Genomic DNA, 57,056 nt, shown 5'->3' with positions numbered 1-57,056 from the left:
AGTGCGGACGTCGTGATCACCCAGTCGTGGTAGACGTGATGCACCTCGATCCCCTTTAGCAACAGTTGGAGTCCGACGCTCTGAAAACGGTGGCAGTCGCCCGGGGCGTCCTCCATGCACATGAGGATCAGGCGGCGGTCGTCCTTGGCGAGGCGTTCGATGCCCGCGGGGGTCGCGCCCTGGCCCATGCCGCCGAGGTCCTTGCCGTGCCACTCGTACCGGTCGCCGAGGAGTGCGGTGAGGTCGGCCTTGGAGAAGCCGCGCTTGACGCGGCCGGAGGGCCGGGAGCGGACGTCGACGAGGGTGGCCCGGAGGCGGGTCACGAGTTCCTTGAGCGAGTCGGGAGAGTGCTGGGCGTAGCCAACGGAGTAGATGCGTTGCATGCGGTCCTCGGGTTGAGTGGCTTCGGTCGGTTCAACCGGAGCAGGATGGTGGCCGATGGCGTTCACGTCTCGCGTGGCGGGAGCGAGACGTTTGGTGGCGGGTTTGCTGTCGGGGCGTCATTGCCCTGAAAGATGTTACGCCCGTCAGCGGGCCCCCATCCGCTGTGCCGCGCATCTCGTTCCACCCCTGGGTGTCAGAGGGAGCGAGACGAGATGCTGAGGGTGGAATGTGGCTCTCGCTCTCTCGTCTCGCTCCCCTGACACCCAGGGGTGGAGCCAGAGTGCGAGTGGGAAGACGGTCGGCCCAGGCGATCGCCTGGGCCGTGAGGGACGGGCTCCGGGAGGTGGTTCAGGGCGGGTGGGGGAATGGATCGGGGTGGGTCAGGCAGCGTCCGCGAATTCCGGGGGCGGTTCCGGCAGGTCGAATCGCTCCAGCATGTGTTCGAGCACGTCCAGGCTCGTGCTGATCCGGAAGGCGATCTCCTGGCCCTCGTCCTCGGTGAACGCGCTGGCGAACGGCGTGGACTTGTCGTGGACGTTGCGGCTCAGCCATTGCATCTCGCCGATGGCCCGCCGCAGCCAGGCGTTCAGCTTCTCGCGGGTCGCGTCCGTCGTGGCCTCAGTGGCATTCTGGAGCTTGGTGGCGGCCATCTCACGTCCTCGTGTGTGGCGGGCGGGTGTGCCTCGCTGCACATATCCTAACGCCAGCGGTATGATATGCAAGTCGATCGGAGTGGAATTCTGGAAATTTCCTCCCGCGTGCGGTATGATATGCTCATGGAGAATCACATGACGACGGCACAGGCCGCGCAGCTAATCGGTTGCAACGACAGTCGCGTTCGTCAACTACTGAAGTCTGGGAAGATCATCGGCCGGAGGGTCGGGCGGGACTGGCTGGTGGATCGAACGAGCGCTGAGGCCTGGAGAGACTCGGATCGGAAGCCAGGTCGTAAACCGGCGACGGTGGAGACGCCCGAGGTGAAACCGAAGTCGAAGAAGTGACCGGCCCCGAAAAAAGCCGATGGTGAGAAGTAACCGACGGGGCAACCGGAACCTCGTGGTCACGTCTGGAACTCGACTGAGAACGCCCCCCGCCCGCAGCGATCCGGGTGTCGCGAACGGCTCCTGATGAGGGGGCGATCGCCCCCCTCGTCAGGAGCCGCGATCGGCATCATGCGGCTTTACAGCCCGCATGGCGACCGCGCCCGGGTCCGACCAGTTGAGGTGGTGACTGCAGGTCGGCGAGCATGTGCCTGGCCAGGAACGCCCTGAGCGACTTCACCGGGATCACCCGCTTGCCGAAGAGTTTGAACGACTCCACCTCGCCGGCCGCGATCCGCTCGTACACCCACCGCCTTGAGTGGGCACAGAACTTCCCCGCCGCGGCCACCCCCAGCACGCCCTCCGCCACGACGTCCAGGGCGACCGCCTCGGGCGTCGGCCCGGTGTCAACCGGGGTGTACACCGTCCTCGGGCGTCCCATGCTCTGCTCCTTCTGGTCAGGGTGCGTCGACTCTACTTCGAGACGATCACGAACATACCCCGGCGGTCGAGTGGCCGGGCTCTACGTTGTGGGGCTCTGCATCGGCCGGAACGTGCATCGCCCGGGTTGACCCGCGGGAGTGGATCGACCCGCGCATTCGGTGCGATCCGGCGGTGCGACTGTGGATCTGCATCCGGGGGTCGGTGGCGGCGTCAACGCTTAACTATGGGCTTGGCGGCCGGACCGGCACGGCGGGTGCATTCGGTTGGTGCGCGGCGGCCGACCGAGGCCCGCACCCAGAACCCGCACCCAAGAGCGTCCCGTGACCCGAACCACCGAACCAACCCTCACGAACATCTTCAGCCCCTCCATCCTGGCCTGGCGCGAGCGGTACGCGGCCGAGCGGGCCGCCGCACCCGCGGCCTCCGGCACCGCGCGACCGCGGGCCACCCCACGGAAGCGCGCCACCAGGCCGCAGCCCGCACAAGCCGGCTTGCCCACCGCCCGCTGAATCAGCCCCTCGCCCGCTCCGCTCATGAACCCCAGGGACAATGCCCGAGTCTACCTGCAACGTGGTGGCCACCCTGGAGTCCAAGCTCCGGAGGCTCCGCCGCGTGCGGGCCGAGTTGATCGACCAGGGCGACCCGGTCCCGGCCGAACTCGACGACGAGATCCGCGGGGTCGCCACCGTCTTGCGGCAGATCACGGACGACCAGGCGTGAGTGCGGCCGTGGTGTGCCCGGGGCCGACGGTGTTCCTACTTGCTGGTGTGTCCATCAGCACGGGCAGACCGCCGAGCCAATTCGGGTCGGCCCGTGCGGCCTCGGCAACCTTCTTCGCCTTCTCGGAAGTGCTGCCGCTCCAGCCGACAGCTTTGGCCACCCTCTCGCGCGACCGGGGGTCCCACTTCTGCCGCTCCTTGGCCGACTTCTGCTCCAAGGCGACCGTCCGACTCAGGCCGAGCGCCGGAGCCACGGCCGACTTCACGGTCGAGAAGGGCGGGGTCATGATCCATGTCGCGAGGATCGCCCCCTTCATCAGCTTCGTCGTGATTTCCGCGGTCGCACACCATCCACTTCGGGCTGACCTGACCCCGGACACCGCCCCGCTCATCGAAGCAGCCCGCACCGTCGGGGACGTGATCCCGAAGGGGAGCGTGCGCTGGCGGCTCGGTATCGCTCAGGCCCCGAGCGGCGAGCGGACACTAGGGGTGGAGTTGATGAACACCTGGTCGGAGCCGATCCCCGACGTGTCCCTCAAGACGGTCTGGGAGGCCCACACGCCCCGACCGGCGGTCGGGATGCCCGGGAATGTCGGTGGACTGGAGACGGGCGGGTACGAGTCGTTCTTCCTCCGCATGACCCCGGCCGGCGGCGAAAGCCTGCCCCCGAACTTCCCCGTGCGGTTCGCTTACGAATGCACCCAGTTCGCAATCCTTCAGGGCCGGGCGGCGATGATGTCGCCAGAGCACCACTGGATCGCGCTCTGCACCAACGGGCACGAGTTCGATCGCATCCCGGGCGGGGAGATCGCGGCACACCTCGACGCGGCCGACACGAAGTGAGTCGTGGCCACCAGGGGATGAAGGGCGGTGGCGCTTCAGACCGCGTCACCTTCGCCCGTCTCGGGAGGGGGCATACGCGCCTGTTTGTGGCGATACGGGGGCGCCAGCGATAGGGGTACCTGGGATCAGCATTATTCTCGTCATCGAACCTGGTTCGGTCTGCTGAGCATGTCGCGGCCCGAGCGCGACCGGTATTTCTCTTAGTTTCTCACTTGCCAGAAGAGATGATACGTGCGACCTTTAGCGGAGTACTGCACGATCAACACCGCCGAACCACCGCGTCGCCCAGGGTCCGCCGATGAAGATGTACGTTGCTGGGTTCGATTGGAAGGTTCCGCCCGCAGTTGGACCTGTTGCGTTCTGTAATGCGTTTCTCAAATGGCACTCCCGGCAGTTCAAGTTCCGACAGCACCAACGGCTAATAGCTTGCGCCAAGCATGAGGGCTTCATCGTTGGTGCCGTCCTATCCAAAAAAACAAACAAGAAGTTCACCACGCTAGAACTGGATAACTTGAAGGTTCATGTCACCTCGTTCAAGAAGAATCGACCGGGGGTGGATTTTAATCTGTTCGTTATCAATACGTTGCCGAGCCAGGGGCTTTTGCATGGCCTGTATCTGTACTATCATCACACGCTAAGGCCGAAGGGATTCAATCAATTCATGGCGGCGCGATACGACGCGCTTCGGGCGAGGCGCATCGACCGGGGTACTGAGAGGGCAAAGGGGGACGCCCGCGAGGTAGGTCGTGTGAAGAAGAGATATAAGGACCGCCTCGCTGTAGCCATCAAGATCAAGGCGGGCGACCTTGATACCTGGATCGACAGCCTGAGCCGTGTGAGTTCCTTGGAATATACCGTCACATCGGCAATGCCGAATACTTCAGCGTTCCATGACGCAGGCGATGCGATCAAGTATCAACAAACCAAGGTCAAGTTTCGAGCGAATGCAATTCCTGCGGACCTCAAGGCGCGGGTTAAAGGTTGGTTACGAACGCTCAAGCCCAAGCAGGGAAGGGTCACCGGGATGGACCCAACCCGTGGGGAGGTGTCGTACCCGCTCACCAACGCACCAGGTGTGTATGATGTGCTGGACTACGATACCAAGGTTTCGGCAGGCTTCCTCAACGTAGATCGCGTGATCGAGTGCGATCTGGTACAATACATGGTTGAGTTGATGAAAAAGAACACGGCGGAATTTGGAGATTCGCCATGCTGACACCGGTTTGTGATCCAGCCACTGCGGTTGTAGACCCAGTGTGGGCTTACTATGCTGCAAATCTGAGAGCCGGCATGTTCACCGGTTTTCTAACCATGTCGTCGTTTTTGCTGACCATGACTACATTCATCATAATGAATTTGAAGGCACAATATTATGATCAGACCCGATACGCCGATCGGGTTAAGAAGCGGCGTCAGGTTGGGTGCAAAAGAAGCTACTACCGGCCGCTCCAGAATCTTGGAATTGCTCTCATTGCTTCCATCGCGCTCTCTTTATTAACATCGATCGCACAGTTCACGGTAGGTCTCTACCCGTCGTTCTGGTCGGTTGTGGTTTGTGGGACTCTTGCTCTCCTCGCGGTCGGAGCGCTTGTCGTCAGCTTGATTCAGATTGGATTCAACATGTCCGCCCTGTTCCAGGCCTGGAACGAAGAAAAAGACACATCGCCGTCTCCTGCCGCAGCGTAACCGGGTAGTCAGGGCGGGACGCACCTCAACGCGGTCTGCTGGCCGACCCCAATGGCCACCCTGTGACGTGAGTTACAACCGGGTCAGGCCGCGTCACCCTCTCGCTGCTCGGGCCGTCCCGGTGCGGGCACCCGAGCGGCCCACACGGCCCCGCACGCCTGGCACCGGTACTTAGTCTCCACTTCCGGCCCGTTCGGGCCGGGCACCGTCTTGCGTGCCCGGAACAGGTACTGGGTGCTCTCGCACTTCGGACACTTGCGGTCGGGGCATTCGAACGGCGTCACGCAGCGCGCTCCTGGGGGGTGGTAGGGGGCACGAGCGGTATCGGCACCAGCGTCGGGAGGCTTGAGGACCGGGGCACGCGGGGCGGCCGCCCCGGTCCGGGTTCGGGCGAACAGGGCGAGCGACCGGCGCAACGGCTACAGGCCCGACGGTCTGCACTTCGTGCCCCCCGACGCCGTCACTGGCCCGTCACGCGGGCCACCACTTCCGCGCCTCGCCCCAGTGCGGGTGCCGGTCGGCCGCGGCCGGCCCGTAGCACACGTCGCCGTGCCCGGTGAACCGCCCGGCGATGTGGTTCACGTGGACGCTGGGCATCACCCCGAGGCCGGGCGACGCCCCGACGCGGACCCAGTCGGGCCGGTCCCCTTGCGGCTCCAGCAGGCACCACCCGTCACGCTCGCAGTCCGCCGCGGCGCGGTCGAGGTTGGCCGCGAGGACGGGCGCGCGGAACGAGAGTTGGTGCAGCGGCTCGTGCCGCTCCTTGACCGGCTGCCAACCCTGGGCGGACAGCCCGATGTAATCGAGGTTGGATACGACGTTCGCCGCGGGGAACCGGCCGAACGTGTCGGCGACGGTGGTGAAGTAGTCGGGCGGGTAGAGCACGTCGTGTTCGAGGCAGCAGACGACGTCAACGGCCATGTCGCTCTCGGAGTCCGCGGTGCGGACCGCTTGCCGGATCGCCCCGACGATCGCGGCGTGGGACCGCCTCTGCTCCCCGCGGAAGACGTCCTGTCGCACGGCGGTGCCGCCCACCTCGGACCACGGGACCGCGATCACCTTCGCGGCGTGCTGCCCCGATCGGTTGGCCCAATCCTGAGCCGACCGCGCCGTCTCCAGGGACTTCCGCAGCAGTCCCTCCGGGGCGGTATTGTCGCTGTACCACACCCCGAGCACGTTCAGCCGCGGGAGCAGGGGCGGCCCGCCGAACGGGAGCGCCTCGCCCTCGGCCCGGATGCGGTCCCAGGCGGCCGGCTGGAGCCGCCGGCCGAAGTCCCGGTGGATGGCGTCGGTGGCCTCGATCCCCAACTCGCGGTGCTGGAGGACGAGGTTGCGGGCGTGGTCGTCCACCTTGGCCGAGTACGGGACCGGCTCCGACGGGTCGCGGAACAGGTGCCGCCACCGCAGCGCCGGCACGCACACCGCCCGGCCCCCGGCCCGCCGGACCTTCTCGTGCAGGTACCCCTCCTCCCCGCCGAACCCGCGGGCCAGCGGGTGGAACCCGACCCACGCCCCGCGCCGCATGGCGAAGGCGCCCAGGCCCTGCATGGGGATCTCGAACGGCTCCCCGGCCGGGTCGTCGGCCCGCCGGTCGTGGTCCCACACCCCCCAGAGGCCCGGCGGCGTGGTCGGCCGCCAGTGCGTCGACAGGCCCCGGCCGTCGTCGCTCACCATCGGCCCGGACACGAGGTCGTGGGGGTGCCGGTTGGCCCGGCCGTCGCGGAAGAACTCGAGCGACCCCGGCTCGAACAGGACGTGCGCGTCGCAGCACAGCACCCACTCGGTGTCGGCGAGGCGGAACACGGCGTCGCGGGGCCGGCTCGTGCCGGTCAGGTCGGGCCGGTGGACGTACCGCCCCCCGGCGGCGTGGGTCGCGGCCTCGGTCGCGCGGGACCGCTCGGGGGCGTTGTCCACCACGAGCAGGTCGAACCAGTCGCCGTGGTAGGCCCGCAGCGCCTGGAGGGTGAACCAGAGTTGCGGGAACTCCTTGTACACGGCCATGCCGACGGTTAATTCTTTCGCGGGCAACTTGCACGCACCTTTCCGTTGGTTGTCGGGTGGACGCCCGCCCCCGGGGGTCAGCCCCCGCGGAGGGCGTTGTAGTACGCCGCGCCGCCGGCCGCGATCCGCGGCACCCCGGCCCGGGCGCGGACCTGGTAAAAGAAGTCCCCGTCGGCGTCGTACCGGTTCAACTCCCACCGCACGCCGCCGATGGCCGATCGGTCCCACACGAACTGGGCCGTGTCGATCTCTCCGACGCCGGCGTCCGGCCGGGCCGGCAGCCGCTCGCTGCCGTCCCGGTTGAGGAGCCGGACCACGAACCCGGGAGCGGTCGAATCGTCCGCCGCCCGGTACAGCGCCGGCACCAGGGTCGGGTGGACCGTGTTGTCGTCGTCGAGGAAGTACACCCACCCCGCGTCGATGTCGTCGATCGCCCGGTTGCGGGCCGCGTTCCCGAATGCGTTGTTGCCGGAAGCCGAACCCGTGCGCCACGCCCCCAGGACCGGCCGGGGGGCGACGGCCGGGTCGAACACGACGTACCACCGGACGGGCCACCGGCTCGCGGCCCGCATCGCCGCGACCGTCTCCTCCAGGGCGGGCAAGTTGAGCAGCCGGCTCAGCGGCGTGACGACGGTTATCATTTCAGTCCCCGCGCCGCGAAGCAGCACTTTGCCGGCGTACCGGCCGCGGTGGTGGCGCGCGTCGTACACGGCCGCGTTTCGCCGGTCAAAGGAGTGCTCACGAGAACCTCGGAACGGTGACGAGCGGGGCGGCCGGCGGGGCCGGCTCCTGGCGGTCGCGGCACACGGCGCAGTCGGTGACGGCGTTCCCGTTCGGGAGCTTGCCGAGCTTGCCGGCGTGGGTGCAGACCCCGTGGTACGAACATGCCAGGAGCGGTAGTTGCACGGTGCCGCCGCCGCACACCTGGCACGGGGCGGTGTGCCCGGTGGCCGCGCCGCGGAACCGGCACGGCAGGTTCGGCAGCGTCGCGGTCAGGCGCGGCGGGGCCGTGTGTGGCGACGCCACCGGCCCCGGCATTACGGGGATCCGGGCAGCATCGACGTAGACGCTCGGGTCGAACATGAATCCTTCCCCCTTGGCGGCGTCAGCAGTAGCCGCTGTAGAACACGAACTGGATCGTCTGGGCACCGCTCATGCTTTCCGAGATGAACAGGTAGGCGTACGTCTCGCCGCCCCCGGACGTAAACTCGTTGCACGACGGGCCGCTGATGAACACCTTGAAGGACAGGGCGTCGCAGTTCGACCCGGTGTAGACCGAGATGCCGTTCGCGTTCGCCCAAGGGGCGATGACCTCGACGTAGTAGTCCGAACCTGGGGAGACTGGGACGCGGACGAACCGGGTGCCCGACCCGGACGGGATCGACACCGTGTACGTCGTGGCCAGAGCGCCGGTCGGGGCCGCCGCACACGTCGTGCTTGGAATGAACCCGGGCTCGGGCGTTGTTGTGGTGGTCGTGGTCGGGGCAGCCGTCGTGGTCGTCGTGGTGCTCGTTGTCGTGGTGGTGCTGGTGGTCGTCCCGGTGCAGGTCCCCGGCTCCAGGTGGATGTCGACCGACCCGGCCCCGCACGTCCCGACCCCGGCCGGGAACGACAGGTGAATGGTGACAGCGAACGACGGCGAGCACTGACCGACGACGGTCCCCTGGGAGACCGTCGGGACGAGCGACGGGTTGTACCCGATCCCGTACTGGCCGGCCGGGTCGACCGGACCCGATCCGCACCGGAACACGAGCGCGCCGGCCGCCAGGCCGCAGAACCCGGCCGGCGACGACCACGTGACGCAGGTTGCCCCGCCGCCGCACGAGTAGGACGAGCGGACCCACGTCCCGCCGGACCCGAGGCCGGTGAGGCCGACCGCGTTGGAGTACGTCGCGCACAGGTCACCGGTCGGCCCCGGGTCGCAGCAGAAGAACGGCGGCGGCGTCGTGGTGGTCGTGGTCGTGCTCGTCGTGGTGGTCGTGGTCGTGGTCGTCGGGGCGGCGCACCCGGCCGCGACGCAGGCGGCCAGGGTGGCGAACGGCGCGGTTTCGCCGGACGTCGGGGTGCACGTGCCGTCGACGCAGTCGTACCCGATCGGGCCGCTACAGGAGACGCACCGCAGGCGGACGTAGAACGAGTTGGCCGAGCAGTTGCCTATGGGCGGAACCAGGTCGCGGCACAGGACCGCCCCGCCGAACGCGAACTCGACGTACGTGTCGTCGCTGAGGGCGCCGGAGTCGCGGCAGTCGTTGACGACCCCGGGGACGCCGGCGATCGTCAGCTTGAGGGCGCCGTCGTCGGTGATCTTGAAGACCACCAGCCCGCTCATGCCGGCGCCGCAGATGCCGTAGGCGAAGTACGTCGTGCCGACCCACGAGTCGGTGCCGGGGTCGTACGCCAGGCGGATCACCTGGGTGGCGCAGTTGATCCCGGCGCACGACCCCTGCGGCGTGCCGACGACTCGCATTTCCAGGCACGCCAGCGGCTCGCCGAACACCGACCCCTTCGCGACGCCCCGGATCCAGCCGCACCCGAGGGCCGTCCGGGTGGGCGGCGGGACGCTGATGGTCACGTTGGTGCGGGCGTTGCCCGGGTCGTCCACGGCGGTGACGCTCGCGCCGATGAAGTTGATCGCGGCCCGGGGCGTGAGGGGGGTGCCCTCGTCCTGTACGGTCACGCCGCCGGTGCTGGGGAACACCTTCGCCCAGGTGGTCGCGGTGGCCCCCAGCGTGATCGGGGCCGGGGTCTGGCACGCCCACGCAGTGTTCCCGTTCGCGGTGCCCTCGCTGACGTACACGACCGCGCCGACGAGCAGCGGGCCGCCGTTGGACCCCAGAGCCCTCACCGGGGTCTCCCCGGTCGCCGCGGGGGCCACGTAGATGCCGTTCTCCGCCCCGCTCGCCTGGTCCTTCACGAGGACCAGATCCCCGGCCGCGAGCGTCCCCCCGTCGACCACCTGGCCGGCGCAGAACGACGAGGTCAGGGTGCCGGCCGCGGTCGTCGCGAACCGCACCACGTTCTTCCACGAACTCGTCCAGTCCTGCCACCGGACCGCGTTCACCACCCCGGAGCCGGCCCCGCCGTCGATCAGGAACCCGGCCTTGTTCTTCCGGGCCGTCCACTGCCCCGCCGCCGCGCCCCAGGTCTCCCCGGTCGCGGGCTCCCCGTCCTGGGCGTCGTAGGCGATCAGCACCCGGGGGTTGTACGTCCCCTGCCCGTTCGCCGTCGCGGTGCCGTAGGTCGACGGGGGGATCGGGACCGGCCCGTTGACGAGGCACACCTGACCGTCGGCGTCCGGCCGCCCCACGGTCAGGACGCTGTCTTCGTTCACCGAGATCCGCCGCATCAGCCCGAACGCCGGGACGACGCTGGTCTCGGTGTTCAGGACGGGAATCGCGTCGGGCATCGACGGCATGTGATCACCTCGGGTGCGTTTCAGGTCTTGCCGCACTCGAAAAGCCCTCACGCTCCCGAATCTCGCTCCCGTGACACCCAGGGGTGGAGTCAGCGGGTGAGAGACGAACCTGGGGGCCGCGGGGCGAACAAGTCCAGCTTTGGCAAGGCATTGCGGCGGCGAGATCACTGGCCCAGGCCGCGGACCTCGCGGGTGACGCAGCGGACCGTGAGTTCGCTGTTCGCGAGCGGCGCGTCGCCCCGGATCATGGCGATGCCGCCGAGTTCCACGCGGTTCCGGACGCTCTCGGTGACGCCGCTCAGCCGCTGGTTGTGGAACGCGCGGAACACCGCCTGGCGGTACGCCCGGAGCGTGTCCTTGATCGAGTTGTCGAACTTGACGCAGTGGACCATGATCTGAACGCGAACCGGGTGCCCGAGGTCGTCCCGGCCGTTCAGAGCCGCCTCGTCGGAGTCCTGCCCGTCCTCGCTCGTGAGCACCGTGCAGGGGTACTCGATCGCCGGCTGGTTGCCGGCGAACTGCGAGTCGTACACCCGGACCGAGAACGGCTGGTTGAGGAGTTGGATGGTCGCCTTGACCGCGTTGAAGCAGCAAGTGATGACGGCGTCGGCCCCGTCGGTGACCTGGAAGTAGACCAGGTTCGAGGCGGCGGTGCCCGTGAGGCAGTACGCCCAGTAGTACCCCTTGGGCAGCGCGAGCGGGACGGCCCCGTCGCCGACCCGGCTCCCGCCGAGGGACCACGTGACGGCCCCGAGCGACCCGTCCACGGCGGCGTAGTAGACCCCGTTCGCGCCGCCCGAACTGGCGGCCACGGTCGCGGTCGCTCCGGAGCCGTCCCCGGTGTCCGTCACGGTGAGTGTTGCCATCGCGGCAGGCTACCCGGCCCCGTTGCCTGCCGCCATCCGGCAGGCAACGGGGCGGCCACCGACGACGTGCTGATCGACGGGGGCAGCGACATCCTCTGGGGGCTGAACGCGATCGTCGCGGTCGCCTACTCGTCCGTCCGGATCAAGGCGTCGTTCACCGGCAACATCGGGCTGCCGCGGTACAGCGTGAACGGGTACGTCGAGTACCGCACCCGGTTCTTCACCGTGGACACCGCGGTCCCGGTCACGATCGGGGAGGGGGCTTGGCCATCTCTGCGCCGACGCGTCCGCCCCCACCCACCCGGCGGCGTACGCGGCACTCGGGGCGACCGTGTACGCCGCCGAGGTGTTCCTGACCACCGAGTGGTACGCGGCCGACGCGCCGCGGCTGGCGGCCCACGACCCCCGGCACCGGATGATGGTGGTCATGGCCAACCACGCCGCGTCGGTCGGCACCTACGCGGCGGTGGGCTGGAGCGCGGCGTGGGCCCCCGACAGCGAGCTCCTCGCGCAGGCCGCGGGCACGGAGGAGGCGCTGGTGGTCGTTACCCGCGGGCCGGAGTCGTGGCGTGCCGCGGTGACCGCCCTCTGAGGTGGCCGCGGACCGATGCCGTCTGAACCGCGCGGCCGGAGCGACAAGGCGGTCCGGGTCGCCGAGGCTCGTCGCAATTCACGTCACGCGAGGCTCAGGAGGAATTCCGCCCGCTCCTTGTCGATCACCTCGGTCCGGTTCAGCAGCCGGATCGGGAACGGCTTGTCGGGCTCCAGGGCGGCCCACCGATCCGCCAAGTGCTTCAGCCCGCTGGCCGTCACCAGCGCGACGTCCCAGTTCGTCCGGGCCTTGTACCGGTTCGCCAGGATCAGCGACTGCGGCGTGAACGCCGGCCCGATGACCAGGAACCCGAGCGCGTTCCGGCCCGCCTCGCGCTCCTTCCGCAGGTAGCCGTCGAACTGGGTGTCGAGGTGGTCCTGGAGGTTGACCACGACCTCGGCCGACTTGCAGTCCCACAGCAGGCTCTGGTCCGCCTCCAGGGCGAGCCGCCCGTCGGCGCGGTTGTCCCTGCGGCTCACGTCGCACGCGGCGCGCATCCGGGCCTCGAACAGGAACGCGGTCGCGTCCTCGAACAGGTACTGGATGTCGAGGTCCTTCGTGATCACCTTCTTGGCCCGGAGCTCGGCGTACGCCCGGGCCGCCAGGAGCTCGTAGTCCGCGTACCACCCCTCCCGCACGTCCTTGGTCGCCCGCTCCTCGAACGTCAGGTCGTCGTAGAACTCGATCAGCCGCCGCACGAGGTCCGCCTTGGCCCCCGCGGACTTGAGCCCGAACGAGCCGCACATCGCCGACAACTTGTCCCGGTCGAGGGCGCCCAGGACGTCGGCCGGCGTGACCTCACTGGCGACGACCCGCTCGATCAGCTCGGCCTTGTTCCCGGCCCGGTCGAGCCCCCGGGCGACGAGCGCGGCGCGGAGGTCGGTGAGGAGGATCCCGTCGTGCGACAGGACCCGGCGGAAGTTCACCCGCTGAAGTTCCTGCCCCGCGTGGTCGCGGCGCACCGTCTCGGCCACCTCGGCCGGGATCACGTCGACGTTCTGGTTGTTCTCGTCCCGGTACTGCCACAGCACGCCCTGGCGCTGGAGCTCCTTGCGGGCGTCGTTCACCTCGTCGGGCGTGTGGAGCGCGCACCCCTCCTTCGGGAACCGCTTCAGCAGCCCGCTGATGAGCCAGTGCTCCTCGCGGGAGATGCTCAGGTGCGTCCGGAGGACGGCGAGCAGCCGGGCCTCGTCCGGGGAGATCATCCCGTCGTTGCTCCACGCGGCCTCGAGGACGATCCGGTACGTGTCGAAGTGGTGCCACCGGTCCGGGTCCGACTTGCGGAGGTCGGTGAGGTCGAGGGACTTGGACCGCTCGACGATCCCGGCCTCGAACTCGATGACCTTCTCGTCGAGCCGCTTCTCGGGCAGTGCGTACACCTCCTCCTGGAGGAGGACGTCGAGGATCATCGCCTTCAGTTGGCTGCGGTTGAAGTCGGCGTCGGGCGTGGTGAGCGCGGCGAGGACGCGGCCCCGCTCCGCGATCTTGGCGGCGTCGTCCCTCAGGATGCGGGTCAGGTCGTCGTCCTCGAGCCCGCGGACGGAGGGCAGGTAGCTCGTCACGACGCGGAGCTTGACCATCTTGAGCATCAGCGGGGCGATGTCCTCGATCCGCTTGCACAGCGCCCGGCGCCCCCGCAGGCGGAACTCGGGCGAGTCGAGTTTGGGCTGCCGGCGGCGGCGGCGGGTCCGGGGCGCCTTGGCCCCGACGGCCCCTGGCACGTCACCGGGGGGCAGGCCGACGTCGCCGACCTCTTCCCACTCCCCCTCGTCCTGGTCATCGGGCTCGGACTGGTCGGTACCCTCGTAAAGGGCAATGCCGCCGACCGGCTCACTGGGTGCGTGACCGCTGGCGGCCGCTGGGCTCTGGGGCTCGGGGGCGCTTTCCGTGTCGGCGGTGGGCGCGGGGGACTGGGTGGTGACGCACGGGTTGGGGAGGGTCATGACGTCCTCGGTGGGCATACCGATTGGCGCTCGAAGCGGGTTGGTGACCCACCAGGTTACCATCACGGTCTCCCGCGTGTCCAATCCCAAGTTCTTTACCTTTGAACCGCGTGAGTGCGTCCCGCCCCCCCCTGCCCCGCGGTGTGCAACGGGCGCGGGATGATTTCCGCGTCGCCCCCCATGATTGGCACGGGACCGTGCTGCGCGGGAGCGTGAGGCCCGGGCTCGCGGTTGCCTGTCCAGGCAAACTGGCATGGTAGCCTGCCGCGATAACAGCGCAGTGATTGCCGCCGTGCCTACCCCGCGGGACTCCGTCCCAGCCGCGGGTTCGCAACCAGGTGATGGAATGAATTTAATCGAAATGCGTTCACCATCCATGTAAGCGGGTATAAACCTTGGGCGCGTGGAAAGCGCTGCACGCAACCGAGGACACCGTGGCTCTCTTCCGGCCCTTACCTGAACTCCCGAGGTAGCACTCATGAGCGACGTCGAAGCGCAACTAAACATCGCGATCGCAGACGTCCAGAAGGCAATAGACGGTCTCCCCCATAACGGCGTCCTGGAGCTGAATAATGACGCGATGTTCGCCGTCACCTTCCCCATTCAGCGGGCGGCACTGAGGCTCAGCCACACCTCCGACATCGTTACCGCCCGGTGGCTGGCAGCAGCCGAACGCGCGGCGTACGGCATCGCCCCCGCTGATCGCCTTTGGGGTGCACCCCTGCCGACTCCACGTTGACCGCTCCGCTGCCCCGGATCCTGCTGGCAACACGATTCACACTCGCAAGGAGCCCCCGTGGCGAACCCGCTGGTCCAAGAGTGCAAGTGGCCCGGCGTGGTCGCCGTGGCCTCGCTGACGTACTGCTGCGGGCACGGCATCAGCCCGGCCCGCGCGATCCTGACCACCTACCCCCAGACCGCCCCCATCGGGAGCACCGGCGACCTCGTCATCGGCGACGGGGTCAACCGGGTCACGCTCCGGGACTGCCGGGTGAGCCGGCTCACCGGCGAGGGCGGGCCGTCGGGCCAGACGTGGACCCTGGAGATCGAGGACCGCCGCTGGCGGTGGCCCGGCCTCGGCAAGATCAGCGGCAGCTACAACCAACTCGACAACCGGGGCAAGCTGGTCCCGTGGACCATCCGCAGCCCGATGGAACTGGCCAAGCTGTGCCTCGACGCGATGGGCGAGACCGGGTGGGAGGTGGTCCTCCCGGACGGCCTGCCCCGGGCGGCCGGGGCCGACACCGACAAGTTCCTGAAGCTCGGCGAGAACTTCGCGCAGAGCACGACCAACCCGCCGACCAGTTGGGACCACACGCCCCCGGCCGAGGCGCTGGCCCGGCTCGCCGACCAGTACGGGTGCCGGGTCGTGTACCAGCCGAACAAGGACCGCGTCCTGGTCACCCCGACGGGCCGGGGCGAGCCGCTCCCGTTCGGCCCGTGCGAGTCGCTCACCGCGGGGGTGGACTCGCCCCGTGTCCCCGTGTCGATCGGCGTGGCCGGCGCGCCGGTCCGCATCCAGACGCGGTTCCTCCTCGAAGCGGTCGGCGAGGAGTGGGACGGGAGCTACCGGCCGATCGACGACCTGAGCTACGCGCCGCGGGTGCCGGGCCAGCCCCAGGTGTCGACGGTCACGTTCACCGGGACCACGAACCCTTCGGTCCTCGGGGTGGACATCAACCCCGCCCCCGCCTCCCTCATCGGGACCACGCTCTCGTTCGCCGCGAACACCGCGACCCACGGAAGCGTCGCCGGGAAGTTGGCCGCCCTGGCGGCCCAGATCAACACGAGCCCGGACCTCGTGAAGGTGCTAACGGCCGCGGCGTCGCCGACGGTGCTGACGCTGACCGCGACCGAGGGCGGGCTCCTGTTCGCGGTCCGGGCCGTCGCGCAGGGCATCACGGCCCCGGCCAAGTTCGAGGCCGCGCTGGTGCAGCCGGCCGGACCGGCGAACGGGCGGTCGTGGCGGTACTGCCCGCCCCCGTCGTTCCCGAGCGTGCGGGCTTCTGACAACGGTCGGTTGAGCTACAGCCAGGCTCAAGACTTGGCCCGCCGGTCCGTATTCCGGTGCTATCGCGTCCTGATGATCGACCCGTTCGGCGGCACGGTGCCGTACCAACTGCCGTGGTACAAGGGCAAGGTCCTCCGCCGCCAGCAGATCCACCTGGAGCAGACGAAGGTCGAGCAGGTCGTGCCCGCGCCGCGCATCCCCGGCGCGGCGAACAAGAACAACCCGGCGAACTTCAACCTCCCGCTGCCCGGCCTGATCGGGGGCGTGCTGCCGGAGTTCTACAACGGGTACTCGCGGGACCAGGCGGCGGCCGTGACCGGGAGCGTGTTCAAGCACCTCGGCGGCCAGGTGATGTGGAACGTGAACGGCGAGTGGAACACGGCGCAGGGGGACCGGGTGTTCGCCGGGTTCACGATCGACCCGATGGAGCAGATCGTGGTCTTCAGCGACTACGTGTACACGCTGGCGGACGGCATGGGCTGTCTCCCAGCGGCCCTGACCCTGGAGACCGCGGTCACCGTGTCCGACGCCGACACGGGGGAACTGGTGCGGTGGGAGGCCGTGCGGCAGTTGGGCGGACCGGCCCCGCCCGAGTGGCAGCACCACGACGACCTGCGGGTGGGCGTCGTCGGCCAGTACACGGACGACCCGGACCCCAGGGGCCACCTGCGGAACGCGCTGACGGGGTGGGAGTACGCGTCCGGCGACGAGGACGACGCCACGGGCCGCGCGAAGTACTACCTGGACGGGATGCAGGCCCGGTACCAGATGCCCGAGAGCGACGGCCGGCAGTACATCGGCATCAAGCCGATCGACCCGGACGGGCTGGTCCACCAGGTCGAGTGGTCGATCGGCGGGAGCGGGCCGGTGACCCGGGCCAGCGCGAACAGCGAGATCAACATCGCGGTGCCGTCGTACTGGACCCGCCGCCGCGCCGAGAACCTGCCCCCGAACGCCGCCGCGGCCATCGCCAACCAGTTGGAGCGGGCGCGGGCCGCCATCCCGGACTTCAAGCCGCCGGCACCACAGCCCGGCGCGGTGCGGGCGGCGACCGCAGGCGTTCCCCCAGGATGAATTACTTCTTCTCGGCGTCCTTCTTCTTCAGGGCGTCGAGGAGAGGCTGGGTCGCCGCCTTGACGAGCTTGTCCTGTTCCGCTTTCGGGATCGAGGTGCTTGTCATCCGGTCCCGGGCATCTTCAACCGCGGCGTCGAACACCTTGTCCGCGGTCGCCCGCTTCGCAGCGTCGTCGCTCGCGAGGAGTGCGTGCTTCTTCGAAAGCCCCTCCCGCACGACCGCTGAGTAAAACACGCGCTGCCAAGCAATGAACCTGGGATCGTTGGCAGGGAGTCTCCCGAGAGCCCCACGCGGGTAGTCGTTGTAGATGTACCGCCAGGTCTTCGCGGCCTCGTCGTACTTGCCCTCAGCGAACGCCTTGGTGGCGTCCTGGTCGAGGGCCTTGTAATCCTTCGTCTTGTCTTGTCCGCCCGCGCCACCACAAGCCACCATCGCCACGCCCAGTAGTACCGCGCGCATGACGCGCTCCCTGCGGGCGGGTGTGTGGGGCGGCCTGGCCCGCGAGGCTGCCCCTGGGTAATTCGTGTGGGGCAGTTTAACCTTTCGCCCGGCGGCCCGCCAGCAACTCTCCGTGTCGGGCAGGACGGACGACATCTGCCCAAAACGGGCTAGAGCACCGGGGCGGCCGGGGGCCACTCGTCGCACGTCGGCAGCGACGCCGGTTGACGAGCCGCTCGGTTTCGTGGGCAGCCGCCTCGGGCGGCTCCCGCAGCGCCGACGACACGTCGCAGTCGACCCGCGGGTTGCCGGTGCTGACCGCCCCCCACGTCGCGCACGGGACCGGGGCCGGGTGGAAGAACGGCATGAAGTCGTTGGTGGCATCGGTCCCCACCTCCCGGCCGTGCAAGACGTCGAACCGACCGTCGCGCACGGCCCGCGCCGCCTCGGCCACCCGGGTCGGGACGGTGCGGCCGTCAGCTGCCGGCGGCGCTCGTCGACCCATCGGTTCAGGGGCGGCGCCGGGCGAGCAGTTGGCGCAGCCGCTGGGCCTCGGCGTGGTCCGGCTGTCGTGCGAGGACGCCGTCCACGGCCCGTTCCGCGGCGGCCCAGTCCCGGCCCTCGCGGATCAGAACTTGGGCGAGCACGAGGCGGGGGTGGAGCGCGTCGGGGTGGCGCGACAGGTACTTCCGCAGGACGTCCTTGGCCCGGCGGTGCTCCCCGCGGCCGGCCAAGCCACGGGCACGCAGGACGGCGGCCTCGGGGCCGCTCGGCGCCGCCCGGTCGATCGCCGCCGCCGCCTCGGCGACCTCGGCCCACCGCCCCTCGGCCGCGTACAGCTCGCCCAGCGACAGCCACGCTGGCAGGAAGCCCGGGCACTCCCGGAGGACGGCCCGCCAGAGTTCCTCTTGCTCGCGGGGGCGGCCCGGCCCGCACGCGGCCGCCAGCGCGTGGCGGGCCTTGTACCCGCACAGATCAGTGTCGTGGCACGCCCCGGACAACTCGGTCCCGCCGCCCAGGACGGCCCGGAACTGGGCCTCGGCCCCGGCCGCGTCGCCCGCCCCGAGGCGGAACTCCCCGTCGAGGAACGTCAGCTCGGCGTCCCGGGGGTACCGCCGGAGCCCGCACTCGCACCACTCCCGCGCGGCGCCCGGCCGCCCCGCCGCCAGGGCCGCCCCCGCGAGCAGGGCGTACACCCGCGGGCCGACTGCGCCGGGGAGCGCGGGTTGGGCGTGCGCCCGCTCCAGGCAGGCGACCGCGTCCGCGGCCCGCCCCAGCTCCAGGTAGCTGGCCCCGAGGTAGTACAGCAGGAACCCGTCGTCCGGGGAGTCCGCCCGGTCCAGCTCCAGGAGCCGCAGGTTGCGGACGAGCTTCCGGTGCCGCTCGGCCGCGTCCGTGTACCCGAGGTGCCGGATGGCCACCCCGGCCTCCCGGACCCGCCCGCCGGCCCGCTCGATCGCCGGCCGGATCTGCTCGTGGACGCGGTACTCCCAGCGGACCCCGGGGGCGTTCCGGAACAGCCGCACCTCCCGCCCCTCGACCTCCCGGCCGCCCAGGTCGTGGCGGACGCGGAACTCGTACCCGGCCGCGTCCCCGCCCAGGCCGCCGAGGAGCCGGGCGAGCGCGTCCCGCTCGCCCGCGTCGACCCGCTCGTCGGCGTCGAGCCGGAACACCCATTCCCTCGTCGCGTGCCGGACGGCCTCGTTCCGGGCGGCCGCGAAGCTGTCGCACCACGGGAAGTGGACCACCCGGGCCCCGAGCCCCTGCGCGACGTCGGGCGTGCCGTCGGTGGAGCCGGTGTCCACGACGACGACCTCGTCGAACACCCCGGCCAGCGCCCGCAGCGCGCCGAGGTTCGACGCCTCGTCGCGGACCACCATCGTCAGGGACACGCCCGGCCGCGTCATCGTCGCCCTCCCGGTCCCGGCGGCGTGGTCACCGGGGGGCGGTCCGGGCCGCGCCCCCCGACCCGCCGGGGACCACCTGAGCGTCAGGATAAGGCCCGCGAAGTCGCGTGAAAACCCACCGCATTCCGGACGAGCGCCGTGCGTGTGGTGAGGTGTCACACATCTCGTGCGTGCCAACGGGCCTCCCGCCGTCCGGTTTTGCTGCGAAACCCGGCGCGGCGGTGGCATACGGCGCCCGCGCCGGCCTTGCCCCAACCCGTGCCGTCGCCTGTCAATCGGTGGATCCGGTCGGGAAGAATTTTTGACTCACGGTCATCTTCCCTTCGCTGAAAATCACGTGTCACCGGCCTCCGGGCCGCTCGCCCACAGAATGACAGTCGCGAATTTTCACTTGACAATACCGCCGCCTTTGGAAGAATCCACCCCTGCCCCGCCCAGGCGAAACTGGACTCTCCCACCTCAACGGGCAGCACCGTGCGTGATCCCCTCTCCCGCCTGGCGCGGACCGCTCGGTCCGCGAAGGACCTCCTCCTCGCCGCGTTCCCCCGGGGCCGCTTCCCCGGGTCCGCGGCCCGGCCCGCGGGGACGCGGCTCGCGCTGACGGAGCTGGAGGAGCGGGCGCTCCTGAGCTTCCAGATCAACATCTTTACGCGGGGGCTTCAGGAGGGCCCCGCGACCAGTACCGCGTACATGTGCATCTACCTCTCGGGCACCGCGCCGACCGACGGGCGGACGATCACGTTCGACTACCAGGCCGTGGACGGGTCGGCCCGAACCGGGGCCGACTTCACCGCCGCCGGGGGCACGGTCACCCTCAACCCCGGCAACGGCTACTTCCAGTTCGTCCCCGCGGCCGCCACGGCCGTCAACGACTCCGCCCCCGAGCCGACCGAGACGTTCGGGATCCGCATCTCGAACGTGACCAACCTCGGGCCGGACGGCGCCCTGGTGTACACCTTCAACGCCTCGACGCTGTACCCCGTCGCCGACGTCATCCCCAACACCATTACCGACGACGACGCCGGCCTGTTCACCAAGATCGCGTTCCTGCTGACTTCGCCGCCGCCGTGCCCAACCCAGGACCTCGTCGCCGACGCCACGGTCAAGCCCCCGCCCCCGTCCGGATCGGGCGGGAGCCCGGTGCGGTACGCCGACGGGGTCGTGACGGTCGCGGCCGACGACCTGAGCGGCGGCCTCGGGGTCCCGTGGGGCGTGCAGCGGACGTGGACCAACGCGCCCGGGGCCGCCGCCCGGCCCGACGCGGGCAACGGCTGGATCCTGTCCCAGAACCCGTTCCTCGTTCAGGCCGCCGCGGGGTACGACGACACGATCGTCGAGGTCTCCAACGGGACCACGGCCCGGTTCTTCGACACGGTCAGCGGGGGGTACGTCGCCCGCCGGGCCGACGCCACCGCCCTGGCCCACGACACGGTCAACCACGTGTTCGTGCTGACCGACGGGACCGGGGCGCGGGTCACGTTCTACGACTTCTCCGCCACCCACGCGGCCGGGAAGCGGGGCCGGTTCGCCGGGTACGAGGACGCGGCCGGTAACGTAGTGACCGTGGTCTCGTCCGACGCGGACGGGCGGGCGACCGAGATCCAGAAGACGGTCCCGAGTGGGGCCACGACCGAGACCGAGTCGTACCTGTACGCCTACTCGGGCTCGGGCGGCACGGCCGGGCAACTGGCGTCGGTCACGCAGCGCCGGCGGGTCGGGGCCGGGGCGTGGGCGACTGTCCGGTCGGTCGAGTACACCTACTACGGGTCGGGCGACGCGAACGGCAACCCGGGCGACCTGAAGACGGCCGTGGTCAAGGACCCGGCCGGGAGCGTGCTGAACACCGACTACTACCGGTACTACAAGACGACGGGCTCGGGGGGGTACGCCGGCGCGCTCAAGTACATCGTCTCCGGGCCGGGGTACGACCTCGCGGCCGCGACCCTGGGTTCGGCGACCGGGGCGACCGACGTCCAACTCGCCCCGTACGCGGCGAACTACTTCGAGTACGACGGGACCGGGCGGGTCACCAAGGAGGTGGCCGGGGGGCTCGGGTGCCCGGTGTGCACCGCGGGCCAGGGCGAACTCACGTACGCGTACACGACCAACGCGACCGGCGGGAGCATGAACGGGTGGGCCACCCGGACCGTGGAGACGCTCCCCGATGGTACCGTCAACACGGTGTTCACCAACGCGTTCGGGCTCGTCATATTGAAGGCGGTCCAGCCCGCCGGGGCCCCGGCCCCGTGGATCGACTACTACCGGTACGACGACGCCGGCCGGGTGGTCCTGCACGCCGCCCCGTCCGCGGTCACCGGGTACACCACGGCGTACGACGACCTGGTCCACTACGTCGCCGACAACGCCCAGTACCTCAGCGACTCCGCCGGGCTGGTGACCGCGTACACCTACGGCTCGACCACGACCGCTCTGGCGGGCGCCCCGGGCGACGTCGCCGGCTACCTCAAACAGGCGGACCTCCGGCAGGGGGAGACCGGGACCGCGGTGCCCCAGGGGGCGTGGGCCTACTACCTCCGGGCCGCGGCCTCGGGCATCTACTTCCACCTCGCCACCGACACCTTGTACCGGAACGAAAACGGGACCGGGGGGCAGACGACTAGCTACGCGTACACGTTCGTCACGGGCACGAACGAGGTCGTTTCCGTCACCACCACCCTGCCGACCGTCACTACGGCCCAGAACGGCTCGAACAGCGTCAGCACCGTGACGTCGGTGTTCGACGACCACGGGCGACCGGTCTGGATGAAGGACGCAAGCGGGTTCATCACCTACGTTCAGTACGACCCGGCGACCGGCGCAGTGGTGAAGACGATAACCGACGCGGACACAGCCCAGACCGGGACGTTCGCGAACCTACCCAGCGGATGGGCCACGCCGTCGGGGGGCGGGCTGCACCTGACAACGGCCTACGAGGTAGACGCTCAAGGTCGGGTGACAAAAGCGACGACGCCCGAGGGTCGGGTCAACTACACGGTGTACAACGACGCGGCCCACGAGGTCCGGTCCTATCAGGGATGGAACAGCGGCACCAACACGCCCACCGGGCCGACCGTGGTGACCCGCGAGGACCGGGCCCGCGGGTACACCGAGACCCTGACCACGACCGCGGCCCCGGCCGTCTCGGGCGGCCGGCCCACGGGGGCCGAGTCGGTCGGGCAGGTGCAGTCGCTGTCTCGGTCGTACGTGAACGCGTTCGGCCAGGTGGTGTCCGCGGACGCCTACTTCGACCTCGGCGGGGTGACCTACTCGACCGCGGCGAACCTCGGCACCGAAGGGGTGAACTACTACCGGATCCGGTACGGCTACGACCACTATGGCCGAAAAAACAAGGTCACGAGCCCCGAGGGGACGATCACCCGCACGGAGTACGACGGGCTCGGCCGACGGGTGAGCGACTGGGTGGGTACGGACGACACCCCGACCACCGGGTTCTGGTCGCCCACCAACCTGGCCGGCACGAACACGGTGAAGGTGGCCGCGTACGAGTACGACGGGGGCGGGGTCGGGATCAGCAACCTCACCAAGGTGACCGAGGTCCCCGGGGGCGGGGCCGCGAACCGGGTGACGCAGACGTGGTACGACTGGCGGGGCCGGGCGGTGGCGGTCAAGGCCGGAGTCGAGACCACCGAGGGCACGGCGGCCAACCGCCCTTTGGTGTACAGCGACTACGACAACCTGAACCAGGTCACCAAGGTCCGCCAGTACGATGCGGACGGGGTCACCCCAACCGTGACCAGCGGCGTGCCGCAGCCGCTCAGCTCGGGCCTGCTGCGGGCGCAGTCGACGACGAGCTACGACGAGTTGGGCCGGGTCTACCGGTGCGACACGTTCTCGGTCAACCCGACCACCGGGGCGGTGTCGACCAACTCGCTCCACTCCGACGTGTGGTACGACGGCCGCGGGTACGCCATCAAGACCGCGGCGCCCAACGGGCTGGTCCAGAAGGCGGTGATCGACGGGGCCGGGCGGGTGACGACGTCGTACGCGACCGACGGCGGCGGGGATGCGGGGTACGCCGACGCCGACGACGTGACCGGCGACACGGTCGTGACGCAGTCCGAGGCCGCGTACGACAAGGACGGGCTGACACTGACCTCGACGGTCCGGGAGCGGTTCCACAACGCCAGCGGGACTGGGGCGCTGGGTTCGCCGTCGGGCGGGGTCGGGGCGCGGGTGAGCTCCGCCGGGTACTACTACGACAACGCCGGGCGGCTCACCGCGGCGGTGGACGTGGGCACCAACGGCGGCACCGCGTGGACCCGGCCGGGCACGGTCCCGACCCGCAGCGCGACGGCCCTGGTGGCGAGCTACGGGTACGCGGCCGACGCGGTCCAGACGGTGAAGTTGACCGGCGCGCCCACGGGCGGGACGTTCACCCTGTCGTTCGGCGGGCAGACGACGGCGGCGATCGCCTACAACGCTTCGGCGGCGACGGTGCAGACCGCGCTCCAGGCGCTGACGAGCGTGGGGGCCGGGAACGCGGTGGTGACGGCGGCACCGGGCGGCGGGTGGCAGGTGCGGTTCGCCGGCACGCTCGCCGGGAAGTGGCAGGCGAAGCTCACCGCCAGCGGGGCCGGGCTGACCGGCGGCTCCTCGCCGGCGGTGGCGGTGGCGACGCTCTCGGCCGGCGGGGACGCGGGCGGGCCGTTCGAGGCAACCGACCCCAAGGGCATCGTGGGCCGCACGTACGCGGACGCGCTGGGCCGGGCGACGCAGACGGTCGAGGCGTTCACCAACGGCGCGATTACCGACACGTCGAACAAGACGGTGGGGTACGCCTACAACTCGGTGGGCATGACCAGCCTGACCGTGGCGCTGACCGGGGGCGGGGTGCAGACCACGCAGTGGGTGTACGGGGTCACCCAGGGCGGCGGGAACAGCGTCGACTCCAACGACGTGGTGTCGGCGACCCGGCACCCGGACGCGACGACCGGGGCGGCGAGCGCGACCCAGCAGGAGACGGTGACGGTCAACGCCCTGGGCCAGACGCGGACCGCGGCCGACCGCAACGGGAGCGTCCACACCCTCACCTACGACGTGCTCGGGCGGGTGGTGAGCGACGCGGTGACCACGCTAGGGGCGGGCGTCGACGGGGCGGTGCGGCGGGTCGAGACCGCGTACGACGGCCAGGGCAACGCGGTCAAGGTGACGAGCTACAACGCCGCGAGCGCCGGGAGTGTGGTGAACGAGGTGCTCCGGGACTACAACGGCCTGGGGCAGCTCATCACCGAGTGGCAGTCGCACAGCGGGGCGGTTGTCACCTCGACGACGCCCAAGGTGCAGTACGCGTACAACTTCAACGCGAGCGGGACGGCGAACCAGTCGCGGCAGACGACGCTCACGTACCCGTCCGGGTACGCGGTCACGTCCAACTACTCGTCGGGCCTGAACAACTCCATCAGCCGCCTGTCGTCGCTATCCGACTCGACCGGGACGCTGGAGAGCTACGACTTCCTGGGGCTGGGCACGGTGGTGCGGCGGGCGCACCTGCTGCCCGGGGTGGACCTCACGTACGTCAAGCAGGGGGCCGAGCCCAATGGCGACGCCGGGGACCAGTACACGGGCCTGGACCGGTTCGGGCGGGTGGTGGACCAGCGGTGGCTCAAGACCAGCACCGGCGCGGCGGTGGACCGGTTCCAGTACGGGTACGACGAGAACTCCAACCGCACGTTCCGCGACAACCTGACCAACCTGGCGTCGGGCGAGCTGTACGGGTACGACACGCTGAACCAACTGGCGTCGTTCCAGCGGGGCACCCTCAACGGGACCAAGACCGGACTGACCGGGGCCGCGGCCCGCAGCCAGAGTTGGGACTACGACGCAACGGGGAACTGGGACTCGGTGACCACCAACGGCGCAACCCAGGCCCGGACCGCGAACAAGCAGAACGAGGTGACGAGCATCGGCGGGGCGACCGCGCCGACGTACGACGCCAGCGGGAACATGACGGGCGACGAGACCGGGCGGCAGTTCGTGTACGACGCGTGGAACCGGCTGGTGGCGGTGAAGAATTCGGGCGGGACAACCCTGGAGACGTTCGGGTACGATGGGCTGAGCCGGCGGGTGACGCGGACGGCGGGCGGCACGACGACGGACCTGTACTACTCGGCCGACTGGCAGGTGCTGGAGGAGAAGGTCGGGGCGAACACCGCGGCCCGGTACGTGTGGTCCCCGGTGTACGTGGACGCGCTGGTCCTGCGGGACCGGGACACCGATGCGAACGGCACCCTGGACGAGCGGCTGTGGGTCGCCCAGGACGCCAACTGGAACGTGACCGCCCTGATCGACGGCACCGGCACCGTGGTCGAGCGGTACGCCTACGACCCGTTCGGCGTCCAGACCGTGTACGACGCGAGCTACGCCGTGCGGGGCGCAGGAAGCAGTTACGCTTGGGCGTACGGGTTCCAGGGATTCCGGTACGACGCCACCAGCAGACTCAACGAGTCGCGGTTCCGGTGGTACAGCCCCACCCTGGGCCGGTGGGTCAGCCTCGATCCGATCCGGTTCGCGGCAGGTGACGTGAACCTTTACGTTTTCGTTGGGAACGGGCCGATTTCGGGCCTGGATCCGAGCGGGTTGCAGGCGGCTCCCGTGCGACCGGCACTGGCGCGGCCGGCTCCGACGCTACAGATCTACCGCCCCCCGATCGACCCCAACAGACCGGGCACTCAGCCAGGTGGTGGCCCAGCGCCATCGGCGTCGGTTCTTCCACCCGCGTACGCTTACAAGCCTTACGAATTAAATTCCATGAGCCTGTATGAACGGAACCGCCTGTTTAATCCAGTAGTGGATGGCTACGGCAATCGCGCCTTGGAGCCGTATCCTATGGCTGCACCTCTTCTGGCGTCTCCCCCCCTACCGGGATACTCTTCGCCATCACGAGGATCAATCATTTGTGGAGTGAAGAGCCCGTCCACGCCCCCAAGTGCGAATCCGTCGCCAACTCCTGATCCTGCGCCACAGAATGTGGACAAGTCCAACCATTGCTGTCTTCTATCAACATTAACTAGCGCACAGAGCCCCATCGTCCCCAGAGGCTGGAAGCAATGCATTTACAAGTGCGCCGGAGTTGGCCAAGTTATTGTATCGGGGCACGTCATCCCTGAGGATTGGCCCTGCGCCGGCTCCGACCCAAAAACTGGGAATGTACCATATTTATGGAATTTTCCGGGAGTAATGCCTGACGGTTGGAAGTTCCTCGATCCAATTCCGGACCGCAGACTTCTGCCGAAAGATCCCCCACCGGGCTGGGGCGCGGCACCAAAATGCTGACAATGTGGAAGGATTCTCGCGTGCGGTTCAGGAATGGTACATCAAACGCTGTCTCTGTGCTGCCCACAAGTGATCGACGCAACACATGATCTCGAGCGTGTCCTATGACAAATTTAGATTGGCGACAAGAGTACCAGAGTGGCCGGTACCGTCAGGCCGCAGCAATAATAGAGCAATTGGGCGATTTTGATAATCTCGATAGCTTGGTTGCACTGGGTTGCTTATATCTATATGGCATGCACCTATTTGATACCGAAGCCGAATATATGGAATTTACGAGCACCGCTTCCGGCGCAGAGCAATCCGCGGTATGGAAAGCACAAGAGAGCTCCCGCCTCCGGGGCGAGACTCTTCTAGCGCGTGCCGCCGAGTTAGGCAGCAAGGCGGCCGCTCAGAATCTAGCCAATTATCATCTAATTAATGGTTCAAATCTCCCCGAGGAGGATCGTAGATTGAAAGCCGACTATTACTTCAAGCTCGGCGAATCGCTTGGAGAGCCATAAGATTGAGTGCAAGCGCCGAACACCAATCGACACGAGTCGAGGTTAGGAGCGATCACGGGTTGGCTCTCGTCTTCGGCCGTTGCGGCACCTGCGCGTCGCACGCTCCGCAGATATTTTTGTCCTGGCCGCCCCGCTCCCCGCCATCATATGGTCTGGTCCTGCCGGGGAAAATCCAGCGGCTTCAAGTTGGGCGTAGGCGAGATGTGGGACGCATGGAGCCCTGTTGAGATGGAGGTGGCCACCTCCATCTCAACAGGGCTCCATGCGTCCCAACCCCAAGTCCTTCCGGCCCACCCCGGCCCACGCCACCCGGCACCTCCGGCCGGATGTGGGCTGCCCGCATCGCGATCGACTACCACGTATAGACCGGATTAAGCAAACATCCCTTGAGGCTTAACCGTTAGATGGCACGGGGCTACTCACACGCCATTCAGCTTGGGTTGGCTCCTGGGAAATCGCCAACCTCCCAGTTAAAGCAATCGCTGGAGGCCCGCGTTTCAACCCCGCCACCTTAACGCCACCTTACACGGCGGCCGTCGGTGGACACCTGTGGAAAGTAGATACCGGTTCTCCTACGTTCGTAGGATGCCGCGGGCGGTAGTGGACGCCAGTAGACTCAGAAAATCGCTTTCGTAAAGCGGGGGTCGTGAGTTCAAATCTCACAGGCGGCTCTCCCCTTGATCGCTCCCGATCGTCCTCAGAAGCTCCCAAGTCTTGAGATTCCAAGGCGTTCGGACGAGTGGCCCCGCCGCTCTCCGACGCCTCGTTATCTTCACGAATCCTCAACCGTCCTCGCCCTGTAGGGGCCGCGAACCTCGGAGTCGTCGGTCCCGGACTGGCCGAGGGTGGCCCCGTTCCGGGCATCGCTGGGGACGGGAGCGACGCGGGGAGCGCGACAGGCCGGTTCGTTCTCTGAGTATCGGCCGAGCTTCCCGCCCCCAGCCCCATCCCGTGGTCGCCCATGACCTACGCCGATTTGCGGTCCCACCTGGATCGACTCGAGGACGTTCGCAACGAGGTCATCGACCAGGGCGACGTCCCGTCCCCGGAACTCGAGGACCGGCTGCGGAGCGCGCGGGCGTTGGTCGCCGCGGTGAAGCGGCGGCAGCAACAACGTGCCCACGCCCGAACGGAGTCGAGTCCGGGCGGCAGCCCGCTCGAGATCGAATTGCAGGTCCGGGCGTAGGCGGCGGGCCGGTGTTCTTCAGCACACCCGCCGGGCTCGCGTCGCTCCCCTCGCAGGCCCCTCAACAGCACACCACGCAGTCGGCTGAGCCGACCGGCACCCCGTTCCGGGGTTCGCTCTTCGATCGAGCGGGTAACGTGACGCGGGGCCGGGGTCTGGCCCCCGGCCCCGCGCCCGTGTTTCGGACTCCTGCCGCTGTTACTTCTTGCGGACGAGGCTCATCTTCCCGCAGTGGTCATCGGACGGCTTGCCGCCGACCCACGCCTCGCCGGCGATCTCGATGTGGTCGGCGTCGATGACGGTGACCGTGGCCCCGTGCATGTGGGCGTCCTTGGCCGGGTCCAGGTTCGTGCCCCCGGCGAACACCCACCGGATCTGGTTCGCGGGGGCCTTCGGGTCGGCCTTCATCCGGGGTTGGTTCCCCAGCACGCAGTAGTGGGTCATCACCAGCTCGCCCTTGTCGAGGTGGTACACCGAGACCATCTCCTGCGGTTGCCCGGGGAACAGCGTCTCGTGGACCGCGGACCCGCCCGCGGTGACCCGCACGACCGACACGATTTTGTCGGTCGGCTTCCCGTCCTTGTCGGCCTCCACCCAGGTGCCGGCGAACCCCTTGAGCCGCTCCAGGCCGGGGTGCGCGGGGGCCGCCTTGGCGGGCGGGTCCTCCCCGCGGCCGGTGGCGGTCAGGGCGATCAGAACCAGGCCGGCTGTGAGCATCCGTCGCATCGTATCAACCTCCCAGAAACAGGGCGAACGAAGCACCGACCCCGCGGCGCGGGGGGGTGTACCAGTCGTCGGGCCGCAGCGGGCGGCCCGTCGTGTGCAAGTTGGTCGAACGGGCGGGGCCGGGATCGACACCGGGTCACGCCGCGGGTTGAGAATTCCGCAGGCCCGACAGGTCGACGAGGGCGCGGACCTCGACCGAGCCCCGCGCCGCCCCGGGGTGCTCGGCGGCGATCGCGAGGGCGGCGGCCCGCGACTCGGCGCGGACCACGTAGAACCCGCCGAGCACCTCGTGCGTCTCGGCGAACGGGCCGTCGGTGACGTGCCGGACCCCGTTCCGGACCCGGACGCAGGTGGCCGTGGCCGCGGGGTGCAGCGGGGACGCCAACGCGTAGCGACCGTCGGCGCTCAGCCGGTGGCACAGGCCGACCGCCGCAGACAGGGCGTCCCGGCGCGCCGCGTCGCCGGCCCGCTCCCACGCGCCCTCGTCGTCGTAGCACAGCAGCATGTACGGGGTGCCGCCGGCCCCCGGTGCGGCGAACGGGGCGATGCGCTCGGGCGGCAGCCCGTCGACGCAGAGCACCGGGCGGATCTCGGCGGCCCCCTTCGCGACCGGCGGGAGCCGGGCCGCGACCGCGATGGCCTCGTCGAGGTCCGCGAGGTCCAGCAGGAAGTACCCGCCGAGTTGCTCGATCGTCTCGGCGAACGGCCCGTCGGTGACGAGCGGCCGGCCGTCCCGGACCCGCACGGTGGCGGCGGTGGCGACCGGGTGCAGCGGGGCGGTCGCAACGAGCTTCCCCTGGGCGGCGAGGTCGTCGCACACGGCCAACGACTCCAGCACGCACTCCCGCCGCTCCGCGTCGGTCCAATTGCTCTCGGCCCCGTACATGAGGAACAGGTAGCGCATCGTCCCCTCCCGTGTTCGTCCGGCCCGTGATTCACCCAGTGGTCGAACGGTGCGGCCGCGGATCGACACGCCGCCCGCTTATTTTTCTGCGCACCGCGGCGCGCCCGTCACTGTGTGGACATGGTTCGCCCCGCGCGGGCCGCCACGGAGGGCGGCCCCTACAAACCAAAGGCAAATCTCTGGTAGGGGCCGCCCTCCGTGGCGGCCCGCCGGCCACTTCCTGCGTGTCCCAAGAATTTCAAGAGCGGCCGCGGCCGTCACAACTGTTCCAGGCGCTTCCGCAGGAACCGGCGCTCCGGCTCCTGGCGGGCCAGCTCCAGGGCGCGCGTGTACGCGGCCCGTGCGTCGCCGGTCCGCCCCAGGCGGCGGAGCAGGTCGGCGCGGGCGGCGTGGGCCAGGTGGTACCCGGCGAGGTCGCCGCGGCCGAGGATCTGGTCGACCAGGGCGAGCCCGGCCGCGGGGCCGTCGCGCATCGCCACCGCGACCGCCCGGTTCAGCTCGACCACCGGGGTCGGGTTCGCCGCGAGGAGGGCGTCGTAGAGGGCGGCGATCCGCACCCAGTCGGTCGCCGCGGGGGTCGCCGCCCCGGCGTGGACCGCGGCGATCGCGGCCTGGAGCGCGTAGAATCCGGCCCGGCCCCCGGTCAGCGCCCGCTCCGCCAGCGCCTGGCCCTCGGCGATCAGGCCGCGGTCCCACGCCCCCCGGTCCTGGTCCTCGAGCAGGACGATGTCGCCGCCCGGGGTCGCGCGGGTGCGGCGGCGGGACTCGTGGAGGAGCATCAGGGCGAGCAGGCCGACCGCCTCCGGGTCGGGCAGGAGGTCCGCCACGAGCCGGCCCAGCCGGATGGCCTCGGCCGACAGGTCGGCCCGGGTCAGGGCGGGACCGGCGGTGGCCGAGTACCCCTCGTTGAACACCAGGTACACGACGGCGAGGACCGACCCGAGTCGCTCCGGCAGGTCGTCCCCGTCCGGGACGGCGACCGGGATGCCGGCGTCGCGGACCTTGGCCTTGCCCCGCACGATCCGCTGGGCCATCGCCGCGGGCGCGACGAGAAACGCGGCGGCGATCTCGTCGGTGGTGAGCCCGCACACCTCGCGCAGCGTGAGCGGTACCTGCACGGCGCGGTCCAGGGCCGGGTGGCAGCACGCGAACACGAGGGCGAGCCGGTCGTCCTCGACGGGGCGGGCGTCCCGCGTCGCGTTGGCCCCGGCGACGGCGGCGATGCGGTCGGCCACCTCCGGCCGGACCGCCGCGAGGTGGGCGCGGCGGCGGATCGCGTCGATCGCCTTGAACCGCCCGGTCGACACGAGCCACGCGCGGGGGTTGTCGGGGACCCCGTCGGCGGGCCACCGCTCGACCGCGGCGGCGAACGCGTCGTGGGCGGCCTCCTCGGCGAGGTCGAAGTCCCGGAGCAACCGGACGAGGGTGGCGAACACCCGGCGGTACTCGGCCCGGTAGGTGGCGTCGATCAGTGCGGGCACGTCGGTCGGGTCCGTCACGGCCGGGTCGCCTCGGTACAAGTGCCCCGCGGCCCGAAAGCGGCGCCGGGGCGGTGGGTGGCGGGGAGAGGGTACCGACCACCGCGGCGGGGCCGGAAGGTCAGTTGTTGCGGGAGCAGTTCGGGTCTCTTCATCTCGTCGCCTCCTCGGTCGTGCTGCTTCCTCGTCGCCGCCATCCCGCGGGGGCGGTCGCTTCCTGTGCGGCTGGGCGTCTTCGGTGTTGTCGAGGTCAAGTGGCTTCTCATCCCGGGGTGTTTCACCGGCGGGCCTACGCCTCGCCGCTCGCTAAGATGAGTCGAGTGTCCAATTTCGCGACTCGCGGGCAATCCCCTGATATCTCCCCATTCCGAACGTGGAGTTCCCGTGAATCCGATCGTGTCGCGACGGCAAGTTCTTCGAGCCGGCTCGGCGGTACTGGCGCTGCCGTGGCTCGAATCGCTGGCACGTGGGCAGGACAAGGCGGCTCCGAAGCGGATCATCACCGTCTGCACCAGCTTCGGCCTGTACGGGCCGGCGTTCTTCCCCGCCGCGGCCGGCAAGGACTACGAGGCCAGCGAGTACCTCAAGGTGCTCGGCGACCTCCGCGAGCAGTTCACCGTCTTCTCGGGCATCTCGCACCCCGACATCGGCGGCGACCACGCCTCGGAGGCGTGCTTCCTCACGAGCGCCAAGCACCCGACGCGGCCGGGGTTCCGCAACACCGTGTCGCTCGACGTGGTCGCGGCCCAGCACGTCGCCGGCGCGACGCGGTTCCCGCTCATGACCCTCGGCACCCTGGACGGCAGCCCGCTGTCGTACACGCCGACCGGGGCGGGCGTCCCCGCCCTCACGCTGCCGTCGCAGATCTACGCCCGCATGTTCCTGGCCGGGAACAAGGGCGACGTGGAGCAGGAACTCGCCCGGCTGCGGCGCGGCCAGAGCGTGCTCGACCGCATGAAGGGGCGGCTCGGCGAGTTGAACAAGTCGGTGAGCCAGATCGACCGCCAGCAGATCGCCGACTACACCGAGGCGGTGCGCGACCTGGAGAAGCAACTCGTCGCCGAGGAGGCGTGGGTCAACCGGCCCAAGCCCAAGGTGAGCGAGCCGGCCCCGACCGAGGGCTTCCCGAGCCCGTTCTCGGACCGCAGCGACAGCATCGGCCGGGCGAAGGTGCTGTTCCAGCTCGCCAGGCTCGCGGTGCAGACCGACTCGACCCGCGTCGTGACCATCTTCATCCGGGGCTCGGACGACAAGCCGCCGATCCCCGGCATCAGCGAGGGGCACCACGGCCTCTCGCACCACGGCCGCAACCCCGCCAAGATCGAGCAACTGAAGGTCATCGAGAAGGCGAAGGTGGCGGCGTTCCGCGACCTGCTCGTGTCGCTGCGGGACGCCAAGGAGGGCGGCGGCAGCCTGCTCGACTCGACGCAGGTGCTCATCGGCAGCAACCTCGGCGACGCGAGCGGCCACGGCACCACGAACCTGCCGATCCTCCTCGCCGGCGGCGGGTACAAGCACGGCCGCCACATCGCCGGCGACGTGAAGAACAACACGCCGCTGGCGAAGCTGTACGTCAGCATGCTCCAGAAGTTCGGGGTGGCGACCGACAAGTTCGGCTCCGGCACCGGGACCATCGCGGACCTGGGCTGAGCGCCCGGCTCATGAAGACGAAGCGACGGCACGCGGACGACGCGGATCGAAGACGGGATGAAGAGGATCAGGCAAGGCCGATTTCAAAGAACGAATTTCGTCTGATCGGTTTTCGATCCTGCCTTTCATCCGCGTCGTCCGCGTGCCATCGCTTCGCTTCTCGTTGAACTCCGGTCGCGTACGCTGCCGGCTCGCCAGGTTACGAGTTCCTTCCATCCAACGAGCCGGACATGCGATACGCTCTCGCCCTGATGACGGTGCTGGCGGTTCACGCGGCGGCGCGGGCCGACGACGCGGCCGCCGCGTTCCAGAAGCGGGTCGTGCCGGTGCTGCAAGCGCACTGCACGGACTGCCACGGCGGGGACAAGCCGAAGGCCAAGCTCGACCTCGCCGGGCCGCGAACGCTCGACCAACTCCGCTCGCAGAGCCACCAGTGGTTCTCCGTGCTCGAACGGGTCGAGGCGGGCACGATGCCGCCGAAGGGCTCGGACCCGCTCACGCCCGCCGAGAAGCAGGCCCTCGCTGCGTGGGTCCGCGGCGAGTTCTCAACCCTGCTGATCGAACAGCAGCGTCTGGAGGGCCGGAGCAAGTTCCGCCGCCTGTCCCGCACCGAGTACGCGAACACCGTGCAGGACGTCTTCGGCGTCCGCCCGCCGGTGGTGCGGCTGATGCCGTCCGACGGCCGCGTCGACGGCTACGACAAGGTCGCCGCCGCGCTGCCGTTCTCGACCGCCTCGACGGAAGCGTCCCTGAAGGTCGCCGACGACATGGTGGCGCGGATGTTCGAGCTGCCCGAGAAGAGGGCGAGCTACCGGCTGTGGGCGCGGCCGAGCGAGCAGTCCAAGGGCCACCTGCTGGAGCTGCCGGACGGGTCGCACGTGTCGTTCAACACCGACACCACGTCGGGGCCGCTGGCGCGGGGCGACGGCCCCGACGGCAAGAAGGCGAACGGGTTCCCCGGCGTGCAGAAGCCCGGGATGCACCGCCTGCAGGTCTCGGCCTACGGGTACCAGACCGACAAGCCGCTGCCGGTCGGGATCTACGCCGGCCACGTCTGGGCGTACCCGCAGATCCTCGACCTGGTGAAGATCATCGAGATCCCGCCCGGCAAGCCCGCGGTCGTGGAGGTGGACGTCTACCTGCGCACGGGCCGCGACAGCGACGGCCCCAGCGGCGACGGCATCCGCCTCATCCCGCTCGGGCTCGGCGTGCCGGTGCCGAAGAACACCCAGGCGTCGGTGCTGGGCAAGGGGCCGGGCATGGCGCTCCAGTGGGTCGACGTCGAGGAACTCGACGAGACGCTGCCGGGCCAGCGGCTGTTCACCGCGGACATGACCCCGGCCGTCCGCACGGCCTTCGCCAAGAACGCGACGCTGAAGACCGCCATGGTTCCCCGCGACGAACTCCAGGCCGTCGCCGAGAAGAGCTTCGCGCGAATCGGCGCGCGGCTGTTCCGCCGCGACCTGACCGACGCCGAACTCTCGGGCAGCGTGAAGAGCTACTTGAAGGCGGTGGACGCCGGGAGCCCGTTGCGGGCCGCGTTCGTCAGCGAGGTGACCGCGATGATGACCGCCCCCGACTTCCTCTGCGTCGTCGAGCGGCCGGGCAAGCTGACCGACTTCGCCCTCGCCTCGCGGCTGTCGTACTTCCTGTGGAACTCGGCCCCCGACGACGACCTCCTCGACGCGGCCCGCAAGGGCACGCTGACCGACCCCGCGGCGCTGCGGGCGCAGACCGAGCGGATGCTGAAGGACCCGAGGGCCGAGCGGTTCGTGAAGGACTTCCTCGACCAGTGGCTCGGCCTGTGGGGCATCGACAACACCACGCCCGACCGGGACCTGTACCCCGAGTACGACGACCTGCTGAAGTTCTCCAGCGTGATGGAGACGCAGGCCACGTTCCGCCACATGCTCGACAAGAACCTGAGCGTCCGCGACTTCGTGGCCCCGCAGTGGGCGATGGTCAACGGGCGGCTGGCGAAGCACTACGGCATCCCCGGCGTGGAGGGCTTCGCCGTCCGCGAGGTGCGCCTGCCGGCCGAGTCGCCGTTCGGCGGCATTTGGACCCACGCTTCCACGATGAAGGTGACGGCCAACGGCACGCTCACCTCGCCGGTGAAGCGCGGCGTGTGGGTCGCGGAGCGGCTGCTCGGCACGCCGATCCCGCCGCCGCCGGCGAACATCGACCCGGTCGATCCCGACACCCGCGGGGCCAAGACGCTGCGCGAGCAACTCGCGCTCCACAGCGGCAAGGGGTCGTGCGCGGCGTGCCACGCGAAGTTCGACCCCTACGGCTTCGCGCTGGAGAGCTTCGACGTGATGGGCAACTTCCGGACGGCCTACCGCACCGCCGGGACCCCGACCGCCAAGGGCCAGGCGAAGTGGAAGGACGGGCTGCCCGTGGACGCCACCGGCGTGACCCCGGACGGCAGGGCGTTCGCTGGGGTGAAGCAGTTGCGAGAGGTGCTGGCCAGGGAGCCCGCCCAGCTCGCCCGCGGCGTGACGCGGCACCTGCTCACCTACGCCACCGGCCAGCCCGCGACGCCGCTCGACCAGCCCGCGATCGAGGCGATCGTGAAGGGGGCCGCCGGGGAGGACTACGGCCTCCGCGCCCTCGTTCACGGCGTGGTGCAGAGCGAGACGTTCCGATCGAAGTGACCCGCCGGCGGAGCGCGGGCCGGGCGAGTTCCCTGACCCCATCCCGTCGTTCCACCGGGCAGACTTTCGGGAGGCGGGACGGTGGTGCCCGAGCGTTCACCGCGCGGGAAGTGGGCCGCCCGATTGACCAGGGGCGGCACGTCGGTCGGGGGCGAGCATCGGCAGGATGCGGGCCCGCACGTGCCCGTCTTCGAGGGACCCGTAGTGGCCCCCCGTGCGCCCGGTCTGCTCCACCTCGGGGCCCCAGGGGTGCTGCCGCAACCGGGCGTAAAGGGCCTCGTCGCCGGGGCCAGCAGCGACGTAGCGGAAGCCGACGCGGCCCGCCACCGGGGGGAGCCGCCGGTCGGTCGTGCCCGAGAGGGCCATGCCCAGCCCCAGCACGAACCAGTCGCGCTCGCTGTAGAACACGTCGATGCCCTCGCGGGTGGCCCGGAGGGCCGGCCTCAGGTCGTAGCGGGACGACACCGAGGGGGCCAGCAGCACCACCCGGTCCACGCTGTCGGGGGGCATGGCCTCGGCGGCGAGCAGCAGCACGGCGCAGCCGGCGCTCTGCCCGACGAAGCAGATGCGGCACCCGGGGGAGCGCGCCTGCCACTGCCGCGCCTCCCGGGCCAGGGCCTCCCCCTTGAGTTGCAGGTTGCGGGAGTCGAGGTGGTCGAGCATGAAGCGACCTTCCCCGTGTGACCACTCGACCCGTTCGACCCGCAGCGGGGCCCGCTCCTCGGCGACCACCTGCGCGAGGGTGTCGGTGGTTTCCCCTAGGCCGCCGGCCCCGTCGGCGCAGAAGACCACCGCCACCGCTCGGCCCGGTGCCGGTGCCGGTGCCGGCCGGGCGGCACTGGTCACGGGCCGGTCCGGCCCGGCGGTGCAGCCGGAGGGGAGTGCGAGCAGGAGGACAGCCCAGCGGCGCGCCAACATGTCCGCCTCCTTCCGGGGTCTGACGACCATCGTAAACCCGCTCGGAGGCCCGGTGCAGGAAAACCCCCACCCTTCGCCGGTCAGGGGCGGTCGGGCGGCGGCGCGACCGGCAAGGTTTTGCCCGCTTACCCGGCCGGCGTCTTCACCCCCGCCGCCGCGAACCGTGCCGATCCCGTACCGGGCCACCGCGGTGCGGAGGTTCCGCGTCGGCCGAGCCGGGGTCAACGGCCCCTGCCGCGCGACCGTCTCGTTGTGCCGCTCGGACTTTCCACGGTGCTTCACCGCACCGTCACGAAGTCGTTGTGGTTGATGAGCGCCTGGACCACCTGCAACCGGGCGCGCTTCGGTGCGTCCTTGGCGTCCTTCAGCGCCGCACGCAGTTCCGCCAGCGCGTCAAGGCACGTCGCGAGTTCGTCCCTGGTGGGCGACGAGCCCAGGACCGCCTCGAACGCGGCCGCCACGAACGTCGCGTCGCCGGCGGTGCCGAGGCGCGCGTGGAGCTGGTCGTTGAGCTTCGCGGCCGCGGCCATCGCGAGCCGGCTGTTCGAGAGCGCCAGCGCCTGCTGCGGGACGATGCTCTCGGTGCGGCGGTAGCAGTCGAGCACGTTCGCGTTGTCGAACACGTCGAGCAGCTTGTTGTGCTCGTTGTGCGAGTGGAAGAAGTACATCGAGCGGCGCTTGCTCGCGTCCTGCGCGGCCATCGGCACCGGCGGGCCGCCGCGGGCGGGGTCGAGGTCGCCGGTCAGGTGCAGCAGGCTGTCGCGGACCACCTGCGCCTCCATGCGGATCGGGTTCATGCGCCAGAGCGCGCGGTTCTCGCCGTCCGCCTTCGCGCTCGCCCCGGCGCCGGCACTCGATGACGACAGGCGGTAGGCGGCGCTCGTGACCATGAGCTTGTGGAGGTGCTTGAAGCTCCACGCGTTCTCCATCAGTTCGACCGCGAGCCAGTCGAGCAGTTCGGGGTGCGTCGGCGGCGTGCCCTTGCGGCCGAACTCGAACACGTTGGCGACGAGCGGCGTGCCGAAGTGCCGCAACCAGAGGTGGTTCACGGCCACTCGCGCGACGAGCGGGTTCTGGCGGTCGGTGAGCCACCGCGCGAGCGCCGTGCGGCGGCCGGTGCTCGTGTCCGGGAACGGCCGGGCCTTCGACGCGGCCGGCTCGACGTTCGACTCGGCCGACTTCACCGACCCGAGCGGCGGCCCGGCCTTCGACGGGTCGCTGATCGCGGCCGCCAGCGCCGCCAGTTCCTTGTCCGCGGCGCTCGCCGCGGCGCGCGCCGGGAGCGCCGCCCACGCCAGAAACGCGGCGCGATCGCTCACGACCGCCTCGGCCCTCGCGAGCCGGTCGTTCGCAGCAGCGAGCTTCGCACCCGCGGGCTTGCGGAGAGTCTCGGCGATCTCCGCGCGGCGCAGCGGCTGGAACGCCTCGGGCGGCAACTTCACCGCGGTGATCTTGAACCCGGTGGGGTTGAGGAACTGCGGCACGCCGGGGACCACGGTGCGGGTCGGGTCCGGGTTCCGCTCGTCACCGCGGACGTGGAACGGCGTCTTCGCGTCGAGGTTGCAGTCGAACGCCCGCGGGACGCCGTTCTTCGCCGCATCCGGCTCGCCGGGCACGAGGTCGGTCCGCAGTTGGTACGGCTCGAACACGGCGCGGAAGTTGTAGTACTCGCTCTGCTTGAACGGGTCGTACTTGTGGTCGTGGCACTTCGCGCAGTTGAACGTGAGGCCGAGGAACCCCTTGCCCGTGTGCTCGACTACCTCGTCGAGCCACGTCGTACGGTTGAACAGGAAGTACGGCCGGGCGAGGTAGCCGGTCGCGCGGAGCTTCTGTGGGTCGGTCGGGTACAACTCGTCGGCCGCGAGCATCTGGCGGACCATCTCGTCGTACCCGAGGTCGGCGTTGAAGCTCTCGACGACCCAGTCGCGCCAGTGCCAGATGTGCTTCTGGCTGTTGCGGAGTTCGGCCCCGAGGCCCCACCAGTCGGAGTACCGCCAGACGTCGAGGAAGTGCCGGCCCCAGCGCTCGCCGTACTGCGGGCTCGCGAGGAGCCGATCGACCACCTTCTCGTAGGCGTCCGGCGACGTGTCCTTCAGGAACGCCTCGGCCTGTGCGGGCGTCGGCGGCAGGCCGGTCAGGTCGATGTGGACGCGGCGGAGCAGCACGCGCCTGTCGGCCGGCTTCACGGGTTCGAGCCCGCGCTTCGCCCACTCCGCGGCGACGAACGCATCGATCGGGTTCGCGCCCCCCTTCGGCACCGGCGGCCGCACGGGCGGGCGGAACGCCCAGTGGTCGCGGGGGTCCGGTTCCTGCGCGTCGTCGGCCGGCACCTTCGCGCCCTGCTCGACCCACGCTGTCAGCTTGGCGACCTGCTCGGGCTTGAGCGGGTGGCCCTCGGGCGGCATCCGCGTCTCGTCGTCCGCTGCGGTGATGCGCTTGACGAGTTCGCTCTCGGCCGGCTTGCCGGGCACGACCGCCCCGGCCTTGAGCATGTTCGCGCCGCTATCGACGCGGAGCTTCCCCTTCTGCGCGAGCGACCCGTGGCAGGCGTAGCACCGCTCCTGCAGCAGCGGCTTGATGTCCCTGCGGTAGTCGACCGGCTCGGCCGCGGCGGCGTGCGGCGCGAGCGGGGCGAGGAGCAGGAGCGCGAGGAATCGCATGGTGGAGTTCCGAAGTGCTTACCCAACCAGAGAAGGAATAAACGCAGCCAGTTCGGTCTGAGACGGTGCCCACTCGATGAGCGACGGGTGATCCTCCGACAAGAACTCCTGTCGGCCTTCGACGATGCGGGCCAGCCACTCGCCCAGGTCAAAATAGTTCAAACTCCCGTCGAGGTTGTCCCGGTCCACGAGCTGGACCCCCCGGTCGCGGGGACCAGAGCGAGAGACGCAATAGAAAGCAAGGGAGTCCCCTTGCCGCCCCACGGCGACGAGATCCTTCGGGCACCCCCGCTTCCATGCCAGGTGAGTGTTGTCCACGATGCTGCCGAGTACAAAATCGTCGTCCCCTAAACTATCGTCGTAGTTCGCGACACACGCGAGCGCCTCATCCGGCAGGCAGCACGTTAACGCTTCCTCAACAGCAGCCACCAGTGCCACGTTCAATTCAGCAGGCGGGAGCGCCCGGAGCGGCCCCCGGGTGGCGTCACAGACCTCGGTGAAGTGACGTAGCGAGTAGAGAGCGGACCGCACAGACTCTCTCAGTCGAAGCGGCCCCGGGCTCGGCGGTTGGTAGTCCTTCCCTCGTATCGCCATCGCTTCCCCTTCAGTCGCTTCGACGAAACATTACCGCAGCACGGCGCGTACGGGGCGGCCGCCGTGCGAGACGTGAATGGGGCGGGCGGTGTGGTCGGGCACCATCGCCTCGGGGTCGAGGCCGACGAGGTGGTACACGGTCGCCGCGAGGTCCCCGGCCGACACCGGGTGGTCGACCGGGAACGCGCCGATCTTGTCGCTCGTGCCGTGGACCACCCCGGGCCGCGTGCCGCCGCCCGCGAACAGGCAGAACCCGCACTGCGGCCAGTGGTCGCGGCCGGCCTTGCCGTTCACCCTCGGGCTGCGGCCCATGTCGCCGGTCACCACGACCAGCGTCTCGTCGAGCAGCCCGCGGTCGGCGAGGTCGTCGACCAGTGCGGACACGGCGCGGTCGAGGAACGGCAGCAGCAGCTTCCGCAGCATGTTGAAGTTGTTCTCGTGTGTGTCCCAGTGGCCGTTCGGCTTCGCCTCGGTGTGGACCGTGACGAACGTGACGCCGGCCTCGGCCAGCCGCCGCGCGAGCAGCACGCTGGAGCCGAACAGGTCGGTGCCGTACCGCTCGCGGAGCTTGAGCGGCTCGCCGGTCAGGTCGAAGGCGCACTTGGCCCTCGGCGACAGGAGCAGGTCGAACGCGGCGTCGCGGCGGCCGCCCTCCCTGCGGCCGTCGAACCACGCGGAGTGCGTGTCGAGTTGCTGAACGAGCGACCGGCGGGTGTTGAGGGCGTCGAGCGTGATCTCGCCGGTGAGCCGCGGCAGGCACGGCTCGCCCTGCGGGGTGACGTCGGCGTTGTAGAAGTCCTTGTCGGCGCTCGTGTCCTTACCGACGTGCCGCTCGGCGGTGGCGAACACCGGGTCCCACTTCGGGCCGAGGTACCCGCCGTACGGGCCGGCGCGGCGGAGCCCCTGCGTGTACCCGGGGTACGCGGGGAGCACCACGTACCCGGGCAGCTCCTTCCCGCGGCCGACGCCGAGGTACTGGCACACCGACGGCACGCTCGGGTGGTTCGTGGGCCGGGCGAAGTAGTCGAGCTGGTCCTGGCCGCCGTCGAACCCGGTCATCACGCCGTACGGGTTGTGCGAGTTGTACTTGTGCGAGACGGTCCGCACGACCGCGAGCCGGTCGAGCCGCTTCGCGAGCAACGGGAGGTGCTCGCAGACGCGGACGCCGGGCAGCGCGGTGGCGGTGGTGCCGAACGCGCCGCGGATGCCGTCGGGCGCGTCGGGCTTGGGGTCGAACGTGTCGATGTGCGACGGCCCGCCGAACAGGTCGATGAGGATGACGCGCTTCGCGGCCCCCGGGCGCGGCCCGGTCGAGTTGCTCGCACGGGCGAGCAGCGGGCGCGAAGCCACGGCCCCCAGCGCCGCGAGCGAACCGGCGCGGAGCAGGTCGCGGCGGGTGACGCCGTTGCAGACCGCGGACGGGTGACCGGTGACCCGGAGCATGGCAGGATTCCGGGAAGGGAGAGCGGGAGGCGGGCGATCCGGCAGTGACTGGAGCGTACCCCGGTACCGAGCGCGGTTCAAGGAGAAAGCGAGGCGTCGCGGGGCCAGCGTGATGACCGGTCGCTTCAGCCGGTCGCGCCGGTGACGAAAATGCCGGGGCCGGGCGCAACTCCGGCTCCCGGTTGTCGGTCGGGTGCCCCCCAACGTTGCAGAATCGTGTCCGCCGCCCGGCCGTGTCCGTTATATTCCGCGTATTCCCCCCAATCCGTTTGTCGGCGGCCGTTCGCCGCCGCATCCGCGGGCATTCGGCATCCCCGGTGTCCCGGGTCGGTGTGTTAAACTGTCCGCAATAATCGACGTGTGTCGCGCGGTCCGCACCCTGATTCTCAGCCCGGAGTGTAGGGACATGAACCCGCTCGTTCGCTTCCAGCCGTCCCTCGACTCGCTCGGGGACCGCGTCACGCCGGCCGCGCTCACGCTCACGGTCCCGCACACGGTCGCCCCGTCGAGCATCGTCGTGACGCTGCCGAAGCCGCAGCCGCCCGCGCCCCCGGCCCCCACCGACGACGCCTTCGAGGACAACGACAAGTTCGCGCGGGCCAAGGACATCGGCAGCCTCACCGGCGGGGCGCTGAACTCCAAGGCGGCGGCGTCGCTCACCGGGCTGATGCTGACCGACAGCGCCGACTGGTTCAAGTTCACGACCTCGCGGCCCGGGGCGGCCGGGAGCAACGTCCACATCCGGTTCGACCACAGCCGGGGCGACCTGAACCTGCGGCTCTACGACTCCACGGGGGCCGTGCTGGGCCGGTCCGCGGGGACCGGGGACCGCGAGGCGGTCTCGCTCGCCGGCCGGCCGGCCGGCACGTACTACGTTCAGGTCCGCGGGCTGGGCGGCGCGTTCAACCCGAGCTACACGATCTCGGCCAAGCAGGCCGTGCTGACGACCACGCCGTCGGCACCGCCGACCTCGCCGCCGGGCGGGCCGGGCACGCCGGGCGGGCCGACGTTCCCCCCGGCGCCGGTGTCCGGGTTCAACATCGCCCTGCGGTTCAGCGGCCTGACGCCGACCCAGCAGGCGGTCTTTCAGAACGCGGCGAACCGCTGGGGCCAGATCATCACCGGCGACCTGCCGGACGCCGTCTTTCAGGGGATCTTCGTCGACGACCTGCTCATCGACGCCTCGGCGACCCCGATCGACGGCGTCGACGGCATCCTCGGGCAGGCCGGGCCGGACGCGTTCCGGGTCGGCGGGGCGGGCCTGCCGGTCCACGGGTTCATGCAGTTCGACACGGCCGACCTCGCGGTGCTGGAGCGGACCGGTGACCTGTTCTCCGTCGCCCTGCACGAGATGGCCCACGTCCTCGGGTTCGGCACCCTGTGGCAGACCAAGGGCCTGGCGGAAGGGATCGGCGGCATCAACCCGCAGTACACCGGCGCGCAGGGGACCGCCGCGTTCAACACGGTGTTCGGCCGGAGCGGCGCGTCGGTGCCGCTGGAGCCGTTCGGCGGCCTGGGCACGGACGGGTCGCACTTCAGCGAGGACCTGTTCGTGACCGAACTCATGACCGGGTTCCTCGACCCCGGCGTCCTCAACCCCCTCAGCATCGTGACGGTCGGCGCGATGGCCGACCTGGGGTACGCGGTGAACTTCGGCGCGGCCGACCCGTACGTCCCCGTCCGGTGACCCGCACGGTGGGCGACTCGCTCCGCGAGTCGCACCCCGGGGCGACGATGACACCCGGTGAGCCGCGTCGCGCGGCCGGTGTCCCTCGCACCGCGAGGGCCTGCTTTCGAAGCCGAAGCCCCGAGGGCCACGCGCAAGGAGCGCGTGGCCCGCTCGTTTGTGGGCGAATTGGGCGGCGAAAGAATTTGGAAAGAAATCCGCGAACCGCGCGAACCTGGGAGGAGAGGTCGGCGTCTGAGAGGAGTACCGCGACCGGGGTTCGCCCCGGTTCGCGTTTGCCGCCCGCGGGCCGCGGGCGGTTGCCAGGCGACCGAAAGAGTGTTAAGCTCTGAGGCTCCTGGCCGAGTCGGCGAACCGAAACCGGCCCGACGAGTGGCGCTTGAACCTTGTAACCCGTTTCACCCCTAACCGTTCCAGATGACCTCCTAACTTCATCCCGGGCGGCCCCTCGTGAGAGGGCGACCACCCAAACGTCCGTCGGAGGATTGCGATGCTTGCGACCCTGAAGACCCTGGTGCTGAAGACCGCGACGGTGACCGGCGTGAAGCTGGTCACCCCGGCCGATCGCATCGGTCTGGGGTTCGGCGTCGCCGCGTATCCGACGGACAACCTGTCCCCGGGGCAAATCCCAATGCCCCACAATCCGGAACCCGAACTGGTCCGGTCACGGGAAGAGTTGTCCGCACCGCAGTCGCGACAGCAACTGCACGCGGGTGGCGAAACCGTACCCCCCGGTGGTTCGGCCGGATGTCTTCCTGGTCTCACGGCGACCCGGTTCGCGCCGGCAAGTGCCTCTCCTTTAACGAGGAGTTGGCGCGCGGCGACGCGAACGGCGGCAGCAGGCGGCACCCGCGAGGGGCTACCCGTGGCCGTACCCGGCTCGGCCGACTTTTCCCGCGACCTTGGTCGAACGGACCGCTTCGGACGCGACTGCCAATCGCTCCGCCGGTTCCGCGACCTGAGAGGCGCGAAACGGGAAGTCGGCCCGGCGGCGGCAGCCGGAAAGTGAGGTGGCCCACGGCATAACGTAACACGACCCCCGGATTGACCTCGGCGACCCGCCTGCGCGGGTCCAGATGCACAACCAGAGTCGCGTTGCGCTTTGCGCGTCGGCCACAACCAGGAAATCGAACCCAACCACGCTGGTCCCTGATCGCGTTGTCGGTGGCGTCGCCGGGTCACACGGTGCGCCGGTGTCGCGTGACAGACGGGGTGCCCATCGCCCCAGTCGTCCCGCGGTCCCCACCGCGCATGTGCCGCCCGAGACCCAACCGCCTGCGCCACGACGGGCAACAGCCGCCGCGGGTAGCCCCGTACCGGTCCGCGATGACCTTCGGCCCCGATGTCGCGCCCCCCCAGGGCGCGGCGCCCGAGGGGCCGGTCGCGACCGGGCGGGAGCGAACCGCCCGAACGAGAGACGCCGGCCCCCCTCCATCTGATCCTGGGGCGGGCCGCCTCCCGAGCGGACGCGCGGGCCAGCATGACGCACACACGGGATCGGGACAGGAACCCAATCATGAGCTGGAACGAGATCACCGTGCTGGTCGAGAAGGCGAAGACGGGCGACCGGGAGGCCTACGGGGAGCTGGTCGTGCGGTTCCAGAACAGCGTCTTCGCGATGGCGCTGGGCCGGGTCCGGGACCCGCTGGAGGCGCAGGAGCTGGCGCAGGACGTGTTCGTCCACGCGATGCGGAAGCTCCCGCAGCTGCGTGACCCCCGGTGCTTCGCCGGGTGGCTGCGGCGGATCACCGCCCGGATGGCGATCAACCGGCTGACCCGGAAGGGGCCGCTGTTCGGGGCCGACCCGGAGGTCCTCGACGCGGTCGCCGGCCGCGAGCGGACCCCGGAGGACGCGCTGGAGGTCGGCGAGGCCGTCGAGCAGCTCAAGGAGGGGCTGGCCGAGCTGAAGCCGCTCGACCGGCAGACCCTGGAGGCGTTCTACATCCGGGGCCGGAGCCTGAAGCAGATGGCCCGGGAGTTCGAGGTCCCGACGGGGACCATCAAGCGGCGGCTGCACGTCGCCCGCCAGCGGCTCAAGGACGCGCTGGAGGCGATCGACCCGGCGCTGGCCGAGCGGTTCGCGGGCCTGGCCGGCGAACTGGCGGCCGTCTAAAGTTGCGGGCCGCGACGACCTGATCCCGTGAGCGAACGCCGGTGGCCCGCCACCGGCGTTTCGCGTTCCCCCGCCGCCGGGTACCATTGTCGGTACCCCGGAGGCGAACCGATGCCGCTGCGCGACCACTTCCACCCGCCGCTACAGAACCGCCCCAACGCCGAGAGCATGACCGCGAGTTGGGCGACGATGCTCCTCTTGCGATTGAACGCAAGCGTTCTGCCCGCGGGGTATCGCGCCGAACAAGAAGTGTTCGCTGGCCCCCGCGTCACGATCGACTTGGGTGCCCTCCAGAACCCGCCCGCGCCCGGGCCGGCGAACGGTGAGGGGGGCGTGGCGGTGGCCACCCGTCAGTACGCCCCGGCCGCCGTCCTCGCCGGGGAGGTTGGGTTCGCGGACGCCGATCTGTTCGAGGTTCGCGTCATCTCCGATGACGGGCGGATCGCTGCGGCCATCGAACTGGTGAGCCGGTCGAACAAGGACCGTCCCGATACCAGGCGGGCGTTCGCGGTAAAGTGCGCGAGTTACCTCCAGGCGGGGGTCTCGGTTGTGTTTGCTGACTTCGTGACCTGCCGACGGAGCGACATGCACTCCGAGCTGGTGTCGCTCCTCGACCTCCCTGAATCGCTGCACTGGTCGAGTTCGTCCGGGATCGCGGCCGTGTCGTACCGGGTGCTCGGGGCGGGGGACGGGGTGCGGATGGAGGCGTGGCCCGCGGAACTCAGGGTCGGAGAGCCGCTCCCCACCGTCCCGCTGTGGTTGGATCGTGACGTGGCGGTTCCCTTGGACCTGGAGGGGTCTTACGAGGCGGCCTGGGCCGGCCACCGCCGCTGACGAACCGTGAGGCTGTACGTTGCCGCTTGCGAATCACTCCGAATCGACTGACCGAAGTGTGATCGCGTCGGCGGGGCAGACGGTCGCGCACGCGGCGCACTCGACGCAGTCGAGTGGGCGCGGGAGCCACGGCACGGGGCCGGCCATTTCCAGGCAGTGCGTGGGGCACACGGCCACGCAGTCGCCGCACCCCGTGCAGCGGGCGGCGCTCAGCACCGGGAGTTCCGCGGTCGGGGTCACGGGTCCGCGTCCTCGTCGGCCAGGTCGATCACGCCGGTGGAGCGCCGCGGGGCCGGCAGCGCGAGTGTGGCGTCGCCGCCGACCACGCGCCGCACCGCGGCCGTGAGCAGCCCGCTCACCACGTCCTCCAGCACCGGCTTCGTCAGCGGCGGGAACAGGACGTACCGCGCCCCGAGGTCGAGCAGCGCCGCGGTCCACGCGGCCCGGTCGGCGTCGGGCAACTTCGAGTCGGCGACGGCGACCACGGGCACGTCGGGGGCGAGCCGGTGCGCGTCGGCGATCAGCGCGAGCGACGGGTGGGCGTCGTTGTGCGGGTCGAACTGCACGAGCAGCACCGCCGGCGACCGCTCCTGAGCGAGTGACAGTGCGGTGTCAACACTGCGGACCGGCCGCACCAGCCACCGGCTCTCGGCGGCCAGTTCGCGGAGCTGCCGGGCGAGCCAGCCGTCGAGTTCGAGGACGATCACGCGCGGCGACTTCATGGGGCAGCTCCGGTCGCTGACGCTCCCGGCTCGCCGGGTTTCGCGAGCCCCAGCGCTTCGATGCGCCGGCCGAGCCGCGTGCGGAAGATGCCGAGCAACTCGGCGGCCTTGCCCTGGTGGTTGTTCGCCCGGCGCAGCGCGACCTCGATGAGCCGCTTCTCCACTGCCTCCAGAATCGGGTCGAGAACGAGCGGCTTCGGCGGAACGGGCGGCGGCGCGATCCCGGCCCGCTCGCGCATCGCCCGCGGCAGGTGCCCGGGCTTCACCGTTCCGTTCGCCTCGGCCGCAGCGTCGGCCAGCACGTCGGCCAGTTCGCGGAGGTTCGCGCGCCACGGTTGCACGAGCAGCACGTCGAAGGTTTCGGGGGCGATGACCGCACCGGGCACGAGGCGCGACGCGAACCGTTGGAGGTCGGCGAGTCGATCGCGGAGCGGCGGCACGGTGACTTCGAGCACCGAGAGCACCGTGTGGAAGTCCGGGACGAGTTTGCCCCCGGCGACCTGCTCGGCGGCGGTGCGCGTCGAACCCGAGACGAGCCGCGGGGCGTTCGGCGCGTTCTGAAGGAAGACGTCGGCGAAGCGCTGTTGCAGGTCGCGCGGCAGCGCGGCGGGTTCCTTGAGGTACAGCGTTCCGACGGCGTCGGCGCCCAGCACCCCGCCGTGGCCGAATAGGAGGCTGTCGATCAGGTACGGTTGCAGGCCGGCGCAGTCGAGGCACACGAACGCCCCGCCCTTGCGCCGGCCCGCGTGGTGAACGACGCGGGCCGCCGTCTCCTTCCCGGTGCCGGGCTCGCCGAGCAGCCACAGCGGGGCGACCGACTCGGCCGCGTGCCGCAACTGTGCGAGCAACCGCACCGACGCGGGCGACGTGCCGGAAAACAGGTCGAGGCGGAATTGGTCGCCGTGCTTCGCGCGGTGCGCGGTGATCTCGGCCGGCACGCGGCGGGCGCTCGCACTGATCGCGTCGCTCACCACGGTGATGAACCCGACGGTGCCGAACAGTTTGTCGCCGCCCGCGAGCGGTTGGAACGCGATGTCCCACCACGGCGGGCCGCTGCGGGCGGTCGGGGCCGCGCGGCGGACGCGGTCCGGCTTGCCGTCGCGCGCCTCGGGCGTCGGGGCGAGCGCGGCGGCGAGCGGGGAACTGTGCCGGCGGTCGGAGCAGACCATCCCGAGCGCGTCGGCGAGCTTCACGCCGATGACCGCCTCGCACGCGGGGTTCGCGTACCGCAGCCGGCGGTCCCGGCCGAGCACGAACACGGGCGTGGTCGCGTGCTGGAAGAACGCGCGCCACGCGAACGACTTCGACCCGCGGGGGCGGCCGGTGCGGTTCGGCTCGGTCGGCTCGGCCATCGGTGGACCCGTCACGGTTGCGGGGCGTCACCTGCTCGGTGAATGAGAGCGCGACAGGTCGCGTTCTCATTCAATGGTACCGCGTCGCCGGCCGGCGCGCTCGGGGCCGGTGTCGGCTTCCGCCGCGATTCGGGCTCGATCCCGCAGCAACTCTGCGTCGCGGCGATCCACTCTTCGAGCGTGATCTCCTCGGACTCCGACCCGGGCGGGGGTGATTCCGGCACAGCAACTCCTCGGATTCCTGGCGCAGCGGCTATGGTATCATACGGCTCTTGCGCTGCCCCTTTCCGCTCCCCGAAGGGCTCACCCATGCTCCGCCTCGCGTGCCTCGCCGCGCTGCTGCTCGCGCTCGCCCCCGCACCCGCCCGTGCCGCCGCACCCGAGCGGCCGCCGAACGTCGTTTTCATCCTGGCCGACGACCTCGGGTGCTTCGAGTTGGGGTGCTACGGCCAGAAGCTCATCAAGACGCCGAACATCGACAAGCTCGCGGAATCGGGCATGAAGTTCACGCACTTCTACTCCGGGTGCCCGGTGTGCGCCCCGGCCCGCTGCACGCTGATGACCGGCAAGCACCTGGGCCACGCGGCGGTGCGGAACAACAAGGAGGCCAGGCCCGAGGGCCAGCACCCGCTGCCGGCCGGCGAGGTGACCGTCGCCGCGCTCCTCAAGGCGAAGGGGTACGCGACCGGCGCGATGGGCAAGTGGGGGCTCGGCATGTGGGACACCACCGGCAGCCCGCTCAAGCACGGGTTCGACCTCTTCTACGGCTACAACTGCCAGCGGCACGCGCACACGCACTACCCGACGTACCTCTACCGCAACGAGACCCGCATCGAACTGAAGGGCAACGACGGCAAGGCCGGCGAGCAGTTCACGCAGGACCTGTTCGAGGCCGAAGCGCTTTCCTTCATCGACAAAAACAAGGACACGCCGTTCTTCCTGTACCTCCCGTTCACGGTGCCGCACGTCGCGGTGCAGGCCCCCGACGACGCGCTCGCCGAGTACAAGGGCAAGCTCGGCGACGACCCGGCCTACGACGGCAAGAAGGGGTACCAGCCGCACCCGGCGCCGCACGCCGGCTACGCCGCGATGGTCACCCGCATGGACCGCACCGTCGGCCGCGTCGTCGAGAAGCTCAAGGCGCTGAAGCTCGACGGCAACACGCTCGTGATCTTCACGAGCGACAACGGCCCGACGCACAACGTCGGCGGCGCGGACTCGGACTTCTTCAAGTCGGCCGGCACCCTCCGCGGGCTCAAGGGGAGCGTGTACGAGGGCGGCATCCGGGTGCCGTTCATCGCGAGCTGGCCGGGCAAGATCAAGCCCGGCGCGACCTGCGACGAGCGGTTCTACTTCCCGGACGTGCTGCCGACGCTCTGCGACGCGGCCGGCGCGAGGCCGCCCGCGGGGCTCGACGGCGTCAGCATCTGGCCGACGCTCAGCGGCACCGGCAAGCAGACCCCGCACGAGTTCCTGTACTGGGAGTTCTCCGGCTACGGCGGCCAGCAGGCGGTAACCGCGGGCCACTGGAAGGCCGTGCGGCAGGCGCTCGGGAAGGGCGTCGTGAAGACGGAACTGTACGATCTCGCGAAGGACGAATCCGAGACGACCGACGTGGCCGAGAAGAACCCCGAGGTGCTGGCCCGGCTGGAGAAGATCCTGAAGGAGGAGCACACGCCGAGCGCCGACTTCCCGCTGCAAACGATCGATAAGCCTGTGAAGAAGTGAGTAAGAGCTGGTGGCGGAATGGGGGCCGCGTACTCGGTGTCGGGTTCAGGTGTGACCCCCTCACCCGCGACTCGCAGAGCCTCGTCGCGACCTCTCCGCCCGGACCGGGGGCGTCGGCGAGTGCGGAACGCGGAGTGAAGAGTGCGGAATGAAGGCCGGGTGTTCGAACTCCGCGTTCCGCGTTCCGAACTCCGCACTTCCTGAGCCCCGGTCTCGGGGGAGAGGTCGCCGCGCTTCGCGGCGGGTGAGGGGGCCGTGCGAACTGTTCCGCCACCGTTACCAAGTCGAGACTGCGCGCCGACGAGTGCGGCCCCTTTATGTCGCGTGGCCTTCGCCCGGAGAGCACCATGGATCGGAGAACGGGAAGCGCGGTGGCCGCACTCGTCGTGGTCCTCGTGATCTTCGGCGCAAAGCAGGTGCTGCTGGTGGACCGGACCGACCACAAGAAGGCCGCGCAGGAAGCTCTGGACAAGCACGCGGCGGACCGGGCCCGGCGGCTCGCGGGCCAGGACCCGCCGTACCAACTGGAGGACGCGAAGGAAGATTTCTCCGTCACGTTCCCGTCCCGGCCGACCCCAACGGACGTCGTCCTCGTCGGTCTCAACGTCGGCTTGGACAAGGACTGGGAACTGCCCTGGCTCGACGACACGACGTACTCGGTGCGGCGGCGGGGCACCGCCAAGCAGGTCGCGGACGAGGAGGCGTACGTGAGGGCCGCGGCGGGGCGGAAGATCGACCGCGAGAACAAGGTCAAGCAGGGGCGCCCGGAACAATGGGTCGTCGGCGAGCACCGGGAGTTCCGGCTCCGGGATCAGTTCCCGGCCGCCGAGTTCGCGTACACCTACAAGAAGTTTTCCCACCAGGAGGCCCGCAGCGGCCGCGTCCTGATCGTGAAGGTTCCCGGAGACCTCTACTACCTCCAGGCCGACGGCCCCCCGGACGTGATCTCCGCACCGGTCACGGAACGGTTCTTTGCGTCGTTCCGGTACGCCCCGAAGGAACAGCCGGCCAGGAAGCCGTAGCTGCCCGCGGGTGCTTCGCCGCAAGCGGCGGTCGCTACTCCAGGTCCATCCGCCACCACGCCAGCGCCGTGAACGCGACCCCGAACGCCGCCAGCACCCCGCACGCGGTGGCGATCTGCGCCGCGTCGGGGGCCGGGTTCGCGAGCAACTGCGAGTAGGCGTCGAGCGCCCAGGCGTGCGGCGTCGCGAGGCTCGCGGCCTTCATCTTCTCGGGCATCAGGTCGCGGGGCATCAGCGACCCGCTCACGCCGCCCAGCACCAGCACCAGCAGCGTGCCGTACACCGCCACCTGTGTCTCCGTGCGGGCGATGCTGGCGACGAACACCGACAGCCCCACCGCCGCGAGCGACGTGCAGACGACCACCGCCGCGAGCAGGTCCGGCCGCGAGCCCCACGTCATGCCGAACAGCACCCACCCGGCCGCGAGCAAGAAGAACCCCTGCGCCAGCGACACCACCAGGCACGGCAGCAGCTTCCCCATGAGGATCTGCCCGCGGGTGAGCGGCGCGGCCCGGAGCCGGGCGAGGGTGCCGTGCTTCCGCTCGGCGACGAACAGCCACCCGACGCTCAGCACCAGGAAGAACGCGAACATCACGGTGTAGGACGGCACGAGGATCTGGTACCGCACGGCCCCGCGGTTGAGGAAGCCGCTGCCGCTGGTGTCGCGGTACTCGGTCACGCCGTCGGGGTTCGCGGACCGGGCGCGGTCCTTGTTCAGCCCGGCCCACGTCTTCGCCTTGAAGTCGTAGTTCGAGAGCACCTCCTGCACGCCGTCGCGGACCTTCGGGCCGACCTCGGCGCGCACCGCGGGGGTCATCACCTCGCCGAACGCGATGTCCCTGCCGACGCGGGCCATGAGCTTCGGGTTGTTGAACGCCTGGCTCACCACCTCCTTGAATTCCTTGGAGCGGCTCGCGATGGTCGTGGCGTCGCGGAAGCCGACGGCCTTGAGCATCATCGCGGCGAACTCGGGGTCGCGCATGAGCGCGTCGAGGAGCTTCTGCACGACCGGGTCGAGTTCCCGCAGCACCGCGGGCGGCAGCGGCTTCGCGTCCTTGAGCTTCACCGCGAGCGACTCCATGAACGCGTCGTCGCCGACCCGCTCGAAGGCCCGGCCGATCATCCACGGGATCAGCACCCGCAGCAGCGTGACCTGGGCGACCTGCTCGATGGTGCTCGCCGTGACCGGCTGCGTCTGGTCCTTGAGGAGCGTGAGCCCGACCTCGCTCGTGCGGACGCCGTCGCGGTCGAACGGGTTGATCGGGGGCGGGTCCGCTTGCGAGAGGAACGAGCACCGGTTCATGCGCTCGGAGAACTCCGGCTCGAACACGATCACCGCCGCCCGGCGGTTCCGGGCGACGAGCTTCTCGGCCTCGGCCCGGTCGGTGATGAGTTCGAGGCGGATGCCGGCGGTGGCGGTGAGGTCGTCCATTACGACCTCGGACCACATCTTCTCGGGGAACGCCTGCCTGGTGGGGAGCCCGCGGTCGAGGTTCACGACGGAGATGCGCAGGCGGTCGTCGGGCTTCTCGCCGAAGCCCTCGCCGAGCGCCATGCCCAGCACGAGGATCAGCACCAGCGGCGTCACCAGCAGGATGACAGCGCTGCGCGCGTCCCGCAGGAGCAACCGGAGGTCTTTCGCGGCGAGCGTGAGAATGGGCATAAGTGTGCGCGCGTAGACGTTCGGCCGGGGAAGAGGGACCCGGTCATTCTAGCCGGGGCCGTGCCCCCGGACCGCGCTCGCACTTTGGACTCACCGTGGTCTGGAAGTGCTCACGGTTTCTCGACCACGATCACCCACTCGCGGTCCCGGGGCACCTCGAATGTCAGGCCCGACGTTTCCGGATTCGCGAACCGCGGGTGGATCAGCGGCTTCGCCACGAAGGTGGGATCGTACCCGCCCGGCGGCGGAGTGACGGCGTTATCGACGGCGACCTTGTAGGTGCCAGGTGCGATCCCGTCGGTCGGGGTGTAGGTGCCGAGGTCGAAGGTGCCGTCGGACCGGAGCCAGCCCGTTGCCCCGAGTCCGTTGCCGAAACTCACCGTGACGCGGCCGATGGGGAGCGGCGTGCCGTCCGGGAACTGAACCCGGCCGGACACGGGGTGCTGGCTGGTCCCGCACCCGACGGCGGCGGCGAGTGCGATCGAAAGAGTGAACCGAATCACGAGGCACCCGGGGGATCAGGGGAGGGTGAGCGGGTTGCCGTCTTGCATGTCGACGAGGTTGTTGAGCGTCGTGGGGTCGAGCGCGGTCGTGAGGGCCCGCACCGAGCCGTCGACGAAGAGGAACTGGGACACGCCCGGGTGCCAGCTCCCGATCGTCGGCCCGCCGCTGGTGAAGTTGCCCCCCTCGTAATCACTCGGAGACTTGGCGATCCCGCGGGCCGCTTGCCCCCACATGAAGAACTCCCCGTAGTGCCCGGGGCCGTGGTAGTAGGGCGTGTAATAGGGCGACCCGTCGCGCCCCTGGTCCGCGGTGAACGAGGCACCGCAACAGAAGCCCAGGCTCTGGGTCGTGAGGTGCTTTTCGCCGATCATCGCCGTGTTGCTGAGGCCGTCGGTCACGTTCGTGAAACGGTCCCGCGGCCGCCACCCGTCGTTCGGGTTGCCGAACGGGTAGGTGACGGTGATGGTTTGACCGTTGGTCGTGAAGGTAACAGGGGCGGTGGGAACCGGGTTGTTCGGAGCGACCTCGAACAGGTTCAGGATCGTGGCCGCGGTCGCGATCCGCATCGGCTGCCGCTGCTTGGCCCACTGGTCGGCCGCCCGCCAGTTCACGGACCCGTCGGATTGCACGCGGAGGATCGCGTAGTCGTTCACGGGGTCCCCCCGGTCGTTCTGGGCGCCCGGCCCGCGGCGACTGGGGCAGGTGTAGACCGGCACCCGTAACTTCTGCAGGATCGTCCAGTTCGCGGCCGACGCCGCTTGAAAAGCGGCCGACTGGCGGGACGCGCTCACCGTATCGGCACCGTACGACGCCGCCGAGTAGTCGAGCCCACTCGCGGCCGCGCCTTGTTCGAGGTAGGGCAGGATCAGCGCCCACGCCGTCATGCCGGTCACGCCGGTCGCCGACGGGGGGATTCCGTTCTGGTTGTCGTGGAAGCTGTGTGCGGCCACACCGATTTGTTTCAGGTTGGTCGAGCACTTCGCTCGGGCCGCTGCCTCGCGCACCTTCTGCACCGCCGGCAGCAACAACCCGATCAGAATCGCGATGATCGCGATCACCACGAGTAACTCAATGAGGGTAAAACCCTTGTTTCGACGACTCGGCATGGGCCACCCGGGGAGTTAAGGGTGCTTGCGAGAATGTATGAGAACGCGGATCGCAGACTTCGTTCCCAGGTAAGCGGTTCCGGGACCGCGCATCGGCAGGAAGTGTAGAGTACCCCCACGGTGGATCGCCAGCAACACGTTTCGCGTCTACATGATATTTCGACGATTGTCGAACAGCCTCCAACACGACCGGCCCGGACGGTTCCCCGGCTTCGCACACGTCGAATGCGGCCCCGGTCCTGCTAATCCCGCAGTTCGCGGCCGGTCAGGTGCAGGAACACGCGCTCCAGCGTCGGCTCCCGCGGGTCGATCGCGGTGACGGTCGCGCCGAGTTCGCCGGCCAGCGCCATGACCACCGGCAGCAGTTCCGGCACGGAATCGGTCGTCACCTCGAAGCCGCTGTCGAGCGGCTTCACCTGCTTCGCGCCGGGCACCTTCGCGAGCCGCTCCTCGAAGCCCGCGACGGGCTGTGCGAGCCGGAAGCGCACGCGGCCGTCGAGCGTCTTGAGCAGGTTCGGCAGCGTGTCGCACGCCAGCAGCTTACCGCCGTCGAGGACCGCGATGCGCTTACAGAGCGCCTGCACCTCTTCCATGTAGTGGCTGGTGTAGATCACCGTCACGCCCGCGGCGTTCAGCGCCTTCACCTGCCGGAAGATGTGGTTGCGGCTCTGCGGGTCCACGCCGGTCGTCGGCTCGTCGAGGAACAGCAACTTCGGCCCGTGGATCACGGCGGCCGCGAGGTTCAGCCGCCGCTTCATGCCCCCCGAGAACGTCCCGGCCCGGTCGTTCGCCCGGTCCGTGAGGCCGACCTCGGCCAGCACGGCGTCGACGCGCGATTCGAGCGCCGTGCCGCCGAGCCCGTAGAGCTTGCCGAAGAACCGGAGGTTCTCGCGGGGGGTCAGGTCGGGGTAGATCGCGAGGTCCTGCGTGCCGATGCCGACGAGCCGGCGCAGGTCGCGCGCTTTGCGGTTGAACGGCTGCCCGAACAGCTTCACCTCGCCGCCGTCGGCGTCGGCAAGCCCGCTCAGGATCGAGATGAGCGTGGTCTTGCCGGCCCCGTTGGGGCCGAGGAGCCCGAACAGTTCCCCGGCCCCGACGGCCAGCGTGACGCCGCCGAGCGCGACGGTTTCGCCGTAGCGCTTGCGGAGGTCCGTGACTTCGAGAATTTGCTCGGGCATGGCGACTACTATAGGGGATCGCTCCCCGCCGGGTCGCGGCCGAACATCATGACCACGTTCAACGACTCCCGCGTCCGCACCGCCAACGACCGCCCCCTGAACGCACGCGGGAAGTACGTGCTGTACTGGGCGCAGATGTTCCGGCGGCTGCACAGCAACCACGCCCTCGACCACGCCACGAAGCTGGCCGCGGAACTGGGGAAGCCGCTGGTCGTGTACGAGGGGCTGAAGCTCGACTACCCGTGGGCGAGCGCCCGGCACCACACGTTCCTGCTGCACGGGATGCGGGACAACGCCGCGGCCGCGAAGACGCTCGGCGTGACGTACTGGCCGTTCGTCGAGACGCCGGACCGGCCCGGCCGCGGGCTCGTGCGGAAGCTCGCGGCCGCGGCGTGCGCCGTCGTGACCGACGACTACCCGGCGTACATCGTCCCCGCACACAACCGGGCACTCGCGGCATGCGACGTGCCCGTCGTCCTAGTGGACGGCAACTCGATCGTGCCGCTCGCACGCCTGGGGGCGACGGTCGCCGCGGCGGCGCACCTGCGGCCCCGGATTCACAAGCTCTTCGCCGAGGCGTGGAACCATCGGGCGGTCGCGGAGCCGACCGTTCCGAGGGCCGCGAAGGCGAAGCTCGACCCGCCGTTCGCCCCCTGGGACGCGACGCAGGACATCGCGCAGTTCGTCGCGTCGCTGCCGATCGACCAGACCGTTCCGGCGGTCCCCGGGGTGGAGGGTGGGTGCGTCGCGGGGCGGGCGGCGCTCGACGAGTTCGTGACGGGCAAGCTCCACAAGTACGGCGAGGAGCGGAACAACCCCGACGCCCCGCGGCGGAACGCGGCCAGCGGCCTGAGCGCGTACCTGCGGCACGGGCACCTCTCGATCCAGGAGGTGGCCGAGGCCGTGCTGGGCGGCGACTGGACGCCCGCCGAGATCAACGCCAGCGCGAAGGGGAAGCGCGACGACTTCTTCTGCCGCGACGCCAACGTGAACGGGTTCCTCGACGAGGCGATCACCTGGCGCGACGTGGGCTACCAGTGGCACTTCACCAGGTGTGCGGAACTCGGGCCCCGGACCGCGGAACCCGGCACGGTCAGCCGGCAGGGCGGCACCGCCCCGCACTTCAACTTCGCCACCTTCGACTTCGCGCCCGGCGGCGAGTGCACCGCACTCGACCTGACGCTGCCCGACTGGGCGCGGGCGACGCTCCACAAGCACACGGCCGACACCCGCAAGCACCTGTACCGCCCCGACGAGTTCGAGAGCGCCGCCACGCACGACCCGCTGTGGAACGCCGCGCAGCGGGAACTGGTCGCGACCGGCCGCATCCACAACTACCTGCGGATGCTCTGGGGCAAGAAGGTGCTGGAGTGGTCGAAGACGCCGGCGGAGGCGTACGCGGTGCTGGAGCACCTCAACAACAAGTACGCGATCGACGGCCGCGACCCGAACTCGCACACGGGCATCCTGTGGTGCTTCGGCTTGTTCGACCGCCCGTGGCCGCCCGAGCGGCCGGTGTTCGGCGGCGTGCGGTACATGTCGTCGGAGAACACCGCGAAGAAGTTCAAGCTCGCGGGGTACTACGAGTACGTCAACGGGCTGTCGGGCGGCACCCCGAGCGGCCAACGCACGCTGTTCGACCCGTGAGGCGGCGCGGTGCCTTGTGAAATCGTCTTGGGATACGCACGAACTGACTGGCGGGCCGCCACGGAGGGCGGCCCCTACAAACCAAAGGCCGATGTCTGGTAGGGGCCGCCCTCCGTGGCGGCCC

47 protein-coding genes and 1 tRNA gene (1 of these 48 running past the window's edge) are annotated in these 57,056 nt (G+C 70.0%); 21 read left to right on the top strand and 27 right to left on the bottom strand.

The features are described from left to right. Positions 1-383, bottom strand: partial view of a hypothetical protein gene (locus ACTIGN_RS10140; RefSeq protein ID WP_439623403.1) — the 5' portion only. It extends 94 nt beyond the left edge of the window; 383 of the gene's 477 nt are visible here — the first part of the coding sequence; it begins with the start codon at positions 381-383; its stop codon lies off the left edge, out of view. Positions 384-764: 381 nt separating this feature from the next. Beyond that, entirely contained in the window at positions 765-1,034 is a 270-nt protein-coding gene (locus ACTIGN_RS10135; protein WP_439623401.1) for a hypothetical protein, read from the bottom strand. Positions 1,035-1,100: 66 nt separating this feature from the next. On the opposite strand from ACTIGN_RS10135, the gene ACTIGN_RS10130 reads away from it, so the two are divergent. Further along, on the top strand, positions 1,101-1,385 hold the full coding sequence (locus ACTIGN_RS10130) for a helix-turn-helix domain-containing protein (protein ID WP_439623399.1): 285 nt from the start codon (positions 1,101-1,103) through the stop codon (positions 1,383-1,385). Positions 1,386-1,554: 169 nt separating this feature from the next. Here the strand turns inward: ACTIGN_RS10130 and ACTIGN_RS10125 are convergent, their stop codons facing one another. After that, positions 1,555-1,866 carry a helix-turn-helix domain-containing protein gene (locus ACTIGN_RS10125; RefSeq protein ID WP_439623397.1) on the bottom strand — a complete coding sequence of 104 codons (312 nt, stop codon included), beginning with the start codon at positions 1,864-1,866 and terminating at the stop codon, positions 1,555-1,557. A gap of 551 nt (positions 1,867-2,417) precedes the next feature. Between ACTIGN_RS10125 and ACTIGN_RS10120 the strand changes: the two genes are divergently transcribed. Next, positions 2,418-2,588 carry a hypothetical protein gene (locus tag ACTIGN_RS10120; RefSeq protein WP_439623395.1) on the top strand — a complete coding sequence of 57 codons (171 nt, stop codon included), beginning with the start codon at positions 2,418-2,420 and terminating at the stop codon, positions 2,586-2,588. Here the strand turns inward: ACTIGN_RS10120 and ACTIGN_RS10115 are convergent. Then, the gene (locus ACTIGN_RS10115) at positions 2,569-2,874 is read right to left on the bottom strand and encodes a hypothetical protein (protein ID WP_439623393.1); all 306 of its coding nucleotides are present in this window, start codon (positions 2,872-2,874) and stop codon (positions 2,569-2,571) included. The genes ACTIGN_RS10120 and ACTIGN_RS10115 overlap by 20 nt on opposite strands. Here ACTIGN_RS10115 and ACTIGN_RS10110 point away from each other — a divergent pair. The 3 genes from ACTIGN_RS10110 to ACTIGN_RS10100 all read left to right on the top strand — a co-directional run bounded on the left by ACTIGN_RS10110 (position 2,873) and on the right by ACTIGN_RS10100 (position 5,116). Continuing rightward, entirely contained in the window at positions 2,873-3,430 is a 558-nt protein-coding gene (locus ACTIGN_RS10110; protein ID WP_439623391.1) for a hypothetical protein, read from the top strand. The two genes, ACTIGN_RS10115 and ACTIGN_RS10110, sit on opposite strands and share 2 nt — an antisense overlap. 298 nt (positions 3,431-3,728) lie before the next feature. Continuing rightward, entirely contained in the window at positions 3,729-4,646 is a 918-nt protein-coding gene (locus ACTIGN_RS10105) for a hypothetical protein (RefSeq protein ID WP_439623389.1), read from the top strand. Further along, positions 4,640-5,116 (top strand): hypothetical protein, encoded by a 477-nt coding sequence (locus tag ACTIGN_RS10100; protein WP_439623387.1) that lies wholly within the window; start codon positions 4,640-4,642, stop codon positions 5,114-5,116. Before ACTIGN_RS10105 ends, ACTIGN_RS10100 begins: the two co-directional genes overlap by 7 nt. 83 nt (positions 5,117-5,199) lie before the next feature. Here ACTIGN_RS10100 and ACTIGN_RS10095 read toward each other — a convergent pair whose 3' ends face one another. From ACTIGN_RS10095 to ACTIGN_RS10070, 6 genes are all read right to left on the bottom strand, one after another. Beyond that, on the bottom strand, positions 5,200-5,400 hold the full coding sequence (locus ACTIGN_RS10095) for a hypothetical protein (RefSeq protein ID WP_439623385.1): 201 nt from the start codon (positions 5,398-5,400) through the stop codon (positions 5,200-5,202). A 187-nt stretch (positions 5,401-5,587) separates the two neighbouring features. After that, complete coding sequence (locus ACTIGN_RS10090; protein ID WP_439623384.1) at positions 5,588-7,144, bottom strand: glycosyltransferase; 1,557 nt, start codon at positions 7,142-7,144, stop codon at positions 5,588-5,590. 50 nt (positions 7,145-7,194) lie between these two features. Further along, positions 7,195-7,758, bottom strand: coding sequence for a glycosyltransferase (locus ACTIGN_RS10085; protein ID WP_439623382.1), 564 nt, complete (start codon positions 7,756-7,758; stop codon positions 7,195-7,197). Between the two features lie 97 nt (positions 7,759-7,855). Continuing rightward, complete coding sequence (locus ACTIGN_RS10080) at positions 7,856-8,200, bottom strand: hypothetical protein (protein ID WP_439623380.1); 345 nt, start codon at positions 8,198-8,200, stop codon at positions 7,856-7,858. A gap of 22 nt (positions 8,201-8,222) precedes the next feature. Next, positions 8,223-10,532 carry a hypothetical protein gene (locus tag ACTIGN_RS10075; protein ID WP_439623378.1) on the bottom strand — a complete coding sequence of 770 codons (2,310 nt, stop codon included), beginning with the start codon at positions 10,530-10,532 and terminating at the stop codon, positions 8,223-8,225. Between the two features lie 164 nt (positions 10,533-10,696). Continuing rightward, positions 10,697-11,398 (bottom strand): hypothetical protein, encoded by a 702-nt coding sequence (locus ACTIGN_RS10070; protein WP_439623376.1) that lies wholly within the window; start codon positions 11,396-11,398, stop codon positions 10,697-10,699. A gap of 331 nt (positions 11,399-11,729) precedes the next feature. Between ACTIGN_RS10070 and ACTIGN_RS10065 the strand changes: the two genes are divergently transcribed. Next, positions 11,730-11,990, top strand: coding sequence for a hypothetical protein (locus tag ACTIGN_RS10065; RefSeq protein WP_439623374.1), 261 nt, complete (start codon positions 11,730-11,732; stop codon positions 11,988-11,990). 83 nt (positions 11,991-12,073) lie between these two features. Here the strand turns inward: ACTIGN_RS10065 and ACTIGN_RS10060 are convergent, their stop codons facing one another. Next, entirely contained in the window at positions 12,074-13,933 is a 1,860-nt protein-coding gene (locus tag ACTIGN_RS10060; RefSeq protein WP_439623372.1) for an SAP domain-containing protein, read from the bottom strand. Between the two features lie 478 nt (positions 13,934-14,411). On the opposite strand from ACTIGN_RS10060, the gene ACTIGN_RS10055 reads away from it, so the two are divergent. Both ACTIGN_RS10055 and ACTIGN_RS10050 read left to right on the top strand, forming a co-directional pair. Beyond that, on the top strand, positions 14,412-14,672 hold the full coding sequence (locus ACTIGN_RS10055; RefSeq protein ID WP_439623370.1) for a hypothetical protein: 261 nt from the start codon (positions 14,412-14,414) through the stop codon (positions 14,670-14,672). Between the two features lie 57 nt (positions 14,673-14,729). Beyond that, on the top strand, positions 14,730-17,018 hold the full coding sequence (locus tag ACTIGN_RS10050; protein ID WP_439623368.1) for a hypothetical protein: 2,289 nt from the start codon (positions 14,730-14,732) through the stop codon (positions 17,016-17,018). Position 17,019: 1 nt separating this feature from the next. Here the strand turns inward: ACTIGN_RS10050 and ACTIGN_RS10045 are convergent, their stop codons facing one another. Continuing rightward, a complete protein-coding gene (locus ACTIGN_RS10045) occupies positions 17,020-17,478 on the bottom strand; it encodes a hypothetical protein (RefSeq protein ID WP_439623366.1) in 459 nt (152 codons plus the stop codon). 488 nt (positions 17,479-17,966) lie between these two features. Next, positions 17,967-19,364, bottom strand: coding sequence for a tetratricopeptide repeat-containing glycosyltransferase family 2 protein (locus ACTIGN_RS10040; RefSeq protein ID WP_439623364.1), 1,398 nt, complete (start codon positions 19,362-19,364; stop codon positions 17,967-17,969). A 474-nt stretch (positions 19,365-19,838) separates the two neighbouring features. Between ACTIGN_RS10040 and ACTIGN_RS10035 the strand changes: the two genes are divergently transcribed. The 4 genes from ACTIGN_RS10035 (at position 19,839) to ACTIGN_RS10020 (ending at position 28,346) form a co-directional block, all read left to right on the top strand. After that, positions 19,839-26,657, top strand: coding sequence for an RHS repeat-associated core domain-containing protein (locus tag ACTIGN_RS10035; RefSeq protein WP_439623362.1), 6,819 nt, complete (start codon positions 19,839-19,841; stop codon positions 26,655-26,657). Between the two features lie 104 nt (positions 26,658-26,761). Continuing rightward, a complete protein-coding gene (locus ACTIGN_RS10030; protein WP_439623360.1) occupies positions 26,762-27,160 on the top strand; it encodes a hypothetical protein in 399 nt (132 codons plus the stop codon). 606 nt (positions 27,161-27,766) lie between these two features. Beyond that, positions 27,767-27,831, top strand: a tRNA-Leu gene (locus ACTIGN_RS10025). Positions 27,832-28,121: 290 nt separating this feature from the next. After that, positions 28,122-28,346 (top strand): hypothetical protein, encoded by a 225-nt coding sequence (locus tag ACTIGN_RS10020; RefSeq protein WP_439623358.1) that lies wholly within the window; start codon positions 28,122-28,124, stop codon positions 28,344-28,346. Positions 28,347-28,544: 198 nt separating this feature from the next. On the opposite strand, the gene ACTIGN_RS10015 is transcribed toward ACTIGN_RS10020, so the two are convergent. From ACTIGN_RS10015 to ACTIGN_RS10005, 3 genes are all read right to left on the bottom strand, one after another. Then, positions 28,545-29,072, bottom strand: a complete 528-nt coding sequence (locus ACTIGN_RS10015) for a hypothetical protein (RefSeq protein ID WP_439623356.1) — start codon at positions 29,070-29,072, stop codon at positions 28,545-28,547. A 136-nt stretch (positions 29,073-29,208) separates the two neighbouring features. Then, positions 29,209-29,976 carry a YciI family protein gene (locus ACTIGN_RS10010; protein WP_439623354.1) on the bottom strand — a complete coding sequence of 256 codons (768 nt, stop codon included), beginning with the start codon at positions 29,974-29,976 and terminating at the stop codon, positions 29,209-29,211. 257 nt (positions 29,977-30,233) lie between these two features. After that, positions 30,234-31,475, bottom strand: a complete 1,242-nt coding sequence (locus ACTIGN_RS10005; RefSeq protein WP_439623352.1) for an RNA polymerase sigma factor — start codon at positions 31,473-31,475, stop codon at positions 30,234-30,236. A gap of 363 nt (positions 31,476-31,838) precedes the next feature. Here ACTIGN_RS10005 and ACTIGN_RS10000 point away from each other — a divergent pair, with 363 nt between their 5' ends. Both ACTIGN_RS10000 and ACTIGN_RS09995 read left to right on the top strand, forming a co-directional pair. Further along, positions 31,839-33,104, top strand: coding sequence for a DUF1552 domain-containing protein (locus ACTIGN_RS10000; protein WP_439623350.1), 1,266 nt, complete (start codon positions 31,839-31,841; stop codon positions 33,102-33,104). Between the two features lie 230 nt (positions 33,105-33,334). Then, positions 33,335-35,761, top strand: a complete 2,427-nt coding sequence (locus tag ACTIGN_RS09995; protein WP_439623348.1) for a DUF1592 domain-containing protein — start codon at positions 33,335-33,337, stop codon at positions 35,759-35,761. A 96-nt stretch (positions 35,762-35,857) separates the two neighbouring features. Here ACTIGN_RS09995 and ACTIGN_RS09990 read toward each other — a convergent pair whose 3' ends face one another. The 4 genes from ACTIGN_RS09990 to ACTIGN_RS09975 form a co-directional block, all read right to left on the bottom strand. Then, entirely contained in the window at positions 35,858-36,679 is an 822-nt protein-coding gene (locus tag ACTIGN_RS09990) for a hypothetical protein (RefSeq protein ID WP_439623346.1), read from the bottom strand. Between the two features lie 278 nt (positions 36,680-36,957). Continuing rightward, the gene (locus tag ACTIGN_RS09985) at positions 36,958-39,339 is read right to left on the bottom strand and encodes a PSD1 and planctomycete cytochrome C domain-containing protein (RefSeq protein WP_439623344.1); all 2,382 of its coding nucleotides are present in this window, start codon (positions 39,337-39,339) and stop codon (positions 36,958-36,960) included. Between the two features lie 18 nt (positions 39,340-39,357). Beyond that, a complete protein-coding gene (locus tag ACTIGN_RS09980; RefSeq protein ID WP_439623342.1) occupies positions 39,358-39,777 on the bottom strand; it encodes a hypothetical protein in 420 nt (139 codons plus the stop codon). A 186-nt stretch (positions 39,778-39,963) separates the two neighbouring features. Continuing rightward, entirely contained in the window at positions 39,964-41,376 is a 1,413-nt protein-coding gene (locus tag ACTIGN_RS09975; RefSeq protein ID WP_439623341.1) for a DUF1501 domain-containing protein, read from the bottom strand. Positions 41,377-41,782: 406 nt separating this feature from the next. Here ACTIGN_RS09975 and ACTIGN_RS09970 point away from each other — a divergent pair, with 406 nt between their 5' ends. The 4 genes from ACTIGN_RS09970 (at position 41,783) to ACTIGN_RS09955 (ending at position 46,010) form a co-directional block, all read left to right on the top strand. Further along, positions 41,783-43,063, top strand: a complete 1,281-nt coding sequence (locus ACTIGN_RS09970) for a pre-peptidase C-terminal domain-containing protein (protein WP_439623339.1) — start codon at positions 41,783-41,785, stop codon at positions 43,061-43,063. A gap of 490 nt (positions 43,064-43,553) precedes the next feature. Further along, positions 43,554-44,072, top strand: coding sequence for a hypothetical protein (locus ACTIGN_RS09965; RefSeq protein WP_439623337.1), 519 nt, complete (start codon positions 43,554-43,556; stop codon positions 44,070-44,072). Between the two features lie 507 nt (positions 44,073-44,579). Next, positions 44,580-45,176: an RNA polymerase sigma factor gene (locus ACTIGN_RS09960; protein ID WP_439623335.1), complete on the top strand. Its 597-nt coding sequence runs from the start codon at positions 44,580-44,582 to the stop codon at positions 45,174-45,176. A gap of 111 nt (positions 45,177-45,287) precedes the next feature. After that, on the top strand, positions 45,288-46,010 hold the full coding sequence (locus tag ACTIGN_RS09955; RefSeq protein ID WP_439623333.1) for a hypothetical protein: 723 nt from the start codon (positions 45,288-45,290) through the stop codon (positions 46,008-46,010). 33 nt (positions 46,011-46,043) lie between these two features. Here the strand turns inward: ACTIGN_RS09955 and ACTIGN_RS09950 are convergent, their stop codons facing one another. From ACTIGN_RS09950 to ACTIGN_RS09940, 3 genes are read right to left on the bottom strand one after another with little or no spacing between them, the layout of a single operon-like run. Beyond that, positions 46,044-46,250 (bottom strand): ATP-binding protein, encoded by a 207-nt coding sequence (locus tag ACTIGN_RS09950; RefSeq protein ID WP_439623331.1) that lies wholly within the window; start codon positions 46,248-46,250, stop codon positions 46,044-46,046. After that, entirely contained in the window at positions 46,247-46,732 is a 486-nt protein-coding gene (locus ACTIGN_RS09945) for a hypothetical protein (RefSeq protein WP_439623329.1), read from the bottom strand. The genes ACTIGN_RS09950 and ACTIGN_RS09945 overlap by 4 nt, the downstream gene beginning before the upstream one ends. Beyond that, positions 46,729-48,084 carry a sigma 54-interacting transcriptional regulator gene (locus tag ACTIGN_RS09940; protein ID WP_439623327.1) on the bottom strand — a complete coding sequence of 452 codons (1,356 nt, stop codon included), beginning with the start codon at positions 48,082-48,084 and terminating at the stop codon, positions 46,729-46,731. Before ACTIGN_RS09940 ends, ACTIGN_RS09945 begins: the two co-directional genes overlap by 4 nt. A 309-nt stretch (positions 48,085-48,393) precedes the next feature. Between ACTIGN_RS09940 and ACTIGN_RS09935 the strand changes: the two genes are divergently transcribed. Beyond that, positions 48,394-49,812 (top strand): arylsulfatase, encoded by a 1,419-nt coding sequence (locus tag ACTIGN_RS09935; RefSeq protein WP_439623325.1) that lies wholly within the window; start codon positions 48,394-48,396, stop codon positions 49,810-49,812. 347 nt (positions 49,813-50,159) lie between these two features. Further along, positions 50,160-50,834 carry a hypothetical protein gene (locus ACTIGN_RS09930; RefSeq protein WP_439623323.1) on the top strand — a complete coding sequence of 225 codons (675 nt, stop codon included), beginning with the start codon at positions 50,160-50,162 and terminating at the stop codon, positions 50,832-50,834. Between the two features lie 34 nt (positions 50,835-50,868). On the opposite strand, the gene ACTIGN_RS09925 is transcribed toward ACTIGN_RS09930, so the two are convergent. From ACTIGN_RS09925 to ACTIGN_RS09910, 4 genes are all read right to left on the bottom strand, one after another. Continuing rightward, the gene (locus ACTIGN_RS09925; protein WP_439623321.1) at positions 50,869-52,497 is read right to left on the bottom strand and encodes an ABC transporter permease; all 1,629 of its coding nucleotides are present in this window, start codon (positions 52,495-52,497) and stop codon (positions 50,869-50,871) included. Positions 52,498-52,607: 110 nt separating this feature from the next. Beyond that, entirely contained in the window at positions 52,608-53,000 is a 393-nt protein-coding gene (locus ACTIGN_RS09920) for a hypothetical protein (RefSeq protein WP_439623319.1), read from the bottom strand. Positions 53,001-53,015: 15 nt separating this feature from the next. Then, on the bottom strand, positions 53,016-54,107 hold the full coding sequence (locus ACTIGN_RS09915) for a DUF1559 family PulG-like putative transporter (RefSeq protein WP_439623317.1): 1,092 nt from the start codon (positions 54,105-54,107) through the stop codon (positions 53,016-53,018). 242 nt (positions 54,108-54,349) lie between these two features. Then, the gene (locus ACTIGN_RS09910; protein WP_439623315.1) at positions 54,350-55,285 is read right to left on the bottom strand and encodes an ATP-binding cassette domain-containing protein; all 936 of its coding nucleotides are present in this window, start codon (positions 55,283-55,285) and stop codon (positions 54,350-54,352) included. A gap of 48 nt (positions 55,286-55,333) precedes the next feature. Here ACTIGN_RS09910 and ACTIGN_RS09905 point away from each other — a divergent pair, with 48 nt between their 5' ends. Continuing rightward, positions 55,334-56,932: a deoxyribodipyrimidine photolyase gene (locus tag ACTIGN_RS09905; RefSeq protein WP_439623313.1), complete on the top strand. Its 1,599-nt coding sequence runs from the start codon at positions 55,334-55,336 to the stop codon at positions 56,930-56,932. Positions 56,933-57,056: the final 124 nt, after the last annotated feature.

Origin of the sequence: Gemmata sp. (genome assembly GCF_051859125.1) — a bacterium.
Classification (GTDB): domain Bacteria; phylum Planctomycetota; class Planctomycetia; order Gemmatales; family Gemmataceae; genus Gemmata.
Note: the sequence above shows the minus strand (reverse complement) of the source record. Positions and strands in the feature narration are given on the sequence as shown.

Coding starts and splice junctions, on each gene's coding strand:
- ACTIGN_RS10135 (WP_439623401.1), bottom strand. CDS start 1,034: ATGGCCGCCACCAAGCTCCAGAATGCCACTGAGGCCACGACGGACGCG.
- ACTIGN_RS10130 (WP_439623399.1), top strand. CDS start 1,101: ATGCAAGTCGATCGGAGTGGAATTCTGGAAATTTCCTCCCGCGTGCGG.
- ACTIGN_RS10125 (WP_439623397.1), bottom strand. CDS start 1,866: ATGGGACGCCCGAGGACGGTGTACACCCCGGTTGACACCGGGCCGACG.
- ACTIGN_RS10120 (WP_439623395.1), top strand. CDS start 2,418: ATGCCCGAGTCTACCTGCAACGTGGTGGCCACCCTGGAGTCCAAGCTC.
- ACTIGN_RS10110 (WP_439623391.1), top strand. CDS start 2,873: ATGATCCATGTCGCGAGGATCGCCCCCTTCATCAGCTTCGTCGTGATT.
- ACTIGN_RS10115 (WP_439623393.1), bottom strand. CDS start 2,874: ATGACCCCGCCCTTCTCGACCGTGAAGTCGGCCGTGGCTCCGGCGCTC.
- ACTIGN_RS10105 (WP_439623389.1), top strand. CDS start 3,729: ATGAAGATGTACGTTGCTGGGTTCGATTGGAAGGTTCCGCCCGCAGTT.
- ACTIGN_RS10100 (WP_439623387.1), top strand. CDS start 4,640: ATGCTGACACCGGTTTGTGATCCAGCCACTGCGGTTGTAGACCCAGTG.
- ACTIGN_RS10085 (WP_439623382.1), bottom strand. CDS start 7,758: ATGATAACCGTCGTCACGCCGCTGAGCCGGCTGCTCAACTTGCCCGCC.
- ACTIGN_RS10080 (WP_439623380.1), bottom strand. CDS start 8,200: ATGTTCGACCCGAGCGTCTACGTCGATGCTGCCCGGATCCCCGTAATG.
- ACTIGN_RS10075 (WP_439623378.1), bottom strand. CDS start 10,532: ATGCCGTCGATGCCCGACGCGATTCCCGTCCTGAACACCGAGACCAGC.
- ACTIGN_RS10070 (WP_439623376.1), bottom strand. CDS start 11,398: ATGGCAACACTCACCGTGACGGACACCGGGGACGGCTCCGGAGCGACC.
- ACTIGN_RS10060 (WP_439623372.1), bottom strand. CDS start 13,933: ATGACCCTCCCCAACCCGTGCGTCACCACCCAGTCCCCCGCGCCCACC.
- ACTIGN_RS10055 (WP_439623370.1), top strand. CDS start 14,412: ATGAGCGACGTCGAAGCGCAACTAAACATCGCGATCGCAGACGTCCAG.
- ACTIGN_RS10045 (WP_439623366.1), bottom strand. CDS start 17,478: ATGCGCGCGGTACTACTGGGCGTGGCGATGGTGGCTTGTGGTGGCGCG.
- ACTIGN_RS10040 (WP_439623364.1), bottom strand. CDS start 19,364: ATGACGCGGCCGGGCGTGTCCCTGACGATGGTGGTCCGCGACGAGGCG.
- ACTIGN_RS10030 (WP_439623360.1), top strand. CDS start 26,762: ATGACAAATTTAGATTGGCGACAAGAGTACCAGAGTGGCCGGTACCGT.
- ACTIGN_RS10020 (WP_439623358.1), top strand. CDS start 28,122: ATGACCTACGCCGATTTGCGGTCCCACCTGGATCGACTCGAGGACGTT.
- ACTIGN_RS10015 (WP_439623356.1), bottom strand. CDS start 29,072: ATGCGACGGATGCTCACAGCCGGCCTGGTTCTGATCGCCCTGACCGCC.
- ACTIGN_RS10010 (WP_439623354.1), bottom strand. CDS start 29,976: ATGCGCTACCTGTTCCTCATGTACGGGGCCGAGAGCAATTGGACCGAC.
- ACTIGN_RS09995 (WP_439623348.1), top strand. CDS start 33,335: ATGCGATACGCTCTCGCCCTGATGACGGTGCTGGCGGTTCACGCGGCG.
- ACTIGN_RS09990 (WP_439623346.1), bottom strand. CDS start 36,679: ATGTTGGCGCGCCGCTGGGCTGTCCTCCTGCTCGCACTCCCCTCCGGC.
- ACTIGN_RS09985 (WP_439623344.1), bottom strand. CDS start 39,339: ATGCGATTCCTCGCGCTCCTGCTCCTCGCCCCGCTCGCGCCGCACGCC.
- ACTIGN_RS09975 (WP_439623341.1), bottom strand. CDS start 41,376: ATGCTCCGGGTCACCGGTCACCCGTCCGCGGTCTGCAACGGCGTCACC.
- ACTIGN_RS09970 (WP_439623339.1), top strand. CDS start 41,783: ATGAACCCGCTCGTTCGCTTCCAGCCGTCCCTCGACTCGCTCGGGGAC.
- ACTIGN_RS09965 (WP_439623337.1), top strand. CDS start 43,554: ATGCTTGCGACCCTGAAGACCCTGGTGCTGAAGACCGCGACGGTGACC.
- ACTIGN_RS09960 (WP_439623335.1), top strand. CDS start 44,580: ATGAGCTGGAACGAGATCACCGTGCTGGTCGAGAAGGCGAAGACGGGC.
- ACTIGN_RS09955 (WP_439623333.1), top strand. CDS start 45,288: ATGCCGCTGCGCGACCACTTCCACCCGCCGCTACAGAACCGCCCCAAC.
- ACTIGN_RS09945 (WP_439623329.1), bottom strand. CDS start 46,732: ATGAAGTCGCCGCGCGTGATCGTCCTCGAACTCGACGGCTGGCTCGCC.
- ACTIGN_RS09940 (WP_439623327.1), bottom strand. CDS start 48,084: ATGGCCGAGCCGACCGAGCCGAACCGCACCGGCCGCCCCCGCGGGTCG.
- ACTIGN_RS09935 (WP_439623325.1), top strand. CDS start 48,394: ATGCTCCGCCTCGCGTGCCTCGCCGCGCTGCTGCTCGCGCTCGCCCCC.
- ACTIGN_RS09930 (WP_439623323.1), top strand. CDS start 50,160: ATGGATCGGAGAACGGGAAGCGCGGTGGCCGCACTCGTCGTGGTCCTC.
- ACTIGN_RS09925 (WP_439623321.1), bottom strand. CDS start 52,497: ATGCCCATTCTCACGCTCGCCGCGAAAGACCTCCGGTTGCTCCTGCGG.
- ACTIGN_RS09915 (WP_439623317.1), bottom strand. CDS start 54,107: ATGCCGAGTCGTCGAAACAAGGGTTTTACCCTCATTGAGTTACTCGTG.
- ACTIGN_RS09910 (WP_439623315.1), bottom strand. CDS start 55,285: ATGCCCGAGCAAATTCTCGAAGTCACGGACCTCCGCAAGCGCTACGGC.
- ACTIGN_RS09905 (WP_439623313.1), top strand. CDS start 55,334: ATGACCACGTTCAACGACTCCCGCGTCCGCACCGCCAACGACCGCCCC.